Below are 57,671 nucleotides of genomic sequence, written 5' to 3'. Positions count from 1 at the left end.
ATTGTTTCTTCGGGGGCGCTTCTCACGGGTTCTAACGGTAGGCCGAAGATGACATTTGATGGTTCGACTGATTATTTAATGGCCACATGGACTCAAGCACAGCCCGAAACAGTAATGCTGGTCTTCAATCCAATTTCTTGGACATCTGCTGATGGTGTTTTTGATGGGACCACTTTTAACACAATGCGACTTTTGCAGTATCCATCTACCGGTTCTTATCAAATATATGCCGGAGCTCTTGTTCCCGCTGTCTCGTTTGCCACTGGTTCTTGGTCTCTGGTAACGGCTACATTTGCTGGGGCATCAAGTGAGTTGAGAAAAAATGGCGATACAGCTTCAGCCGGTAATGCTGGAAGCAGTGGTGGGGGAGGTTTAGTTTTGGGTAGCAGTGGAGATTTAATTTCGCAATGTTCCAATATTTCTGTTAGTGAGGCCATCGTCTGGCCATCGGATCTTAGCTCGGGGGATGAGGGAGCCGCGAGGACAAATGCCAATAATTATTTCAGAATATACTAAGAGTAGATTTATGATTCAAGAGCTAAAAATTAACAATCGAAAAAGTGAAGTATCAGCCGAAAATTCGCGGCGAATTTTCGGCTTCTTCTCATTCCCTAAAGGTCGAACCTTAAATCTTAAAAAAGGTTCGACCTTGGTTCTGTTCCTCTTTCTCCTTTTCTTCTCTTACTACCCACTACCCACTACTAACTACGAACTAGCTGAAGCCTCCACCCTGAAAGCTCCTCCTTCCGCTCTCGGCCTCGTCGGCTATTGGCCACTAAACGAAGGTTCGGGAACGATTGCTGGTGATGCCTCGGGGAATGGCAACACCGGAACTCTCACAAATGGTCCAACTTGGACTACGGGCAAACGTGGTAATGCTGTGAGTTTTGATGGGACGAATGATTATGTGAGTACCAGTTTTACTCCGGCGATCACCACCTCGACGTTTTCTTATTGGTTTAAGCCAACAATTGTTGATACAAATTATCGAGCAATTGTTCAACTTCAAAACGGTGTCCCTTTTTACGGAACCCTTTTTCACAATGGCACTATGGAAGTTTGGTCAAGTGGTGACAGCCTCCTTCCTGGGCTGACTGTTTCAGGCTTGACTGCTAATAATTGGTATCATTACGTTTTGGTGCGGCAAGGTAACTCTATCACTGGGGGTGTAAAAGTTTACCTAAACGGTGTTTTGCAGACCTCAGCTAATAGTGGTACTGGGGCTGAACCGAGTGCGTTATTAGTGATCGGCGATCAAAGTAGATTTTCGAGATATTTTGCTGGTTCCATAGACGACGTTCGCATCTACAACCGCGCGTTGTCGGCTTCCGAAATCAACACTCTCTACCACTCCGGCGAAGTCAAACTTGGCGCTACTCAATCCACCGGCTCGCTCTCAACTGGCCTCGTCGGCCATTGGACATTCGATGGCAAAAATATTACGAACGGCCGAATCAATGATGTCTCAGGGCAGGGAAACCACGGCTACGCTCAAAACATCGCCACCTCAACTTTCTATGTCTCCGGCCAACTCGGTCAAGCCGGGAATTTTGATGGGGTGAATGATAGTATAATAATCTCTGATGCAAATTCTCTAGATATTTCAAATAGTTTCGGCATATCCTTTTGGTTCAAGCCGTCCGATTTGTCACAATCGCAAACATATTTATTGGGTAAATTGACAAATGCTGGAGGGGACAATGCTTACGGCGTTATTTGGGAATATGCAAACAATAAAGTTCAATTTTATTCGAATACTACAGACCCTGGATACCCCGCTGCAAGTACTGATATATCGATTTCTGATACCAACTGGCATCATATAATTTATAATTATGACGGCACAACTTTCAGGGGTTATCTCGACGGTGTTTCTGCTATTACGCCAGTAACTACCAGTTTTTCTCTTGGTGCTAGTACAGGACAATTGCTGTTGGCTGATTTTGACAACACAGCTGGAGAGAACTTTAAAGGATATTTAGACGACATCCGTATCTACTCCCGATCTCTTACAACCGCCGAAATCGCCCGACTATACGCCATGGGCCGGCCGACGGTGGTGAAAAGAATGGACCCGTATGCCAGCAATACTTCGCTCTTGCTCCACATGAACGAGGAGGACGGCTCAACCCGTTTTGTCGATTCGAGCATCAACAGGAAAACTGTTTCAGTTGCCGGTAATACGCAAATCGATACGGCCCAATCAAAATTTGGGGGAGCCAGTGGTTTATTTGACGGTACAGGTGATTCTCTAGCCATCAACTCTTCATCAGATTATGCGTTTGGAACCGGAGACTTTACAGTTGAATTTTGGTTGAAATCTACCGATACTGCTGGCAATCTGATTACCGAAACAGATAGTTCGACAAATTATTGGGCGACATTGCTCTTCGGCGGTTCATTTTATTGGCAGAAATCTTATAATGCCAGCAACCTTTATTCTCTAAGTGCTTCAGCTATTTTGGATGGGAATTGGCACCATGTCGCAGCTTCTCGTACCGGAACCAGTCACAGACTTTTTTTTGACGGGGTGCAACAAGGCGCCACAGTGACGGATAGCACTGACTATAGTCATGCCTCTGTTTTGACGATCGGTACTGGAGCCAACGGTTCTTATGCCGGCTGGCTTGATGACATCAGAATTACCAAAGGTGTTGCCCGTTATACTTCAAACTTTACGCCACCAACCAGACAGTTTTCGGATTAGATTAAAGTTCCGTAATGACCGTTTTTATGAAAAGCGATAAGCTGAAATTAAATGGTAGAATAAACTGATGTTGAAAAGATATTTTGAGATTAAAAACAGGGAAGGGAGAAAAACCGAAAACTTGTTTCAGCAAGGTTTAGTCTCGGTGCGAATTTTTGATGACCTCTCTGTCCCGAAAGGTTCGACCTTGAATCGGGAAAAAGGTCGAACCTCAGAGGTTGGTTTTAAAGGTCGTTCCTCAGCCTTGAGAGGTGCGATTTTGGTTCTCGGCATTATCTTTTTCCTCTTTCTCTCTTACTACCCACTACTCACTACTAACTACCAACTAGTAGAGGCTTCCACCATCAAACCACCCATCATCAACCTTGGCCTCGTTGGTCACTGGACTTTTGACGGCAATAAGGTCGTCAACGGGGCAATTTTGGACTCTTCCACTAGTGGCAACAGTGGTTCGCCGGTTAATATCGCCACTTCGACTTTCTATACTCGCGGTCAGGTGGGCCAGGCTGTCACCTTCGATGGTTCTAGTAATTATATAAATTTGGGACGACCGACCGCCCTGACGAATTTGGTCAGTAGTAATTTTACTATGTCCTTGTGGTTCAAAGTTAATGGCATGACTGTCGGTAATCGTCCATGTATGTTTGGGTGGGGTTATGATAACACTGTGGTTGGTTTTGATTTCGGTTTCAACAATTGGGGTTCTGGCCCTGCTGAGGGTACGGGACAGTTGGGTTTCGTGACTTACACCAATGGCGGTTTTCCGTCCGGAGCCTATTCTACAACCGACTACAACCTTTCTGCCAATCAAAATAAATGGGTTCACGCTGTTGTGACTTGGGATGGGGCAGACTATAAAATGTATATCGACGGAGTTGACCAGACTAATGCCTACGGGACACAAACCCAAGGTATTCTAAATAGTGGATCTAATATTGCCATTGGTGCCAAATTTCATCCGACAATCCAGTCTTATTTCGATGGCTCGGTAGACGATGTTCGTGCCTATAGCAGGGTTCTTACTCTGCCTGAAATCACCCGCCTTTATAACATAGGTCGATCCATCAAGGTCGCTACTACCCAATCCACCGGTTCGGTTGCAAACGGTTTAATCGGCCACTGGACATTGGATGGCAAAAACATCACCAACGGTCGGATTGACGACGCTTCCGGTACCGGCAATCATGGTAATGTTTTCAATATTGCCAGCTCCACCTTCTATACTCGTGGCGTTCTTGGTCAGGCGGGGAATTTTGATGGCACGAATGATTATATCAATAAAAATAATCCTTACGCGTCAAGTATTTTTGGGACAACTGGATTCACGGTCTCCGCTTGGGCGCAGTTGCCTCTGAATTTGAATAATGCCGCGACTTACACGGTTGCTTGTGGTATGAGTAGCGCCGCTAATACAAATTGCGCCGCCGGCGGACTCTATATTGTTGATGGTGCCGCATATAATCAGGTAAATTTTGTTGTTTATGACGGAGCGTATAAGACCGCGCAGAACTCGGGAGCTAGTGCGCTTGTCCCTGACAGCACAGTTTGGCATCACTATGTGGGGGTGGTTGATAAAGCCAATTCACTTCTTCGAATATATGTGGATGGTGTGGAATTGACAACTACCTCATATAATCCTGCCGGTTCATTCCTTAATCCGGCTCTGTTCGATATTGGAAGAAAGCCGACTCCCGCTTCTTATCTCAAAGGTCAGATGGATGATGTCCGCATCTATAATCGCACCCTCACCACTGCCGAAATCACTAGGCTCTATGCTTTGGGTTCGCCAAGTCGTGTTGACACCACTCAGTCCACCGGCTCGCTCTCTTCTGGTCTCGTGGGTCATTGGAGTTTTGATGGAAAGAATATCGTAAATGGCGCAGCTATCGACTCTTCCGGTAGTGGTCATAACGGCTATCCGACAAACATTGCCACCACAACTTTTTACACTATAGGGAAAATCGGTCAAGGGGTTTATTTTGATGGTACAAATGATTATGTGAGTGTCGCCGATGTAGCGTCTCTAAATCCAACCAATGTCAGTATGGCAGCTTGGGTGAAAACTTCAACTGCGGGGGGTTATATTATTGCCAAAGATGCGACGGTTGGGCCGAGTGCGCCTGGAACTGCTACTGGAAGTTTTGGTTATGGTGATGGTAATAATATTAAGGTTGACGACAGTGCCTATGTTATCTCTGACTCGTCTCTTAGTTCCATGGATCTGTATTTAGTGGTTGGTGGAGTTCAGGAGTGGAATGTTAGAAGTGTCACGATACCTGCAATAGAGGGCTATGTTTCTGCAGGGGGCAGTAGTGATTTGTGGAATACCACTTTAACCCCAGCGCAAGTCAATGCGAGCAATTTTGGTATTATGATCTACGATGGTAGCTCTATGTCAATGGAGATTAGTAGTTTTGGTTTTTCCGTTCCCGTTGGCTCCACCATAGATGGTGTCTTAGCGGAAGTAAAGGGGGTAATGGCTTACAACAATGGCCCTGGTTTCGATACTCCAAATCTCAATTACGCCAGAGTTACTGTCTACTATACCGAACCTGGTAAAACCAACGTCCCCTATGCCATGAGTACAACAAACGGGGGGCAATTCCTTATTAAGAATGGTGCGACAACCTATACCGTCGACAGTTCCGTCAGTGTTAATGATGGCAACTGGCATCATATGGCTAGTACTTATGATGGCACAACGATGAGAGTCTATGTTGACGGGGTCCAAACCGGTTCCGGTACCAGTTTCTCCGGCAATTTGCCAACTGAAGCTGGCAATGTTCGCATTGGTGCTGATTACAACATTACTCCCAGCGGGTTTTTCAGAGGTTCAATGGATGATGTCTATGTTTACAATCGGGCTCTCACTGCGAGTGAAGTCCAGAAGCTCTATAATCTAGGACGGTAAACCAACTCTGCCGAAGCAACCCCAACCCTACCGAGGTAAAACCTCGGTAGGGTTAATGTTCGGATTTATCAGTGCCGTAAGGTTTAACCTTACGGCAATTTAGACCTATACAAGGCTGTATTTTAACCAGTGGTTTAGAAAATCTTTAAAATGCCGGCTATTCTCAAAGTAATCCGGGAATGAATCTTTATGAATTATTTTATTTTTTGGCTGATCAATTCCAGTGTATGCAGAATAGCTTGAGAAGTGGTATTTGTTGAGGAAGTCTTCAGCCCTCCCTGTGTCGTTTATACCAAACTCTTTCCAGTCTGACTGAAGAAGTTTAATTGGATTTAGGTGGATATAAGCGAATAGATATTTCAGATAGTCATCCGTATTTGCATGCTTGGCTTTGTATGTACCTTCAAATAAAGCCCCGGTTCTCTGGTATCTTGTATTGAAGTACATAGTGTATCCAGTGGTAAGTTTTTGCATAAATTTACTGGCCCCATTATCAGTTTTTTCTCTGATTAGTAGGTGAAAATGATTAGGCATCAGACAAAAGGCCCCAATGTCTATGAGGGTGTCATCGGATACAGAAAAAAATTCTGAGTCAGTCTGGCCGTTCATGTTCTCAAGGCGAACAGGTCCTCGTTGGTTGCAGATGTATAGAAGTTTTATAAATCTGGAATAGTCAGCTTTACTTTTGAAGACGATCCGCTTATCAGTCCCGCGATTATAAAGGTGGTAAAACTCATTAGGAGATATTTTAAAGTTACGGCTCATTAAGTTATTATACCACACCAATCCTCCGTAAGGTTTAACCTTACGGAGGATTGGTGAAGTTGGAGAGAATAAAATGGATTAGGGTATAATTAAGGAGTTAAAACTAAAATCACTAAAATTGTATTTTTATGAAAAAAACTAGAGTGGCGATTAATGGATTCGGGCGGATTGGGCGGGCGTTTTTCAAAGTGGCCGAGGAGTGCAAGGAGCTGGAGGTTGTGGCTATTAATGATTTGGGCGATGTGAATAATCTGGCCTATCTTCTTAAATACGACACGGTTTATGGCAAGAGTGATTTGGAGATTTCTGTTACGACCGAAGGCGGGAAGTCATATTTAAAAGCTGGCAAAGCCAAGGCATTATTTTTGAGCGAGAAAGATACCACCAGACTGCCGTGGAAGGAGCTTGATATTGATGTGGTTGTAGAATCGACGGGTCTTTTTGCGGGTTTTGATAAAGCTAAATTTCATCTTGATCAGGGCGCCAAGCGAGTGGTGATTTCCGCGCCGGCCAAAGCTGCACACGACACTAATACACGAATGGGGACGAATGACACGAATGGGGAAACGGTGATAATGGGTGTGAATGAAGATAAGCTTAAGACTTGCCAGATTAGTTCGAATGCTTCTTGTACGACGAATGCCGGCGCGCCGTTGATTGCAATTCTCGACGAGGCGATTGGAATTGAAAAAGCAATTTTGAATACTGTTCATGGTTATACTGCAAGTCAGGGAATTGTTGATGGGCCAAATAAAAAAGACTGGCGGGAGGGCAGGGCAGCGGCGCAAAATATTGTGCCTTCTACAACCGGTGCTGCGATTGCGACTACTCTTGCATACCCGGCTTTGGCAGGGAAATTTGACGGTATTTCGGTTCGGGTGCCGGTTGTGGCCGGTTCGATTGTTGATATTACTTTTATTGCTAAACGGGCAACTTCGGTCGAGGAAGTTAACTCAGCATTAAAAGCCGCGGCCAAGACTTCACGTTGGGAAAAGACTTTTGCTGTGACGGAGGAAGAATTGGTTTCTCGCGACATTCTCGGCGACAGTCACGCCTCAATCGCTGATTTAAAATTTACTCGCGTTGTCGACGGCAATTTAGTAAAGGTGATGGCTTGGTACGACAATGAGATGGGGTATACGCATACTTTGGTCGACCATGTCGTTATGGTCGGGAAATTGATTAATTAAGTCTATGTCCATTTCAAGAAAGTTTGGTTGGATCGGGTTCGCAGTTTCACTTGTTGTTGTCTATTTTTTTGTTATTTACATGAGAAGCAACCTTGATTCTGGCGGAATGATGTCTCCTCTAGGATTGCCAATTCTTGTCATTATAATCACAGTCGTTTTCCATTGGATTGGGAAAATAGTAGAAAAAAAGAAGAATAAATGAAAATATTTTTTGGGAGCGATCATGCTGGGTTTGAATTAAAGCAAAAGTTGATTCCTTTTGTTCGGGGTTTGGGCTATGAGGTGATCGATAAAGGTCCGGATAATCTCAAATCTGATGATGATTACCCGGACTTTCTGGCGCCAGTTGCCAGGGAAGTGATGAATGACAAGGCTTCCTTGGGCATTATTTTAGGCGGCTCCGGCCAGGGTGAGGCGATGACTGCTAATCGTTTCGTGGGTGTGCGGGCGGCCGTGTATTATGGCGGGCCACTTGATATAATTAGACTCTCCAGGGAACATAATGATGCCAACGTGCTGGCCCTTGGCGCCAGATTTATGACGGAGGAACAGGCGAAGCAAGCAGTTAAGATTTGGTTGGAGACGCCGTTTAGCCGTGAGACTCGGCACGAGAGGCGAATTAAGAAAATCGACTCCGCTGCCTGGGGCACTTGTGTTCAAAGAGACTTATAGTTCTTCCGTCATGGACTCTAACTACTTACTACTAACCACTCACTAATTCTATGGATATCATTCCCGCCATAATTGCACAGGACTTCGAAGATTTGAGAAGCAAAATGTCTCTGGTGGCTGATTTGGTACCACTGGTGCAGGTTGATGCGCTTGATGGTGAATTTGCGCCATACAAAAGCTGGCCTTACCTTTCTGGCAACCAAGATGGCGATTTTGCCAATATTTTAAACGAAGACATCCCGTTTCCTTTTTGGGACCGAGTTGATTTTGAAGTCCACTTGATGACGGTTCGACCGGAAGATAAAATTAAGGATTGGATTAAGGCTGGCGCTAGTCGGATTCTATTTCATGTTGAGGCGACTGATCGACTTGAGGAGCTGGTGAATAATTTTCGAAAAGATTTTCCACTAGGACAGGAATCATTGATGAGTGTCGAACTTGGTGCGGTTCTCAATATGAAGACGCCGGTCAGTGCGATTGAGGGTATAGCCAAGGACCTCGATTCGGTCCAGTTTATGAGTATCAATCAGATTGGCAAACAAGGTGAGCGTTTTGATGAGCGGGTCTTTGACCGGATTGATGAGCTACATCAGCTTCATCCGGATCTGGTGCTTAGTGTTGACGGCGGTGTCAGTCTTGATAATGCCGATGAATTGATGCGTGCCGGCGCAACTCGTCTAGTGGTTGGCTCGGCGCTTTTCAAAAGCGATGATTTGGCTGAAACTATCCGGATGTTTAAAGATATAAAGATTTAATGTCGCTTAATAGTGAGCAAATTAAAAAGTTAGAGCTTCAGGCCAACCAAATTCGCCAGACAATTATAGAGGCGTTGGTTGAAGCTAAATCCGGACATACGGCCGGTCCTTTGGATATGGCCGATATTTTTACTTATCTATATTTTCACAAACTCAAACACAATCCTCAAAAACCGGATTGGCCGGATAGAGATCGATTAGTACTCTCCAACGGTCATATTTGTCCGGTGCTTTATGCCACGATGTCGCATGCCGGATATTTTTCAGTTGATGAGTTTAAAAAGACTTTGCGAAAGTTCGGTACCAAGTTTCAAGGTCACCCGCACCGAGATTTTATGCCCGAGCTCGAGACGAGCTCGGGTCCACTCGGTTCTGGTCTTTCCCAAACTGTCGGGATGGCCTTGGCTGATAGGGTTGATAATGGCAAAACTTCCGGTAGGCAGTTTTACTGTTTGATGTCGGACGGCGAGCTTGATTGTGGTAATAGCTGGGAAGGGGCGATGCTGGCCGGTAAGGAAAAATTACAAAATCTGACCGCGATTGTTGATCGAAATAATATTCAAATTGACGGTTTTACGGAAGATATTATGCCCTTGAATCCTCTGGCTGATAAGTGGCGAGCTTGGAATTGGCATGTTCAGGAAATTGACGGACACAATTTTGTCGATATCGACCGGGCGATTGGCGATGCGCACGCGGTTTTTGATAAACCATCGGTGATTATTGCCAATACGATTGCTTCCAAGGGTGTTCCGCAATTTGAACGAAAATTTGAATGGCACGGTAAGCCACCGAATAAGGAGGAGGGGGAAATGGCACTTAAGGAGTTGAGGACCTTGGGAGGGAAGATTAGGAGTGAACATGAGTAGAAATTAAATCAAAATGTAAATCTCAAAATGGAAAATGACAATGTAAAATCAAATAATGTCCTAGGTGTTTTGTGGGGGATTGCACTCGGCATTCTTGGAGCTGTAGCCGGTTTGTTTTTTGGGTTTACTTTTTTTGGTCTGGTGTTGTTCGGAGATACCGAGAAGGCGATGTCTTTGATCGGTCTGGCATCTTTTGCCGGCTTCTTAATAGTTTTTGTAATGGCTTTCCGTTATTCTCGTAAACATTGGATAATGGGGTGGAGATCAAAAGTTTTGGCGCCCGTTGGATTTTTTATGGTAGAAATTTTGTTAGGATTGGGCGTTATTTATGGACTTAATGTTTATACGCAGCAAGTCCCGACCTCGTTCGAAGACGTTGATACTTTAGTGCGCAACCCAACATTTTTATTTGAGCGTAATTCAGTATTTAAAGATGCCTGGGATTCTGCTGAAAACATTGCATTTGGACAGGTTAAAGTATTGGATGATTTAAACACCTCAGGATATTACCGGGGGACTGCAAAGGTTGATGATATTTATAATCCGTGCAGCTGCCCTCTAGGGGCCTCGTGTGAGCCATGTGCGCCAGGAGCTCCTGTTCAGGTAACCGTCTTATTCGAGGAATGTTATTGTGGGGGTGGTGCGCAGTGTAAGGTTTGTACTACGAATCGTTCCAAGACATTACAAATGCCCATGTTTAATTTTGGTGACAAGCCGCTTCCTGAAAAAGACAAATATTATTTTTTCTTATTTGAAAAATCTAAAATACCTTTAGCGGTGCGAGTCCTGGATTATGAAAGTGAGAACATTGTTAAATGAGTATGATCAATCAATCACAAAAACTCAATCCGAAAATATTCGATAAGGATGTCGAGCAGGTGCCGATCCGAAAAGGGTTTGGTGAAGGTCTTTTGGCTGCAGGGGAAAAGGATGAGAGGGTGGTCGGATTGTGCGCAGATTTGACCGAATCAACGCAGATGCATTTGTTTAAGAAAAAATTTCCCGAGAGATTTGTGGAAATCGGGGTAGCGGAACAAAACCTAGCGACGGTCGCGAGTGGCATGGCGGCGATGGGGAACATTCCTTTCATTTCTTCTTACGCTGTATTTTCTCCTGGTCGGAATTGGGAGCAGATTCGCACCACGATTTGTTATAACAACCGGCCCGTAAAAATCGCCGGTAGTCACGCTGGAGTATCTGTGGGGCCGGACGGCGGTACACACCAAGCTATTGAGGACATTGCGATTACGCGCGTCATCCCGAGAATGGTGGTGATTTCGCCTTGTGATTCGATTGAGGCAAAGAAGGCCACGATTGCCTGCGCTACAACCGACAGCCCGACTTATTTACGCTTAGCTCGGGAAAAGACTCCGGTGATGACGACCGAGGCGACGCCGTTTGAAATCGGCAAGGCCCAAGTATTTTTCCAGCCAATTGCGGGGAAGCCGGATGTGGGAATTATTGCGACCGGTGCGCTTGTCTACAAAGCTTTGCAAGTGGCTCGAGAATTGGAAAAAGAAAAAATCGGAGTGACAGTTTTGAATCTTTCGACCATCAAGCCAATAGACGAAAGAGCAGTCATTAATCTGGCCAAAGATGCCGGATGCATTGTGACAGTGGAGGAGCATCAGATCGCCGGGGGAATGGGTAGTGCGGTTGCCGAAGTTTTGGCAAAAAATCAACCAGTGCCGGTTGAATTTGTCGGTGTAGATGATAAGTTTGGTCAGTCCGGTACGCCAGATGAACTGATTGAATACTACGGAATGGGCGAGAGGCACATTAAAGAAGCGCTTAAAAAAGTCTTAAAACGTAAGGCAAAATAACATCAAGGCTCAACCTCGCTTAGCGAGGTTGAGCCTTGATAGAATTTATATTATGTCGATTAAACCAAATTGTGATTTTTGTAAAAAAGGGCTGACCGCTTTCGGGGGCATTCTTTTAAGTCCGCCCCGAAAGACCTGTGAAGTTAAAAGATTTCATATTTGCAAGGCTTGTTTCAAACAGATTGTGCGTTTGCTTAAATTTTCAGTCAAAGAAATTGAGGACATTCTTTCAGTTGGACCAGCCTGGCTTAATTATACTCGGAAGATTAAACGCAAAACTAAATAGTTCTTGGCGGTTATCTTTTCTTCGGCCCCGGTCCGGTCTTTTTCTCGGTCAGTGAAGCAATCTGATTTTCTAATACACGCATCTCATCTTTAAGTTTGCCTTGGAAAGCTTGGATAATTGCTCGGGATTTGTTTTGGTAGAGCTTTGAATACTCAAGCTGTTTTTTGGAAAGCTGATTTCTAAGATCACTTAATCTTTCTGAAACTGGGTCAGTCTTCTGGTTAGTGGCGGTCTCAGAGGCTTCTTCAAGAAGGGAAGACTTGTCAGGAAATTCCTTGGCCATCAACTCGACAATGAGCTCGGTTGCTTTTTGTCTGATTTTGTCGGTGGCGGTGACATTTTCGAGTGCGACCAGAGGTTCAGTTTCGCCCAGTTGGGTTGCCCATCGGACACTTTCAACGGCGCGGTCAATTGCCCAGTTTACGTAACTGGAAGAAGCTCCCTCCTTAATTTCACCGATTGTTGTGATTAAATTTTTTAGTTCGTTTAAATCCTTGGCCTCCGGAATAGTGGCTCTGGCCTTGGCGATCTCGGCTTTCCTCTGGGCCCAAAATTTCTCTGGATTAGGGATTTCTTCCTTGCTAAATTCTTGAGTGTTATCACCGGTCTCTGCTTTCTGTTCGATTTCACCGCCGTCTACCGGTTTTTTCCAGAAGTTTAAATTCATCGAAGTAGTCTAGATTGTAACTGGTCTGAAGTCTGTAGGGGCCTTGTCCAAAAATGTTTTGATTTCGGTCGGCGACAGTAAGCCTTTTTGTGCTCCAACTTTCTGGACTACTGACATGGCATTTATGCTCGCCCACATGAGAGCTTCTTTATTGGCATTGCCCAAAATTACGGCAGAAACAAAAGTTGAAGCGAAAGCGTCACCGGCCCCGGTTCGCTCATAAGGGGGCTTTGGGTCCGGATAGGTCATCATAAAATAGCTACCGGAATCATCTAGGAGGTAAGAACCTTTTGGACCATCGGTGATTAAGACAGTTTTTGGTCCCAAGGTTCTGATGCCGGCCAGCAAGACTTTAATTTCAGATTTACCAAGTTTTAGAATTTTTTCAGCCTCTTGGACATTGCAGATAAAAATCTCGCTTCTTTGATAAATCGGCGCCAAAAATTCTGTGCCCAAAACCATTTGGAAGGTGCCGGGTTGGAAGGCTAATTTAACTTTCGGATTGGCTGCGAGATAGGAGATTATTTCTTGATGATATTTTTCGGTGCCACTTGCGAGAGAGCTTAAATAAATCCATTTTGGCGATTTGAGGTTGGGAAGTGAGTATTTAAAATCTTGATGCTTGACCAAAATGGTTCGCTCAGCGTCATACCATAGGACATAGTGGTAATTGGTCTTTTTACCTTTTTCGATTGAAACATATTTAGTGCGAACTTTTTCCTTTCTTAGGACTGAAAGGCAAGTTCGGCCATTTTTATCGGCTCCAAGGTGGGCAACTAAACCAGACTGAAGGCCAAGCCTCGCGGCCGAGACGGCCGCGTTCGCGCTATTGCCAACGGCCGGCACCTCTTCAACCGACTCGTAGGGGACTTTACTGGCGAAGTCCATGCAAATTTGGCACTCGTCGCGGTCGACATCACAATGAACCTCGGCTTCTTTGAGTTTGATAAAGGCGTCGATGGTAATATCGCCGATAGCCAGTAAATCTAGGGGTTTGGAAAACATGAGGAAATTATAGCACCAAACTGTTCACTTAATCCAAGTTTTGTCTGAATTTAAAAACCAGCCAATTTGGCCGGTTTGAAGTTCTGGGGTCTAGACCCCTTTGCTCGAGTAGAGTCTGTAGTCTTGCTCGCTTTCATCATCGCGATAAAGTGACCACCTGTGGTCTGCCGCCCAATCACAGTAGAGTTGGAATAGCGGAGCGAGCGGTATGGTGACGAGAACGGGAAGGACGACTAACCAGCCGGAAAGTTTCAGAGCCGAGATTGTGGTCTCCGGATACCAAAAAGCTCCGGCGACAATCCAAATCAGGAAGAGATGAATCGGTAAAATTCTGATTCCACCCAAAGTTAACCATTTGGGCCAACGAGTAAGCTCGACATTCTCGGTCCTTCCCAGTTTGTTTATATCCTTTCCGAAGAGGAAACAACACAAAGCAATTACCAAAAGGATACAGATGTTGATGATAATTGGGATCAGGTTGTTGACTATTACCCAAATGATCCAACAAAAGCTACAAAAAAGGCTCCAGATTTTATTCATGTTGTTCCTTCTGCTCGAATTGTTGTCTGACTTTATCCTAGACCTAAACGGAATAAATGCAAGAGAGTGATTGCAACCCGGACTTAATCTTGTACAATTTAAAAGCTTGATCGAAGCTCCCGTAGAGAGTGGCCCGCTCTTCTCGGCAGGACAGAAATAGGGCTATAGCTCGGGTTTGACCATTGTGCTCGAGACAAAAACGAAAAATGGCAGGGCTAAGAACCCGGCTCCGTCCCCAAACGGAGCCTTTTCTTTTTGTGATATCCCGTTAGAGATGTCTTGTTGTGTAATTTTACGTATCAATTTAAAAGTCACTTGTCGCAAGTATTTGACGATATTGCAAATTAAAACGGTCATCTTGGATGACCTATCTCTAACGGGATGATATAATTTTGGAATGAAAACCTTAAGGGAGTATGTGAATGACGCCCGAAAAACTAAAACGGCGATCGGTCATTTTAATATCGCAACTTTGGAAATGCTTCATGGAATTTTTGAGGCCGCCAAAAAACTGAATGTACCGGTGATTATCGGGGTTTCGGAAGGTGAGAGGGATTTCGTGGGAATTAAAGAAGTAGTGGCGCTGGTCAAAAGTTTGCGTGAGGAAAATAATTTTCCAATTTTTCTCAATGCTGATCACACTTATTCATTCGAAAGAGTTAAAGAGGCAATTGACGCCGGCTTTGACAGCGTGATTTTTGACGGTACCGAGTTGCCTTTTGATGAAAATGTCGCGGAAACTAAAAAATGCGCGGATTATGCAAAAAATTGCGGCCGAGACGTAATCGTCGAGGCCGAGTTGGGTTTCATCGGCAAATCGTCAAAAGTTTTGGAAGAAATTCCGGTCGGCGTGAAAATTACCGAAGAGTTTTTGACCAAACCGGAAGAAGCGAAAAAGTTTCTAGATTTGACCGGGGCAGATATGTTGGCGCCAGCGGTCGGCAATATTCACGGCATGCTCAAGGGCGGAGTTGATCCGGCTTTAAATATCAAAAGGATTAAAGAAATTTCTGAAGCTGTCGGCGTGCCGCTCGTGCTTCATGGTGGTTCAGGCGGTTCACTTGAAGATTTTAAGGGGGCGATTGCATCAGGTGTGGCGATTGTTCACATCAGTACCGAACTTCGTGTGGCCTACCGCAAAGCTCTGGCACTTTCGCTCCAGGATGATCCGGAACAGGTGGCACCATACAAATATTTAAAGCCAGTGGTTTTGGCAGTTGAAAGAGTTGTCGAGGAAAAACTCAGGTTGTTTAATGGATTACGATGAAGATTGTTGTTGTCAAGGATTCGATTGGGATTAGAGAGGTGAAAGAACTGGCTAAGGAATTTTATGTTTCCATGATTAAGGGTGTTGTTGATGTCGAGAACGAAATCTTGGCACTTGGTGGGGAATACCACATGGATGCGAATATCAGATTACTAGAGGACGGTTTTGAACAACAAGACATTTGGGGGTTTAACATCAGACTTGATAAGGATCCAGCCGACTGGATTGAGTATGTTTCACTTATTAATATTAGACCCGCTCAAGGTAATTTTGATATGGAGATTGGGGATGTTTCGTTGAGGGGGAAGATAAAGGATATTTTAAGTGCTAGAATAAAACTATGAATGGTCAACGATCACCACTTTTTTATATGGCTAATTTAGGAAGCGAGGTTAGACGTTATTTAAATTGCTTGCAGCAGAGTGATAAAGTCGGCCAAGATCAATCTTGGCAGAGAATTCTTAAAATATTTGCTGATAGTCAATCAAGCGGGGCAGGTGAAGCACAAATAAAGGAGACCCGATTACTCATCGATTTTCTTGAGCCTGCTAATCTCGCCGGGGTAGATCTTGTCAAAGTCAGTAAAGAGTTCCAGGCATATTTCGGCCCATTTGCCTCCAGATTATTAAAAAGTTAAATCAATAAAATGAAAAAAGTTTATGTGACTCGGCAAATTCCAGAAGTCGGTATCAAGATGTTGCAGGATAAAGGTTATGAAGTTGATGTGAGCAATAAAGCCCGACCTTTAAGTAAAAAAGAATTGATTAAGGCCCTGAAGAAGGAACCTTATGATGCCGTGCTCTCACTTTTAACGGATCAGATTGATAGAGAGATTTTTGACGCGGTGCCGACCGCTAAAATCTTTGCCAATTATGCTATTGGCTATAACAACATTGATGTCATAGAAGCGAAAAAGCGGGGAATTTTTGTGACCAACACTCCCGGCGGTGGTGCCGATCGGGTGGCGGAGCATGCTTGGGCTTTGATTTTGGCTCTGACCTGTAAGATTGTTGAAGGGGATAGATATCTGCGCGCCGGCAAATACAAAGGTTGGGATCCGATGATTTTTCAAGGTACCAAACTGGCCGGCAAAACTTTGGGTATTATCGGCACTGGCCGAATCGGCGCGGATGTGGCGCATCGGGCGCTTCACGGTTTTGAAATGAAGGTCGTCTATTTTGATGTTAAGAGAAATGAGGATTTGGAGAAGCAATACGGAGCGATTTTCAAACCAACTGTTGAGGAAGTTTTGCGCGAAGCTGATATTGTTTCAATTCATGTACCACTTTTACCTTCAACTACCCATCTTCTCAATTCGGCGCGCTTGGCAGTGATGAAGAAATCTGCCTACCTCATCAACACTTCTCGTGGGCCAGTGGTGGACGAAATTGCTTTGGTAGAGGCCTTGCGAACAGGGGTAATCGCCGGAGCTGGTCTCGATGTTTTTGAATTTGAACCAAAATTGGCCAAAGGTTTGGCTAAGCTACCTAATGTAGTGCTTACTCCGCATATTGCTTCAGCCACGGCTGAAGCAAGGCACGAAATGGCCGTGATGTCGGCTCAAAATGTAATAGCCGTTCTTGAGGGGCAGGTTCCACCCAATCAAGTTGCGTAAAGAATTTTTCTGTGTATAATAGTCGGACAATGCTTACGCTTAATGTTGTAAAACGAAATACTAAAGACGCTCTCAAAAAGCTCCGAAGTGAAGGTTTGATGCCGGCAGTTTTTTACGGCCGAAAGGAAAAATCCACGCCGATTGCCATCAAATTGGCTGACTTTGAAAAAGCTCTGAAAGAAGCCGGTGAATCCAGCGTCATTCAGCTCAAAGGTGAAGGGGTGGATGCCGAAGCCTTGATTCAAGAGGTTGATCTTGACCCGGTTAAGGAGACCCCGCGTCATGCTGATTTTTATGTAATTGAAAAAGGTAAGAAGTTGGAAATTTCTGTGCCGATTGAATTTATGGGCACTTCTTCGGCCGTTAAAGATTTGGGCGGTACACTCGTTAAAGTTCTGCATGAACTGGAAATCGAAGCTCTGCCGAAAGATTTGCCTCACTCAATCCAGGTTGATATTTCAGCTCTGATTAATCTTGATAGCAAAATTCACGCCAAGGATATCGCTTTGCCGGACGGAGTGATTCTTAAGAGTAAGCCGGAAGAAGTAGTTGCGGCCATTTCGGAAGCGGTTAAAGAAGAAGAGAAGCCGGCCGAACCAATTGATATTGCCAATATTGAACTTTCCGAGAAGAAGGGTAAAGAGCCTAAGGAAGGTGAGGAAGCTACTCCTGGAGCCGAGTCCAAACCGTCCGGCGATAAAGGGAAGGGCGGAAAGTAGACCGGAGCAATCTTTCACTGATTCGAAAACCTCTTGTATAATGGATACAAGAGGTTTTTCATATGATTTTAAAAATCAGAAATTTAGTTGGTATTTTGGTTCTGTTCTCATTTTTGACCGTCGGCTTTAAACCTTCGGCTGTTTTTGCCCAAGACCCGGCCTCGGCCGTGGCGTCTCGCCGGGCTGAACTGGAACAACAGTTGTCGGTTCTTGAGTCCCAAATCAAACAACAAGAGCAGATTTTAAATACCCAACAAGAGAAAAGCGTTTCTTTGGAGCGAGATGTCGCCATTATTACGGCCCAAATTAATAAGGCGAAATTGAGTATCAAGGCTCGAGATTTAACTATCCAAAAGTTATCTCAAGAGATTGGGGTTAAAAATAGTACAATTAGCTCTCTTGATGCCAAACTGGGACGCGAGAAGGAGTCTTTGGCTCAGCTTTTACGCAAAACCAACGAAATTGACGACTTCTCTTTGCCGGAAGTGGTGTTGAGTAGCGACAACCTGTCGAGTTTTTTTGAGGATTTGGATGCTTTTGCCTCAATCAAGCAGTCACTTCAAACATCTTTTCAAGAAATAGGAGACACCAAAGATCAGACCACGGCGGAGAAAAATAATTTGGAGGACAAGAGAAATGAAGAGACTTCACTGCGACAGATTCAGGATCTGGAAAAAAAGAAATTGGAAGCTCAAGAATCAGAAAAGAAGAAAATTTTGAAGGAATCGCGCGGTGTTGAGGCGGTATATCAGCAGGTGCTAAAAAATACCGCACTTTCGGCCGCCCAAATTCGAGCCGAACTCTTTACCCTTCAAGGTTCAGCTTCAATTCCGTTTGCGAAGGCTTATGATTTGGCAGTTCGGGCCGGGAAGAAAACTAATGTCCGGCCGGCAATTATTTTGGGAATTATAGCCGAAGAGTCTAACTTGGGAGAAAATGTGGGAACCGGCAATTGGCGTGTGGACATGAAAGCTCCCCGAGACACCGTGCCGTTTCTGGATATTACTAAGCGTCTTGGTCTTGATCCCGATAAAATGCCGGTTTCCAAAAAGCCCTGGTACGGTTATGGTGGCGCCATGGGGCCGGCTCAATTTATCCCTTCGACTTGGGTTTTGTACGAAGAACGGATTTCTAAGGCAACCGGGCATAATCCGCCAAATCCTTGGGATCCGGAAGATGCCTTTATGGCGGCGGCCATCCTGATGATGGATAACGGGGCCGACAAACAAACTTATGCTGCCGAGAGATTGGCTGCTTTGAGGTACTTGGCCGGTTGGGCCAATGCTTCCAAAAAGGCTTACGCCTTCTACGGCGATGATGTGATGGAATTGGCGGCTAAATACCAGAATCAAATCAACATCTTGCAAAACTAGCCCCCCAGTGCTATATTGTCTCCCTATGAAAGCCGAAATCCATCCAAAGTATTTCCCGAACGCAAAAGCCACCTGCGCCTGTGGCAAGTCTTTTACTGTGGGTTCAACCAAAGAAAAAATTGAAGTTGAAATTTGTAGCGCCTGCCACCCTTTCTACACCGGTAATGATAAGATAGTAGATACCGCCGGCCGGCTTGAGAGATTCAAAGCTAGGGTTGCTAAGGGGAAAGTGGCTAGAGCCAAATAACTATTTTAGCCAAAAACCCGCTATAATGAATAGGCGGGTTTTTGCTTGTTGGGCTAAAATTAAATAAATGGAAAATTTCGATCTAAAAATCTATAAGGAAAACAACAAGACCTCATACTTGGCTTCGGCTTATGAGAAGCTTTTGACTGAAGAGAAGTCGGTTCACGAAATGCTCGAAAAAGATCCGTCTTTCAAAGACCTGGCCAAAGATGAGCTTGATAGTTTGGCTGAACAAAAAATGGGACTGATTACTCAAATGAAAGAGATTTTGGATTCAGAAAAAGTTGAGGAGGAGTTCCCGAATGAGATGATTTTGGAAATCCGCGCCGGGGCCGGTGGAGACGAAGCGGCGCTTTTCGCCAGAAACCTGTCTTCAATGTATCGAGGCTATGCCGATTCGCTTGGCTGGGCATTTCTCACCATCAGTGAGTCAATGAACGATATCGGTGGCTACAAAGAGGCAGTTTTTGAAATTAAGGGCAAAGATTGTTTTCGGCGATTGCGTTTTGAGACCGGTGTGCACCGCATTCAGCGAGTGCCGGAAACGGAAAAATCTGGCCGAGTTCATACTTCGACCGCCTCTGTGGCGATTTTGCCGATTCGTAAGAAGACCAAGATCGAAATCAACCCGGCTGACATCGAGATGGAATTTTCGCGCTCTGGTGGGGCCGGAGGGCAGAATGTTAACAAGGTTGAGACGGCCGTTCGCCTTATTCACAAGCCGACAGGCATCGATGTGCGCTGTACTTCCGAAAGAAGTCAGGCCAAAAACCGTGATAAGGCCATGTCGATTTTGATTGCCAAACTGGAAGTTGTGAAAGCCGAAGAAGAGGCCAAAAAATTTGCGAGCGAAAGGAAAAATCAGATTGGCACCGGTGATCGTTCCGAAAAAATCAGGACTTACAATGTGCTTCAGGACCGAATTACTGATCATCGGATTAAAGAATCTTGGCACAACATTGAAACCATCATGGCCGGCGAAATTAGCCCGATTCTGGACGCTTTGGAGGCTAAAAGCCAGTTGAATGAAGCTTGAGGCTTGAAACTTGAAGCCTGAGACGTAAATGAGAATCTTTTCTTAGGCTCCAGGTTTCAAGTTTTATGTTTTATAATCTGGCCTTGCAAGAGCAGGGCCAATCTGCTAAACTCTCATCCTATGACCCAAGCGGTAAAAGATACTATGAATAAAGGAGTTGAGGCCATGTTTAAGGTCGGTGCCCATTTTGGTTTGGGCCGAGCCCGACGACACCCTTCGACCGCCGAATATATTTTTGGCGCCAAGAATAAAGTTGAGATTTTTGACCTGGAAAAGACCAGTGTCCTTCTGGATAAAGCTAAGGAGTTTGTTAAGACTGTGGCTGCTTCTGGTGGTATGGTCCTTTTTGCCGGCTCCAAAAATGAGAGTCTCACTGCCATTAAGGACGCTGCGATGCGCCTGGATCAGCCGTATGTGGCTGGCCGATGGATTGGCGGTACCCTGACTAATTTTCCTCAAATTCGCAAGCGAGTCGAGAGGATGGAAGATTTGATTAGCAAGCGAGAGAAAGGCGAGCTTGCCAAGTACACTAAAAAAGAACGACTGTTGATTGACCGAGAAATTGCGAAACTGGAGAGATTTTTCCTGGGTCTGGTTGTTATGAAGCAAAAACCAAAAGCGGTTTTTGTGATTGATCCGAAGAAGGAAATGATCGCGGTTAGGGAGGCCAAACACGAAAATATCCCGGTGATTGCCTTGGCCGGTTCCGACTGTGATATCAGTCTTGTTGATTATCCAATCGTCGGTAATGATACTGCTAGGGCGAGCATCGCCTTCTTTGTGAAGGAAATCGCTGACGCCTATGAAGCTGGGCGCTTGAGCAAAAAAGAATAACTGGCCTAGTAATCAGGGCTCCTAATTTGCTAAAATATAGCAGTCTGACTTAATTTTGATTTTTTAAATCTAAATCTATTTTATGGCTACCACTGAACAAGTTAAAAAGTTGCGTGACGAGACCGGTGTCTCAATCATGCAGTGCAAGAAGGCCTTGGAAGAGGCTAAGGATGATATGGAGAAAGCCAAAATTGTTCTTCAAAAGAAGGGCGGTGATATCGCGGCCAAAAAATCAGATCGAACTCTCGGCTCGGGTTCAGTTGCTTGTTATATTCACGCCAACGGCTCGGTTGGAGCAATGGTGGAGCTATCCTGCGAGACCGATTTCGTCTCCGGTAATGAAGAATTTAAGACTTTGGCAAGAGACTTGGCGATGCAAGTGACCGCCTCAAATCCGGAATTTGTTAAGAAAGAAGATATTACAGCCGAGGCTCGGGCCAAGGTGGCTGAAGTTTTTGCTGCTGAAGTCGCCAATAAGCCGGAAGCTATGCGCGAGAAAATTTTGCAAGGTAAGCTCGACGCCTATTTTGCTGACAAAATTTTACTGGAACAGGACTATATCAAGAATCCAGATTTGAAAATTCGCAACTTGGTGGAGACGGCAGTTCAGAAATTTGGTGAGAAAATCGAGATTGCTCGTTTCGCCCGCTTCTCCGTGCTGGGAAAATAGTTTGCTAAACATGATCTCCTTTATTATATTTCTAATTGCCTTTTTCGGGATTTTGGCTTTGCTGGGTTTGCATTCCTATGAGCTGGAGCGAGGGCGAGCCACTTTCCTGACTTCTTTAAGCGGGACTTTTGATGAACCACTGATTGCACTCGGTCTAAGAATTAAATATTGGCTTTCGCGCGTCGATTTCAAAAAAGCTCTGGTATTCGCTAGTTTACTTTTGGCTCACGCTGCACACGATGTTTTTCATCTTATCAAACTTGGGGCCGAAAAGGTGCAGGGCCAGTTTTCCAGTCTCATCAATTTAATTAAGGGCCGTCACGATTTGGGCAAGAGGGGAGCGAGCTCGGTTTATTTGAAAAGCATTGGTGAATACAAAAAAGAAATAAACGGCGTCAAAAAGTAGCCGTTTTTTCAGTTTTCAGGTATATTTTGTCTGGTAGAAGCAATAACTTGCCGCCTTAGCTCAGTTGGTAGAGCAACGCTTTTGTAAAGCGAAGGTCCCCAGTTCAAGTCTGGGAGGCGGCTCAGATATTATAACTAAACCACGCAAGCGTCTCGGTTAATCAAGATTGTGCTTGTTGATAACTTTTTACGGCTTAACAAAGCCATTTTTTTAACATAAAAATGGTTGTTTTTTGGGGTGTTTTTTGCTATAATTTCAGGGTAGCTCAAAAGGCTCTTTTTCTTTTTAAATGGCTAAAAATAACGATAAAAAAGAAGACAAGAAGAACGGATCGGGGCACCATTATGACGCCTCGTCTATTACTGTCCTTGAAGGTTTGGATCCGGTCCGCAAGCGTCCCGGCATGTATATCGGTACTACTGGCCCAAGTGGTCTCCATCATTTGATTACCGAAATTTTCGATAACTCCCGCGATGAGGCGATGGGTGGATTTTGTAATGATATCGAAGTGGTACTTCTGCCGAACAATCAAATTCGAGTGACTGACAACGGTCGAGGTATTCCGGTTGATATGCACAAGGCTACAAAAGTTTCTGCTCTAGAGACAATTATGACAACCCTTCACGCTGGAGGTAAATTTGGCGGTGAGGGGTACAAAGTTTCTGGTGGTTTGCATGGTGTCGGTGCTTCGGTGGTGAACGCGCTCTCGGTTTACATGAAGGTGATCGTTCATCGTGATGGTGGGATGTTTGCTCAAGAGTACAAGCAAGGCAAGGCCAAAGCTAGAGTGAAGAGGCTCGGCGCTTCCAAAAAGAACGGAACAATTACGATTTTTGAGCCGGATAAAGAAATTTTTAAAGAGGGAATTGCTTTTGATTTTAATTGGGTGGTTTCGCACATGCGCCAGCAGGCCTACCTGGTGCGCGGGCTCCGGATTTCAGTAATTGATGCCCGTGATTACCAAGGCTCGTTGGATTTAGAAGATGTCTTTTATTTCCGTGAGGCCAATATCGAGGCGCTGTCCCAAACCTTTTACTTTGAGGGCGGTTTAGTGTCGCTCGTGGCGTTTTATAACAAAATTCAGAAGCCGATCCACAAAAATATTTTTTATATTGAGAAAAAAGTTGACGGGGTCGAGTCGGTTGAAGTAGCTTTGCAATATGTTGATGATATTTCCGACCGAATCATCGCTTTTGCCAACAACATCCATACCCCTGAAGGCGGTACCCATCTTACCGGTTTTAAGACCGCACTCACTCGAACCCTGAACACTTATGGTAAGAAAAATAATCTAATTAAAGATGGTGAGGACAGTTTTACTGGTGACGATGTGCTGGAGGGTCTTACTGCGGTTGTTTCAGTTAAACTACGCGAGATCCAATTTGAAGGTCAGACTAAAGCCAAATTGGGTAGCGTGGAAGCCCAGAGTGCCGTGGCCACAGTCTTCGGTGAAGCTTTCTCGGCTTTTCTCGAGGAAAATCCTGAAGATGCCCGTTCAATGATCAACAAATCGATTTTGGCGATGAAAGCCAGAAAGGCGGCGAAAGCGGCCAAAGACTCAATTCTCCGAAAAGGCGCGCTCGAAGGCATGACTTTGCCGGGAAAGTTGGCCGACTGTCAGACCAAGGATGCTTCCGAATCGGAGCTGTTTATTGTGGAAGGAGATTCGGCCGGCGGTACCGCCAAGTCTGGGCGCGACCGTCGTATTCAGGCCATCCTGCCATTGCGAGGTAAGATTTTGAATATTGAGCGGGCAAGACTAGACAAAATGCTGGCTTCAGAACAAATTAAGAATTTGGTGGTAGCGCTCGGTACGGCGATTGGCGACACTTTTGATTTGGCCAAACTTCGTTATCACAAAATTATTATCGCGACCGATGCCGATGTGGACGGTGAGCACATCCGTACTTTGCTTTTGACTTTGTTTTATCGCTATTTCAAACCACTTCTCGAACAAGGCTTTATTTATATCGCCCAGCCGCCACTTTACAAAGTTAAAAGAGGCAAAGAATTTTTGTACTTCTATTCCGAAGAGGCCAAGACCAAAAGTTTAGGCAAGGATATTCCGGAAGATGCCGTTGTTGAAGCTGGCGAAGGTGAGGAAGTTGCGGAGGCAGAGGAAGATGTCAAAGATTCCAAAAGGCCCGCCAAGGTCACCATTCAACGCTATAAAGGTTTGGGTGAAATGAACTCTGAAGAATTGTGGGAGACCACCATGGATCCGGCCAGACGCATTCTTAAGAAAGTTAAAATTGACGATGCTCAAGAAGCCGATAAAGTCTTCGACATGCTCATGGGTACCGACGTGCCGGCCCGTAAATCTTTCATCCAATCTAACGCCAAATACGCGACTTTAGATATCTAGTTGACATTATTAATAAATTGTGTATAATTTGGTCATGAAAACTCTTGAAAGTCAGACTTCGAAAGGTTCCGAGTCGTTAGCCGAATCAAAAGCTGAACTCTTAAAAATGGTCGCCGAGCTCGAAGCTACCAGGACTAACCCGATTGATTTTAGAGGTGTGGCTGGTTGCGAGGACGTTGATATCATTAAGGATGTTAAAGCTGTTCAGGAAAAAGAAGCGGCCATTGCGACAAAAGTTTCCGAACTGCGTGGCACAGAGAAAGATATTTACGAAGACTCAAAATTAGTTGAGTCGCTTTTGTGTACTTGTATTCGTGAATCCAATTGGTTAGGTGAAGATGCCGAAGTCATCTTGGCGTCGCTTTATGATGATTATTTTCGTGGTATTGACACTATTGCCGAGCTCAAAGGTACTGAACCAGAGGGGCGCCATGTCGGTTTCTCGATAGATTTTACAATGTCACCAGATACCATCGCTACCAAGTTGACTAAGACCGTGGAGTCGATTGCTAAAGGTTTTACTCCTTCAGTAAAATATTTTAATTCGCCGTCAATGGGTAAGTTCAGAAACTTCAAAATGGCTAAGGTGGTTTTGGGCGCAGATTACCCGTCGGTCAAACGCTTGGCCGATGCATATGTTGAAGCTCATGCTTCCGGGAAGCCGATTTCAGAAGTCTTGGTTAACGATCCAATCCAGTTTGTTTTGCTCGATGAAATTCGTGGTCAACTTCAGGCACTTAGAAATATTGCGTATGAGCAATTTAATAACCGTCAAGCGGGCGCAATCTATCATAAAACCCTCATGACTTTTATGGGTGTGATGGCAAAAAGGGGAATTACTGAAGAAATGATGAGAAGCAAATCCAGGGGTGATACGATGCACAGCCGCATTCTCTCGATGATCGGTAAGTTTGATCGAGAAGCGAAAAGATAAGATATTAAAAACCGCCATCAACTCTCGATGGCGGTTTCCTGTTGGGCCAGTGCCGCTTTGTACTTTTCAAAAAGGTCATCCGGAATATTGCCGAGCTTGTGTTGCTTGGCCACTTCGGTATCGAATTTTGAGCGAATCAGCTTGGGCTTTTGGGCCCTTTCCGAAATCGCCCAATCAATATACTCTTGAGGAGTTAGGTTTGATGGTGATTTCGTTTTCATCCTTAAAGACTATAACACATCTGATAAAATTTGCAATGAAAAGTCTATTTCTTGCCCTTAATCTCCGGAAGAAGCCTCTCGATAATTTCAGAAGATTTCATTTGGCCTAAGTTTCCCTTATCGCGTGATTCTAGAGTGACTTTTTTAGCCTCCAAATCTTTATCGCCGATAATGATGAAGTAGGGGATTTTTTGAACTTTGGCTTCGCGGACATTTTTACCAAAACCGCCATCAAGCGCCAGTTCAGCACGGATGCCGGCTGATTTAAATTCGTCGTAAACTCGCGAAGCTTCAGCGTGATGATTTTCCGCAATCGGAATAATTTTGACTTGGACAGGAGAGAGCCAGAGCGGAAAATTTCCGCCAAAGTGTTCAATCAGGATTGACAGATACCTCTCAATCGAGCCCATGATGGCGCAGTGAATCATAACGATTCTTTCGCGCTCACCTTTTTCGTTGGTGCAGTCGAGATCAAACCTTTCCGGCAAATTCATATCAAGCTGGATTGTGGCGACCTGCCATTCTCGACCGAGAGAATCTTTGGCCATAAAGTCGACCTTAGGCCCGTAAAAAGCGGCTTCGCCTAAAGCTTCGATTGCGGTGACGCCTTTTTCTTTAACCAAGTCTCGGAGTTCTTGCTCAGATTGCTGCCAAACTTCTTTGGTTCCAAGATATTTTTCCATCTGCTTCGGGTCGTGAAGAGATAGACGGTGATAGAGTTTGAAACCGGCGGCGCTGTAGAATTCTTCAATAATTTCCCAAATTTTCTTCATTTCATCTTTGACTTGTGACTGCAGACAAAAAACGTGGGCATCATCTTGGGTGATAGCGCGAACGCGCGATAGGCCCGAAAGCTCTCCGGACTGTTCGTCGCGGTAGACTTTGGTGGTTGAGGCATAACGTTGAGGCAATTCCCGGTAGCTCCACGGCTTGCGAGCGTAGATCTGTGTGTGATGGGGGCAGTTCATCGGCTTCATGACGAAAGTGTGACCTTCACGAGTCTCAATTTTGAAGAGTTCGTTGGCGAATTTTTGCCAATGGCCGCTTTTTTCGTAAAGTTCTTTTTTGGTGATGTGGGGAATATCAACCCGTTCGTAGCCGTGATTTTTTCGGAGTTCCCAGACAAAGCTATCCAAAATATCTCTAAGGACGGTGCCTTTCGGGGTCCAAAGGGGGAGGCCGGCTCCAACCAGTTCGGAAAAGGTGAACAAGTCTAGCTCTTTACCAAGTTTTTTGTGGTCGCGTTTTTTGGCTTCTTCTCTTTGGGCTTCATAGGCGTCGAGTTCTTCCTTGGTGTTATAAGCAAGCCCATAAATCCGGGTTAGCATTTTATTCTTCTCATCGCCACGCCAATAAGCGCCGGCGACACGTTCAAGTTTGAATGAGTCCGGTTTAATTTCTTTGGCTGATTCCGAATGGCCACCACGACAAAGGTCGGTGAATTTGCCAAAAGTGTAGAGAGTAATTTTCTCGCCTTTGCCAACGATTTCATCAATCAATTCCAGTTTGTAAGGATTGGCCTTAAAATGCTCCCGAGCTTCCTTTTCCGAGACTTCCTGGTGTGAGACTTTATCCCAAGTCTTCAGGATTTGCTTCATCCGCTTTTCAATTTTAGGCAAATCTTTATCCGAAACTGGAGCGGAGAATTCAAAGTCGTAATAAAAGCCGTTATCAATCGCAGGACCGATGGTATTTTTGGCATCAGGCTGAAGTTCCAAAACGGCTGCTGCCAAAAGGTGGGCGAGAGAGTGGCGAATGTGTTCTAAGTTTTTCATAATTATTTTGTTAAAAATTAAATAGCCCGAGTCTGTAAACATTTTCAAGGTCCGACCTTGGTTCAGGAAAAAGGTCGGACCTTAATCCCAAAATGTTTTCAGACTCGGGCGATCTAAGACCGTGGTTCCACCGAGCTTCCCTCGGGCTTTTGCCTAAGGACGCTTACTACCCTAAAACATCAGAATGTTCGGGCAAGTTAGATTAGGGATTTCTCCTCGCTTGGCGACTATGGTTGGTAGCCATAGCAATCTCTATTGGGTTAATTCTATCGCTAATTAAAAATCCCGCAAGCGCTTGGCGCTTGCGGGCCTGATTATGTCTTTCGCCCATCGGGCTTCGGGCGACTGTCTCCAGGTTTTCTTTGCCGTCCTGACTTTTTCAGTGCTCGGAGAGTTTTCGGGAAATCTGACTTCTTGATGCCAAGATCACAACAGATTTGAGTCGCCGTTGCCGGGGAAACTATGTGCTTGTGGGTTCTTCTCATAAGCTTACCTTTCTAATCAGAGTCTACCATTTCAAAATTCAAGTATCAATTAAGGTAATTAAAAAGCGAATGGATATTGACATTGTGGTTTTCATGTGTATTCTAAGTGTAGATAAAACAAGTGAGAAAGGATTCTATGCCAGTCTTTGACTTCAGTGTAGTGCCAGAATTGGATTTAGCAGAAGGTGGAGGTTGCATCACAAGCCTGCCGCCTGGTAACAAGGCTGTTTCTGTTGAAATGGTGAACGGGGATTTGGTAATGGATGGTAACAAGATAATTGCCTATGTGCCGTCATGGCAACTTGAAGCTGGAGAGACTTTCGATATTCAACGGTTGCCACCCTTCCTCGATGGAATGCCATTGGTCCACCCATACCTTGCAGTGGTCATGCACGATCATCCAGAACTTATCCCATCTTCACTGAAAGATCAGCTGTCATTGGACAGACTGGCTATTCCGAATTGTGGTGGCGGAGTTCTCTTTCCGACATGCCGTGTTCAGACCTGGACCGGCAAGAAAGCGATACTTTCGCTGTTCACGGTTGAAGGGAGACCTTACTTCTGTTACCCAACTCTTGATCGCATTGCAAGACGGCGGGCATGTCTCATGGCCTTAGGTGGTTAACGCTTTAGCAGATGCCGGCAACTTTTACGAGTTGTCGGCTTTTTCATACCCAGGAAACCCCGCCCGACTCTTCCGCCTCTAGGGCGGGGCTGAATGGATAACGGCTTAGCGCATTCTGATGTGCTAAGCCGTAATCATTCTGATGCCTTGAAAGGAAACCCCGGTCGGATGCTTGGCGGAGGCCGGGGAGGGGAGGTCATTTATATTAAAAACCCAGCCGGGGGCTGGGTTTCGTTCAGGTTTACTTGGTTAGAATCGCGCGCGGGCATGGTTTGGTTGTTCACATTTTGAAGCTACCCCCAACAACCGTGTTGATCAGGGGACTGACCTCTGCAGCTTCCGGGGCGGTCACTTCACCGACCAGGCTGGTCTCAATTATCGCTTTGAGCGCTTCCGGCGAGCGATAGCCTTGAGCGAGTGCCCACATCAACTTGACCTGGGCGGCGACATCGGTCATATCCAAAGTACCGATGGCACCGGCGGCCAGAGCTTCCTTCCCTGGTTCGTAGGTATTCATGTGCGTGTTACCGCCGACGAATTTTGTCGAAACGAGAACAGGGATTGATAAGGACGCGGCCTTTTTGATAATCGGAATGATTGAGAAATCGTCCAAGCTTGGCACATTGCCGGAGCCGAGAGACTTCAAAAGCAATCCTTGGCAGGTTCCTGAGTCCATCACGGCGCTCAGGATACTCGGCTCAATACCTGGTACCAGATCGACCGTCAAAATGCCGCGCTGAAAGTGTGGCTTCAGAACAATCTTGCTTTCAGCAGTCTTCTTGTGAACTTGCTGATTGAAGGCAACGCCAATGGCGTTGATTTGAGCCAACTCGTCGAAAGCCGGCGAATCGAAAGCGGTAAATTTTGCTTCACTCGTTTTGATTGTCCGAGTCCCTCTCAAGACTCGATCGTGGAAAACAATCATGACTTCGTTAACGCTAAGCCTTGCCGCCTCAATTACCGTCTTCATGGCATTCTCCAAGTTAAACCGTGCATCGGTTCCAAAAGCCACTAGTGGCAATTGGGAACCGGTAAACACGATTGGAGTTGGCGGATTGTTGCCAATCGCCATTGAAACTGCGGTGGCGGTGTAAGCCATCGTGTCGGTGCCGTGGGTGACGATGATGCCGTCATATTGGCAGACCCGCTCGGCGAGGACCATGGAGATTTTCGCCCAGTGGCCCGGGTTCATGTTGGTGCTGTCGATATTGAGTAACTGTTCAAGCGTGATGTCAGCACTTTCCTTCAGTGTTGGCACGAGCGTGGCGATGTCTTCAACAGTTTTGGCCGGTTTCAAGACTCCACTTTTGGGGTCGGGGACCATGGCGATGGTTCCGCCACAGCCGAGTATCAGAATTTTTTTCATAGGCACAGCCCTTCGTTAAGGTTCTGATTTGAAAACTAGCACTAGATTGAGATATTGTCAATCATCCTACTTGAGCTCCTTGATTTTATCCGCAATCACACTGACTTCGCCGTTGCGAAGTGAGATTTTGCCCTTAATGGCTACACACTTTTCTGGCAAAAGCAGGGCCTTAAATTCCTCAAAGACTTTCGGGAAAATTACGCACTCGATACTGCCGGTCAAGTCGGCTAGCTTTAGAAACATCATGGCGCTGCCTTTTTTGGTGGCAATCGGACGAGTTTCCTCGATAAGTCCGCCCAAAACAACGGCGATGCCTTCACGCGGTTGATTTTTTATTTTGGCGACGCTCATGTCTCGCTTATTCAAAATCTCTCGATACTTATCAAGTGGGTGGCCGGAAAGATAAAGTCCGAGGAGCTCTTTTTCCCAAGCCAGTCGGTCGGCAATCGGCGCCGGCTCGGCTTTTTCCAGCCTTAATGATGAAGCGCTACTACCAGAAACTCCGAAGAGCGAGTCCTGATTTTTCGGCATTAATGATTTTTCTCGACTGTGCGCTAAAAGCAATTCCAAATTGGCCATCATCTGACCCCGCTCGCCGAAGTCGTCGAGGGCACCGGATTTGATCAGCGCCTCGAGCGATTTTTTGTTCAAATTTTTATCCTGGACTCGCTCCAAGAAATCAGCCAGTGATTTAAAGTGACCATTTTTTTTACGCTCGTCAATGATCGCTGAGGAAATGCCCTGGCCGAAGTTTTTGATAGTCACCAAACCAAAGCGAATTTTATACGGGTGGGCGTCACCTTTGACGACGGTAAACTGACTGAAGCTTTCGTTGACTGATGGCGGTAGAACCGGAATACCGATGCGTTTGCACTCACCGATAGTTTGACCAATTTTTTCAACATCACCAGAGTCGGCAGTGAGGACGGCAGAGAGATAAATTTCGGCAAAGTTAGCTTTGAGATAGGCAGTGATATAGGCGATTCGGCCATAAGAAACCGAGTGAGCCTTATTGAAACCGTAGGCGGCAAAAGGTTCAATCCATTTCCAAACCTCTCGAGCCTTGTTCTCCGGCCACTTGCTGTTTGCTACACAGCCCTTAATAAATTTTTCTTTTTGGGCCTCCATTTCGGCCGGAATTTTCTTACCGACTGCTTTGCGGAATTTGTCGACTTCGCCCCACGAATAGCCGGCCAGTTTGTGTGCCATCATGAGAAGGTCGTCTTGATAAACCAGGATACCGTAGGTTTTATTCAAAATCGGCTCGAGCGCCGGGTCCAAATATTTAATCAGTTTGCGATTATGTTTTCGTTCGATGTATTGAGGGATAAATTGAATCGGGCCAGGTCGGTAAAGCGCCACCATGGCGTTGATGTCGTGAATTGTGGAAGGTTTCAAGTCTTTAAGAAAACGCGTCATGCCGTCGCCGTTTAGTTGGAACAAATCGGCGGTTTCGCCCCTCGCCAACATTTCGAAAGTTTTCTTGTCATCGATCGGGATAGTGTCGACCTCAATGTGGACCCCGTCGATCTTTTCAATTCGGTCGATGGCGTCGGCAATGATGGAAAGATTTTTTAAGCCCAAAAAGTCGAATTTCAATAGACCGGCTTCCTCGATGGAGTACATGTCATACTGACTGATGATTTTATTTTCACCCTTCGGGTCGAATTGGAGGGGAGTGAAATCGGTGAGTTCGGTTGGTGCAATAACTACGCCGGCAGCATGCACCCCGATGTGTCTGGCACAACCTTCAATTTTTCTGGCCATGTCGATAATGGTTTTGGTGTCGGCATCCTTCTTGTACAGCTCTTTGAGCTCCTTGGTATCTTCAAGGGCTTTGTCGATGGTCATCGGAAAGCCTTGCGAGCCCATGGGAATCAGTTTGGCAATTTCATCGCCCTTGCTGTAAGGAAAACTAAGTGCGCGGGCCACATCGCGGACCGAGCCGCGCGCGGCCATGGTGCCGAAAGTTCCAATCTGGGCGACCTTATCTTTGCCGTAGCGATTTCGGGCGTACTCCACCATCTCATCCCGGCGGTTGTCGGCGAAGTCCATATCAATATCGGGTGCCGAAGGTCGGTCCGGATTTAAAAATCTCTCAAATGGAATCTCGTATTCAATTGGATTGATGTTGGTGATGCCAGCCAAGAAAGTCACCATTGAACCGGAAACCGAACCTCTGATGTTTGAAAGAATGCCATGAGTTCTCGCAAAAGCCAAAAGGTAGGCGACAATCAAAAAGTAAGGCGAGTAGCCCTTGTCTTTGATGACTTTAAGTTCGTACTCAACTCGTTCTAAAATCTGGGAAGTCCTTTCGATACCGCGTCGGGCAAAACCCTCATAAACCACTTTCCGTAATTCGTCGTCAGGAGTCGTGCCTTTAGGTAGACCGAAATCCGGGAAGACCCATTTGCCGAGTTCGATTGTCAGATTGCATCGCTCGGCAATTTTGACGGTGTTCTCAAGGGCTTCTGGCAAATTTTTAAAATATTTGGCGGCCGTGGCCTGTTTAATGAAAGAAAAATCTTCAGCCTCATTGGAAAGACCCGATCTCTCGCTTAAGTCACCGGCCGTGTTTACCAAAAGCAAAGTGTCGCGCGCTTTTTTATCAGCAGGGGAGAGATAGTAAACATCATGAGCGCCCACGATAGGCACCTGATGAGTTTTGGCAAAGGCTACCAGTTTTTTCATCAACTCTTGATGATTTTCAATCTCCGGATGGTGGGTGATTTCCAAATAAAGCCGGTCGCCAAAAACTTTTTTGTAAAAGTCAATTTTCTCGACGGCTTTTCCTTCGTCTTCGTTTTTTAAAGCTTGGGCGACTTCGCCACTAAATGACGGCATCAGACAGATCAAGCCTTCGTGATATTTCTCAATCAATTCATGGTCGATTCTGGGTTTGTAATAAAAACCTTCGAGATGCGAAATGGTCACCAATTTAATAAGATTGCGGTAGCCGATTTCATTTTGAGCCAGAAGCACCAGACGACTTCGTCGATTGTCGATACCGGCTTGTTTGTCGGTTCGGGTTCTTGTTGCAACATAAGCATCGACACCGACAATCGCTTTTATTCCGGCTTTCTGACATTCTTTGTAAAACTCAATCGCTCCATAGAGGTTGCCGTTGTCGGTGAGGGCGAGCGCCTCCATACCATCGGCCTTGGCCGATTCGACCAAATCCGGGATTTTCGGCAAAGCGCTAAGGAGGGAATAGTGGGAGTGGGTATGGAGATGGACAAACTTGGACATAAGCAAATTATATCCTCTTGCTAGGCGGTTGTATAATTGAAGGAATCTTTAAACTATGGCCAAGCAAGCTCGAAATTTAATCGGAATTGATGAGGTGGGTAGGGGGCCTTTGGCTGGGCCTGTCACGGTCTGTGCTTTTTCGGTTTTGTGCCGAGGCAAAAAATTGCCGAAACCTTTGCACTTGGCAAAAGATTCGAAAATGCTTTCACCGAAACGGCGCGAGGAGTGGTTTAAGGTTGTCAAAGAATTGGCCAAGCAAAATCGGTGTCAGTATGCTGTCTCGTGTGTCAGTGAAAAAGTAATCGACCGCGAAGGGATCGCTTATGCAATCCGCTTGGCGATTGCTCGGTCGCTAAAAAAAATCGGCGCGGATGAGTTGCGGTCCCAGATTTTGCTCGATGGGGGGATTAAAGCGCCAGCTCAATATATTAATCAGCAGACGATAATCGGCGGTGATCGTAAAGAACCGATTATCGCGCTTGCCTCGATTGTGGCCAAAGTGAAGCGAGACAGTAAACTTCGACGCTACGCCAAAATTTTCCCGCAGTATGGTTTTGAAATTCATAAAGGCTATGGCACTAGGCTCCATTATCAAAATCTAAAAAAGTACGGCTTGTCCGAAATTCACCGCCGGAGCTTCTTGACCAAATTACTAAAGGATGTTAGATTTCGGTAAGAAATGTCAGGCCAAATATTTGGTCTAAAGTGGGGGGAAAGGACGTATGTATGGAAAATGCCCACCGTTTTGGCTACGGCCTGATGGTTGTGCTCTGTCGCCGACTTAGGGGCGAGAAAGGAGAGACGGACCCAAATCGAGTCCAGTTTCTGACCTACACTTACAGCGAGGTTTCGACCGAGCTGTCCCGCTTTTCGTGGAGGTTTCCAACGAAGACGGATACGGCCGGCAGTTCAATTTATGAACTGGCGAGCGTAATTGTGAGGGGCCGAGTAGTTCATGAAAGGTGCACTGGCTTTCAGTTCGCCACGATCGCCGATCACAACAATCAACCGATTCAAATCGAGCAGCCGTTCTTGTCTTTGGTACGGAAAGGGGATGAGGGTGGTCTGCACTATCAGCACGGTTTTCTAGCCTCTCTTGATGATGGTACCAGGTTGCGCGAGACAGCCAAAGAGACTGCCGATGCTGGCAATATAATCAAGACGCTCGGGGTGCCCGAATGGCGCGAAGCCCTTGAGCTGTGGGGTCTGATGCGTAGTAACGGTCAGTCTTCGCACCGAGTCTATTTGATCGGGGCACTCGAGCAGTTGGTCCGTCATGATGCCAATTTGGCTGTCACCTACGGCAGGTTCCTGGAGTCGCCAATCGACCTGAGTATGGAGGTAGGTTCCGGCAAAACAAATCTGTCATTTCGGCAAGCCATTTCGGCAATCCGAGACCTCGGACAGACGGATCCGGATCCGAGCCAGTATAACCGGCTCATCCAGTTGTTCTGACAAACGCCGCGAGTTCGCTCGCGGTTTTTTAATGCAGAAAAGTCTATTATTTTTCAACACAACAATAGGAGGGTGTACACTTGACTTTTAAACAAAAATCTGTATTTTAGTATCAGGAAAAGTGTCCTTTGACACTGGAAAAAACAGTTAGAAACAATGAAAGAAAGGTAGAAATATGACAGCACTCTTGGCGGTGGGTATTACTAGTGCAGTGCTAGGCACCACACAGTTTTTGGTATTTGCGGCGCTCGCCGTTTGCGGTCTGATTGCTCTTGGTGTAGCCGCCATTTTTGGCGGTGACCACGATGTCGATCATGATGCAGATGTGGGCGGTCATGACATGAGTCACGATGCAGACAGTGGCGGAGAACACGGCGGAGCGCCGTCTTTTCTTTCGCCTCGAGTCGTCTTCGCGTTTATGCTGGGTTTCGGCTCGGTTGGTGCGATGGTGACGGCCTATGGCGCTTCGGTGCTTTGGGCGTCTGCTTTTGGCATAACTGCCGGCATAGTGATGGCCGTCCTGGCTTACTTTGTTGGCTATGTAATGTACAAACAACAAGCCAACTCGTCGCTCAGGCCCGGCCAGGTTGTTGGTAAGACCGGTACGGTTGTGACAGCAATTCGTGGTCAAGGTATTGGCGAGATCAATGTCCCGGTCGGCGGTCAAATTGTTCAGTTTACCGCTTCGTCGGTCGACGGCAATTCGATTGACGCCGGTTCAACAATCATCGTCGTTCAGGATCTAGGCGGTCGAGTGACTGTCCGGAAAAGTGTCTCGGCCTAGGGTCGAGAGAGTCGGAAAATCAGCAAGTCAAACCAGAAAAGAAAAGGAAGAAAGAAAGTATGCAAATGCAACAAATGATCGCGGAGATTAACTTGGGCCAGGCAATCGTTCCAGGATTTATCGTCGTACTGTTTGTCGGAATCCTCTTTGTCGTTTGGGCAATGACCAAGCGCTACAAACGGATCCCGCCGAATGCAATCGGCGTAATCTATGGACGGAAGCGCATTCAGACGGCCAATGACGGTACAAAATCTGAAGTCGGTTTTCGTCTGGTCACGGGCGGCGGCGTCTTCGTGATGCCAATCGTGGAAGCTTACGCCGAGATGTCAACCGAGTCATTCAAGATCGGAATCTCGGAAGAAGATATCCCGACCAAGAAAAATGTACGAGTCCGGGTCAACGGCGTGGCCGTTTGCCGGATTTCGGCGACGGCAGAAGAGCAAACGACGGCGGTCCAGCTCTTTCTCAATAACGAACAGGAGATGCGCGATCAGATCCAATCGATCCTTAGGGGTCACTTGAGGTCGATCATTGGTGGGTTGGAAGTTGAGGAGCTCCTGCGCGAACGGGCGAAGTTCAACGAGATGGTTGTACACGAATGTTCAACTGAACTGTCTCGGATGGGCATCAAGATCTTGACTTTGGTTATTCAGGATATTGAGGATAAAGAGGGTTACATTGAGGCCCTCGGTCGTCAAGCTGTCGCAGGTACCAAGCGCGATGCAAACATCGCGGTGGCTGAAGCTGAACGGGAAACCGCCATCAAGACCAGCAATGCCAGTCGTGATGCGGCGCAGGCAGTGGCCGCTAATGATGCGATGGTGAAGGAAGCCGAGAAGAACCGTGACATCCAGGTGGCACAGTTCACCAAGGAAACTCAAGCCAAGAAGGCTGAGGCAGATGCTTCATTCGCGATTGCTAACGCTGATCAACAAAGACTGGTCAAGTTGCAGGAAGCTACGCGCGACACTGCGGCGGCGGAAGCGCAGGCCAAGGTGCAAGAAATGGAAGCTCGGCGTAGGCAGAAAGAGTTGGAGGCCACGGTTATTGTGGAAGCCGAAGTCCATGCTCGGGCGCTGAAGATTGCAGCTGAAGGCAAACGCCAAGCTGAACAGGTTGAAGCCGATACGCGCAATCAGGTTGCGACGATTGATGCTCAAAGAGCCGCGGTTGTGGCCGAAGGTCTGAAAAATGCCGCGATCAAAACGGGCGAAGGTGAAGCTCAGAAGCGACTGGTTACAGCGGAAGCTGAAGCGGAAGCTACCCGGAAAACCATGGTGGCGAAGGCCGAGGGCGATAAAGCCATACTTTTGGCAGCGGCCGAAGGTGCTAAGGCGTCCAAGTTGGCCGAAGCTGAGGGCGAAGGTGCCAAGCTGAATGCCCAGGCCGAGGGTCGCAAGCGGTTTTTGCTCGCCGAAGCGGAAGGTCAGGAGCGATCGCTTTTGGCCACGGCGCACGGTAAGCAGAAGTATCTGCTCGCCGAAGCGGAAGGTACGGAGAAGTTGGCGCAAGCTCTGCAGCAGCTCTCGGAACAAGGCAAGCTGATCCTGATTCTGGATCGTCTGCCGCTTCTCTTGGATAAGGCTGGAACCGCTGGCGCACAGATCGCCAAGGAAGTCTTTGGTCCGATCGGAAATGCGATTGGCGCGATCGATTCGGTGAAGATTGTCGACCTTGGCGGTGGCAACACTGCCAAGACCGGTATCGCCAACCTTGGGAACATGGTTCCCGGGTTGGTCACGGACTTTATTGTGGGGTTGCAAGCCCGCGGTATTGATCCGACAGCTCTGCTCAGCTTCTTGAAGCTCAATCCGGATGGATTGCTCAAGATGATCGAGACTAGTGCTCTGGCCGCTGTTCCGGCGAAGCCCGTTCAGGCTGAAGCAGGGGCAGAGCCTCCGAAGAAGTAACTGTTTGACTAGTGTTAGTTGCCCCTCGTCTACATGGTAGATGAGGGGCTTTTTCATGTGCCTGACACGAAAACAGTTAAGATTTGCATATTATCGGTCTTTGGTTTATACTTTCCCAACTATGGTAAATCGAATGCGCGCGACGCGCTCCCATCGCAATAATCGAAGGTCCCATCACGCTCTAGCGGGAGGGGCGCTTTCCAAATGTAAAGAATGTGGTCAGCAAAAAATGGCCCATCAAGTTTGCCCAAATTGCGGCAAATATAACGGCCGAGTTGTCGTGAACGTAAACAAAAAAGCTGAAAAGAAAGCCAAGAAGTCGAAAGAAAAAGAAACGGCCCGATAAATCTAAAAAAGCGCGCAAGTACACTTGCGCGCTTTTTTGTTTCGCGTTAGCATAATAAGGAAATACTATGGCTAATCGGCACCTTTCACGATCGTTAGTTTTGCAAGCACTCTTTGAGTGGGATTTTGCAAAGCGTAAAGATTCGCAAGTCCTCGAGCTCATCAAGCGCGATTCCACTGAATTTGCGCCGGGCCTCGGGGATTTGTCGTTTTCGGATAAACTGGCCAAAGGAGTTTTGGCGAAAAGGGAAGAACTCGACAATATTATCACCAAGGCGGCTCCCGAATGGCCGATTGATAAGATTTCTGTGATTGATCGCAATGTTTTGCGCATGGGTCTTTACGAATTGATTTTTGCCGACCGCAGTGAGGTGCCGGCCAAAGTGGCAATTAATGAAGCGATTGAACTCGCCAAGACTTTCGGCGGTGAAAACAGCGGTAAGTTTGTAAACGGGGTTTTGGGCGCGGTCTACAAAGAGTTGGGTGAGCCGGGCAAGGACGAAGTCTCAAAGAAAAAGAAGAACGACGACAAATTTAATTTGCCTTTTGAGAAAATGCCGATTGAGCGACTCGGTGGCGCAATTGTTTATTCTAAGCACAAAAATGATATTTACTTGGCTTTGGTCCACGATGTTTTTGGCCACTGGACTCTTTCTAAGGGACGACTTGAGCCCGATGAGGAGCTGAAGGTTGGGACGATGCGCAAAATCAAAGAAGAGCTCGGACTCGAGGTGGAAATTAAAGATGAGTTGGGAAATAACGAATATGTGGCGACCCATCCGGAGGAAGGCAAGAAGCGCAAGCAGGTCAATTACTTTCTGGCCGAGGCCAAGTACCAGGATTTGAAGCTGGGCACCTCGGGCGGTCTTGATGATGCTCGTTGGTTTAAACTTCAGGATATACTTGAACTTAATTTTTATAGTGATATATTGCCAATTGTGACTAAGGCGGTACAGCTCCTACTTAAAAAATAAGCACCAAGTACCAAATTTCAAGTTCCAAAAAATTTAGAATTTAGGATTTGTTTGGAGCTTGGGATTTGGAATTTATAATTTAATAGCATGGACCTAAAAACTTTCGAGAAAAAAATTGGCGTGGTTTTCAAAAACGAGGCGCTTTTAAAACAAGCGTTTACTCATCGTTCCTATATCAATGAAAATCGCGGGAGCAGTCTGGAACACAACGAGCGATTGGAGTTTTTGGGCGACGCAGTTTTGGAGTTGGCGGCGACTGAATTTCTTTATGCCAAGTACCCGAAGGCGACTGAGGGTGATTTGACTTCCTATCGGGCTGCGATTGTAAACGCGATTACTTTGTCCGAAGTAGCATCCGATTTGGGTTTTAATGATTTCCTCTTGTTGTCAAAAGGTGAGGCTAAGGATACTGGTCGCGCTCGTCAGTATATTTTGGCGAACACCTTCGAGTCGGTTTTGGGGGCGATTTATCTCGATCAGGGTTTTGAAGTGTCTCGGAAATTTCTCGAGAAGAATTTGTTCGGTCTAACTGAGGGGATTGTAAACAGCGGTTCGTGGATTGATGCCAAAAGTCGTTTTCAAGAATTGGCGCAAGAAAAAGCCGGCATTACTCCTGCCTATCAAACTTTGAGCGAAAACGGTCCGGATCATGACAAAGAATTTACCGTCGGGGTTTTCTTGGGTAATGAAAAAATCGCGACTGGTTCTGGCCGTTCTAAACAAGATGCTGAACAAGAAGCGGCGAATATGGCTATCAGTAAGAAGAAGTGGAACTAGTCCCGTTAGAGATAGGTCGTCGCGGCGACGGCCGTCGCTGTTGGTAAGTCTCTGTCGGACAGATAATAATTGTGAACTTGTTTTATGCTGCCATTATTAACTGAATATCTCTAACGGGATTGACATTTGGCGGGGAATATAATAAGATACAGGAACAACATGTTGGTCCATCGGGGACGGATTAAGTGCGACCGTGAGTCGCGTATCAGTCCCTGATTGGGCAATCTAGGTTGAAGCGCTTTGGGGTTTATTCTCCAGGCGCCTTTTTTGTTAAGAACCCTTACGAATAGGGCGTACGAATAGTTAAGAACCTTCACAAATGAGGCATCCGAATATGGAGAGATTGAGAACCCCTGGGGAATAATCAATAACCAAGAAACAATAACCAAGCCCGAGGCAAGCAGTGTACGTTATCCTTGACAGAAATTTATTTGGAACATAATGCAAATTAGCGAGTTTCCGAGTATAATTTGTTTGACTGAAATTTTGGCCCAAGATTAAATTTTTGGTTATTGAGATTTATTTGGAACTTGTAATTTTGAATTTATAATTTACCGTCATGCATCTAAAATCCCTCGAACTCACCGGCTTCAAATCATTTGCCAAGAAAACTGGTCTTGATTTTAAGACACCGATTTCGGCGATTGTCGGCCCCAACGGTTCGGGCAAAAGCAATGTGGCCGAGGCTTTCCGCTTTGCTCTAGGCGAACAATCGATTAAATCTCTGCGTGGGAAAAAAACCGAAGATTTGATTTTCAACGGTTCTAAAGATTTGCCGAGAGGTAATCGGGCTTCCGTTAAACTCACCTTTGACAACCGCAAACGGCTTTTTAATCTCGATTATGACGAGGTGATTTTGGAGAGGATTATTTATCGCGACTCCTCAAGTGAATATCTAATTAACGGCACTCAAGTCCGTCTGCGCGATATCATCGAGCTTTTGGCGAGTGCCCACATTGGCGCTTCCGGCCATCAGATTATTTCTCAAGGCGAGGCCGACCGCGTTTTAACCGCGAACCCCAAAGAAAGGCGGGCGATGGTTGAGGACGCTTTAGGTCTCAAAATTTATCAATACAAACGACAGGAGAGTGAGAAGAAACTGATTAAGACCGAGGAAAATATCAAACAAGTTGAATCCCTGCGCAAAGAAATTGCGCCGCATTTACGATTTCTCAAGAAGCAAGTCGAGAAAGTTGAAAAAGCTTTGGCGATGAAGGAGGAATTGAAATCACTCTACCGCGATTATTTAAAGCGCGAAGAGGTCTACTTGAGTCACGAAAAGAAAACGGTTGAAGAAGCTAGGCGAGAACCGGCTGCCAAATTGAAATCGCTCGATGAAGAATTGAAGAAAGCCAAAGAAACCGTGGCGAGCTCCAAAGGGCGCGATCATAAAAGTGACCAACTGATCAATTTGGAGAGCGGTTTGCAAAATAGCCGACGAGAAAAAGATCGACTGACTCGGGAAATTGGGCGGCTCGAGGGTATGATTGATTTCGAAAAGCGCCGGATTGAGAAGGCGCAAAAATTGGCAGAGACGGAATCCGATACGATGGTCCCGGTTTCTTCGGTTGAGTCTTTGGTTTCTGAAATCAAGAGTGAAGCCGGTCGCGCGGAAGCTGAAGAAAATATTTCAAATTTGCGAGACCTGATTAAGTCGCTTTTGGCGCGATTGGAAAAATTTGTTAAAGATAGTCGCAATTTTAGTGGTCAAAAAGAAACCGGTGAACTTAAGGCTGAAATTAAAGAACTTGAGGAGAAAAGGCACAACCTGGAACAGGAACTTAAGGCTGTTATTTCGACTGAGGAAAAACAGCAGAAAGATTATGTTGAGGTTAAAGATTCGATTGAGAAAGAGAAAGACATCAACCGAGAGGCGGAGAAGGCGATTTTTAGAATTATGGCTGACCAAAATGAGATTCACGCCATTATGCAGGCGATTCAGACCAAGGAAGATAAGTTGATTATTGAGGAGACCAATTTTAAACGAGAGGTGCAGGAGGGGCTGGTTTTGGTTGGTCGAGAAATTTCGGCTTTCCACGATTTTAATCCGGTTGATGATACCGGCCGGGTTTTGTCACAAGAGGAGATTGTTCGTGAGTTGCGCGACCGGCAGGAGGAGAGGCGGAAAGTAATCGAGAAAATTAAAATTCGACTGGAAGATTCCGGTGGCGGTTCGAGCGAGGAGATTATGAAGGAGTATCAGGATGTGAGTGGCCGAGATGAATTTTTGGTTCGCGAATTGGCCGACCTGGAAAAATCGGCGATTTCGCTGAAAGAATTGATCAAGGATTTGGAGCTACGACTTGATGAGGAGTTTAAGACTGGAGTTGCCAAAATCAACCATCAGTTCCAGGAATTTTTCGCTTTGATGTTCGGTGGTGGGCACGCTTCGCTCGATGTGATACGAGAGGCCAAGCGTAAGGTTAAAGATGAAGGTCTATCCGATTTGTTGGAGGGTGAAAGTATGTCGATTCCGGAGGAAGAAGAGGAAGACGAAGGTAAAGAGGGTCTGGATATTCAGGTTAGTTTGCCACATAAAAAGGTCAAAGGTTTGGTGATGCTATCAGGTGGTGAAAGAGCACTCACTTCGATTGCTCTGATTTTTGCCATTTCCCAAGTTAATCCGCCGCCGTTTATTATTTTGGACGAGACCGATGCGGCGCTCGACGAGGCCAACTCAAGAAAGTATGGCGATATGATTGCCAATTTGTCGCAACACTCGCAATTGATTTTAATTACCCACAATCGCGAGACGATGTCCCGGGCGGGCGTGCTCTACGGTGTGACGATGGCCTCCGGTGGCGACTCAAAGCTTTTGTCGGTTGAGTTTGAGGAGGCGGTAGCGGTAGCTAAATGAGTTTAAAAGTTAAAAAGTTTTAAAGTTTAAAAGTGAAGGCAGGGCGGGGACAATTAGGAAAGCAGGAGCTTGCAAATTTTTAAGAGCGTGGTATTTTGAATTTGGAAGGTACAGTTAAAAATCAAAGGAAAGGCTAGATATGTTCCTGTCAGACATTCCCGAAGTTCTGCTTGCCGAGTTTGGCTTATGCCGCGATCTCGCTAACGTGCCGACTGACGACGGTTCCAAGACGAAAATTGTGGCGGCACCGCTTAAGGGTCACAGTGATTGGGGACTACGGGTTACCACGGAAGGTAACACGAAGCATCTCTTTCAAGTTTGGAACACCACACGGGCCGCAAGGTGTCCGAGAGATGACTCGACGCTTCAGAGCGTGAGCTACCTTAGTGTTTGGACCGAATTCGTTTCTTCGCCAATGGGAAGTTCTGGGTCACGGACTGAGAAATCCTTTATCAGATTTTGTTTTCCGGACTTTCAGATAACGATGGATGGGGCTGAGATTGTTGCCCAGATGGCTTTGAGGGCTTGCCAACTTGCAAAACAGTGTCAGCCGGCGCGCGAGCTTAAACCAGGTCAGAAGATTTGCCTCGGTGCAATTTGTGACACTGTCAGGGTATCACTGCCGCCGCCCTTGGCCAGACCCTTGACTTCGTCCACTACAGGAGAAAGTCCTACAGTGGCGATACCCATCAATTTGAAATAGATGACGGGAAACTCGCTTGGGTTATTACAGGAAGCCGAACGGTCGGCTTCTTTTTTATTGGTTGCAAATTTTTATCAAAGTGGTATTTTGAATTTGGAAGGTTCAATCAAAAATCAAAGGAAAGGCTAGATATGTCAGACACACCTGGAAGAAAAAAGCCGGCAACTGTGAGAATCAGCTTGCCAGCGAAGCCGGTTTCGGTAGGTGAGGCAAAAGCTTACACGGTTCCCCAAGGGGTAGCTTCACAGATGCCGTCCCGGCCCAAACCGCCGGAAATCAGAATATCTTTGCCGCGGGGGCCGGATAGACAGCCGGCCGGTCATGCGGTGATCCCGATTCCCGAAGAGACACCTCTCATTGAGATGGTCAACCAAGCAATCAACATGTGTCTCACCGCGGGTTATCGAGACATAATGTTCGCCGCTCACGATAACAACCCTGTGGTCGTGGCGGGCCTGTCCTCGGAAAGCTTTGATTGGGTTCCTGTTACGACTATCGTTCCGAAAATGCGTTCATTTGTACTAGCACGCCTCAAGGTTATGGCCAACATGTCGATTGCCGAACATCGCCGGCTGATGCTTGGGAAAATTGATGTGGTGCTAAGTCCGGGGTCTGGGGCCACCATGTTCGGGGCGTACTTTATCCCCAGAGGTGGTGGCAGGTACGAGTTCTATCTTTCGAAGGTTCCGAATATTTGAAGCAAGCGGCCCGCGCATCCGATGCGCGGGCCTTTTAAATTACTTAATCAACTGGAAATCCAAAGTTTTTCTCTCCAAATCGGCGCCGACAATTTTGAACTTGACCTTATCGCCCAAGCTGAATCTTTTTTTCGTTTTTTCGCCGACCAAAGCGTAATTTTTTTCATCCAAATTGTAGTAGTCGTCGCCAAGATCACGAATCTTAATCATACCTTCGGCCCGAGTGTTTACCTCCTCCACATAGATACCCCATTCAGTGACTCCGGAAATGACGCCGGCAAATTCTTTACCGATTTGCTCCTGCATAAATTGCACCTGTTTGTATTTGATTGAATCCCGCTCCGCTCCGGCGATGTTGATTTCTTGTTCGGTGATAGTTTCGGCAATTTTTTCGTACTGGGTCCAAGTCTCCTTTGGTAAAGGCCGGCGGGTCAGGTTGGCAAAAAGCACGCGGTGAACCATGAGGTCAGCATAACGACGGATTGGGGAAGTGAAGTGAGCGTAGTATTCAAAAGCTAAGCCGAAGTGGCCGATATTCTTGGTGGAGTAGATAGCTTTGGCCATGGAGCGAACAGCGGCGCCCCGAATCATGGCCTCTTCAGCTTTGCCCACGCTCTGATTGAGAATGGCTTGTAAGTCTCTGGCGCTCACTTTGCCACCTTTGCCGACCGGTAGGTCATAGCCTAAAGCGCGGAGAAATACCTGCAAATCGGCCACTTTCTCGCGGTCCGGTACATCGTGAATGCGGTACAAAAAGGCGCCCTCGGTTTTCCGGTTTTCCTGCGCGCGATAAATCAGCTCGGCGACTTCTTTGTTGGCGAGGAGCATAAATTCTTCAACCAGCTTGTGGGCATCCAGGCGCTGCTTTTTGTAAATTCGAATCGGCTTGCCGGTTTTGTCCAATTCAAATTTAACTTCGTCCTGTTCAAAATCAATCGCGCCCTTTCGAAATTTTTCCTCGCGCATAATTTTGCCAAGACGGTTTAAGGTCAAAAGTTCTTCACGATAATCAGTTTTCTTACCATCGATTGTCTCCTGAGCTTCTTCATAAGTGAAGCGTTTGTCAGAATTGATAATTGTCTTGCCAAACCATTTTTCAGTAATTCTGGCCTTATCGTCAATCACGAAGACTGCGCCGAAGGCGAGCTTGTCTTCCTTGGGATTTAGACTGCACAAATCGTTGGAGAGAATTTCCGGGAGCATGGGAATGGTTCGGTCGACGAGGTAAATCGAAAAACCGCGCTTGATGGCCTCGCGATCAAGTTTGGAACCCTCGCGCACGAAGTGGGAGACATCGGCAATATGCACGCCGATTTCGTACTTGCCGCCCCCAAGATTTTTGAAGGAAACGGCGTCGTCAAAATCTTTCGCGTCGGCCGGGTCGATGGTAAAAGTTAAGGTATTTCGGAAATCTTTTCTGGTGGCAATCTCGGCCGGACTGATTGGCATTTCCTGACCTTTAATCAACTTAGCTTCAGCTTCAACTTCAGGTGAAAAGCCAATTCGAAAACCACGCTCCATTACAATCGAGTGCATTTCGGTGTCGTTGTCGCCCTTCTTGCCGATGATTTCTATAATTTGACCTTCTGGGTGCTTGCTTTTCTCCGGCCAGTTTTGAATCTCGACTAAGGCCTTGAGGCCACTCTCGGCGCCGGATTTTTGGGGGACAAAAATATCCGCGTACATTTTCTTGTCGTCGGGGAGCAGGAAAAAACCACCCTTGGTAGTTTCGAGTGTTCCAACGAACCGACTCTTGGCCCGTTTGTTGATGCCAATAACGCGGCCAGCTTTTCGGCCTTTGGGGTTTTTGTAAATTCCGCCGACTGTCACCTCGTCGCCATGAAGCGCGGTGGCCAGATTTTCCGGGGCGATTTCGATATCATCCTCGGGATATTTTTCGGTTGTCACATAGCCGACGGCTTTGCTGGTGAGGTGGATTATGCCCGTCAGAGTCTCGGTTTTGTGGGATTTTGGCTTGGAATAGTCAGATTTGGGGTATTTTGACATTTAGGCATTCTAACATAGAAAATGAAACATGAAACATGAAGCTTGAGGCAGTAGGCGATGAACCGAGAGCTCCCATGTTTCAAGTTTTAAACTTCAAGTTTCAGGCCAGTTTGCATTTTAAATGGCTTTTTGTTAGCATAGCCGGACAATGTTAATTATAAGACTACAGCGAGTGGGACGACGCAATGAACCGACTTTCCGAATTGTCGTCACTGATTCCAAAAATGGTCCAAAAAGCGGCAAGGCCCTAGAGGTTGTCGGCGCTTATGATCCGCGGGAGGCCAAAGGCAACAAGGGTAATAACCGACTTGATACTGAAAGAATTAAGCACTGGATTTCCAAGGGTGCTCAAGTTTCTGATACGGTTCATAATATGTTAATCTCGGCCAAAGTTATTCAAGGCAAGAAAATTAATGTTTTGCCAAAGAAAAAGCCGATTGTAAAAGAAGAGAAACCAGTCGAAAAGAAAGCTGTACCACCAGCCGGAGTCACTCCAGCCCCGAGCGAGGTCAAAGCCGAAGCTCCGACTGTCTAAATCACTTAAACTAAAGATCCCCAAAAACACCCTAAAATGGTGTTTTTGTTATACACAGACACCCCTTGCATTTTTCATAGAAATAGTATATAATTCAGCGAGCAGTACCGAAACGGTCGTTTACTGCAGACTTAACAGAAATAAACGCACGATTGAAATGTCTACAGAACAAGATGTTCAGTTTCTTGAGTATGTTGTTAAAGGATTGGTCGACAATCCGAACGATGTCAAGATTGCTCGAACCGTAGATGAGATGGGAGTGCTTCTCACTCTCTCAGTCAATCCAGAAGATATGGGTAAGATCATTGGCCGGATGGGAAACACCGCCAAAGCGATCCGCACCCTGCTTCGTGTAGTTGGTATGAAGAATAACTCTCGAGTTAATCTGAAAATCAACGAGCCGGAAGGCAGTACTCATGTCCCAAAGACTACGAAGACTGTCGACGAGGCGATGGATGACCTCAAGATCTAAATAGATTCACGATTCAAGAATTTGGATTCAGGAGTCGTGAAGCAAAAAACTGCCGAGAGGCAGTTTTTTGTGTTATTCATATGGCTCGGTCCTGGGGGACTATATTTTATTGACATTGAAACGACCGTGTGTAGTATTGGATATAGAAAGTAGAGCCAAACAGGAAAAAACAAAACAACGGAGACTGACGAATGAATACTAAAAATGAAAAAGTTCGGGCCATCGTGAATGGATACAAGGGAAAGACGGGTCAAATGCTGTTCGCATGCGCCTCGAAATTTCCCGGTATCAAAATCATCGGAGGATGGGATGAACAGGTTTGTACTGAGCCGTTAGTGCATCCTGACCAGGCTGATGTGATTATCGACTTCAGTGTGCATCACGTCACGCCCGATCTTGCCAGGCGCTGTGCCGGTTTCGGCAAAGCCATGGTGATTGGTACCACTGGTTATACACCAGAAGAGCTAAGGGTTGTTAAAGATTGCTCTGGCGTGATACCGATCGTGCTCACCACTAACTTCAGCCTCGGTGCGAATCTTTTGTTCTGGTTGGCGCGTCAGGCGGCGATGCGGCTTGGGCCGGACTATGATCTTGAAGTTGTTGAAATGCATCACCGGCAGAAGAAGGATTCACCAAGTGGAACAGCGCAGACTATTGCCGATATCCTGGCCCATGTTCGCAATCAGCAGCTTGAGCAGATGGTTCATCCTCGTCAGCGTGGCGCGGCGACCGTGATTCATGGTCGTTCGAAAGGCCAGACTGACATTCGTGATTCAAGTCAAGTCTGCGTTCACTCTCTGCGTGGCGGTGACGTCTTCGGTGATCACAACGTCATCTTTGCCGGTGACGGCGAGCGTGTTGAGCTGACTCACCGGGCCTCAAGCCGTGAAGCGTTTGCCAACGGGGCGCTCATCGCGGCGTCGTGGGTCAAGGGCAAAGATCCTGGTGTGTACAGCATGCAAGATGTCCTTGGTCTTACCTAGTTCCAGTTCGGTTTTTTGAAGACAAAGTAGCCGGTCCATCATGGGCCGGCTAAATTTTTTAATAAACCAATATACGCCATGGCGTATATTGGTTTATGACAAATAAATACAAAAATTCCGCCGACTAGAAAGTCGGCGGTGAGGGGAAGGCGATTTTGTGTTGACAAAGTTTAAAATATGTGTATATTTAAAAAAGAACTCCAAGCGAAAGGTTATTCATATGAAATTGACTGCCGAGATATTTTATTCGGAGCCGACAATTGAGGCGGATGCCAGAGCTATTTTGGGCCTGTACCGCCGGCATTATGCTGGCGCGGATATCAAAAGCGAAGAGATTGAGGCCTTGTTTGAGGATAACACTGCTATCGTTGCTAGGGACATTCGCGGTCGAATCGTCGGGATAATTTTTCTGTCCGAGGTTTCGATGTTGCGCCGCAAGTTTGTCACGCTTCATGACACGATGACGCTCAACTGGATTAAGCGCGACGCTCTTGCTCTCAAAATTTTCAAGGTGCTGATCGAGAAAGCGATCTGGTATTCTAAGGAGAGCGGCTTCGGTGTGGCGCATGTGCCGTTTGTTGCCAATCCGAATGATAGCTGGTTTCCGAAGCATTTCAAATTCAAGCAAGAGGGGCTCGATTTTATCTTGCCCTTGTGAGCCTTCCCATCAGGCCCGAGTTTCGCTCCTGCGAAACTCGGGCCTTTTTGTTGACAAAAAAATGAACAAGCGTATCTTAAGTTTAGAAACCTTAACCAAAGGATTGTTGTGTCAATTCAAGCTAATGTCATAAAGGAAGTGCTTTATGGTCGTGCCTGGTCAATCGCGACTACCGCCGATGTCCTGTATCTCTTTGACCAAATCAAGGACAAGGTTGACCCAAAAGTTTTTCAGCCGCTCATCATGCTAACCGGAGGTTTTAGTCTGGTTGGTGGAGAGGACAATTTGAAGGGCCTGTTCTTCTTTAATGATTGGTATTACTTGTGTATTGATGCTGGTGCCATCCCGAAAAATTCGGTGATTGCTCTCGCTGCTAATTTCGACGAATGCCGGGGTATGGTTGCGCTGGCGCTTGAGGGCGGTTCGATCGCGACGAAGCCAGGTTCTACCAATCGACTCGACCTTGGAGCTTTCGCTGAGGCGGTCAACGAGGTTTTTGGTCGCGATTATGCTGGTATTACTGCCATGGCGGGGAATTGGGGTGTAGAGCTTAAGGGTGAGATGATTCTCGAGTCGGTGAGGGGGCGCATGGCGCGAAAAGAATGGCGGTTGAAGTTGGGACACGATGTCCTCATTCATCCGGTGACTCTTAAGCCGTGTGAGGACTCCCTTGGCCGGCCACTTCGTTTCTAGGGGTTTGAACTGGTGCACGACCCTGAAAGGCAGGACAGCCATGCGCTGTTCAAATTTGCTGACCAAGATGGTCAAAAAATGACCTCTTCCGAGTTTCTCCCAAATTTGGCTCCAGCCAAAATCTAGTCTTAGACAGTCGCCCATCGCGCGCCGCGCGCGATGGGCTTTTTTCTTGCATTTATACTATATACCAGATACTTTATACTATATACTTTCACTATGACTTTCCACATCATCACCTTATTCCCAAATGCTTTCGATTCCTACTTAGGGGAGTCGATTTTGAAGCGGGCGATTGAGGATAAGAAAATTAAAGTTTAATTTTATAATCCACGCGATTTTTCTGATAACAAATTTAAGCACATCGATCGCCCGCCTTATGGGGGTGGCCCTGGCATGGTGATTCAAGCTCTCCCTGTGATTAAAGCAATTGAAAAAGCCAAATCAAACTGTTCTCTAATTCGCGCGAATAGGCGAATAGTTGAGAAAGTTAAAATAATTTGGCTAAGTCCGGGCGGGAAACAGTTTGAAACCGGTACCGCAAAAAAACTCGTCAAATTTAAGCATCTGATAATCATCTGTGGCCGATATGAGGGGATCGATGCTCGGGTGAAGAAGGCATTTAAAGTTGAGGAAATTTCAATCGGGCCGTATGTCTTAACGGGTGGGGAATTACCAGCGATGGCGATTATTGATTCCGTGTCGCGACAGGTTGAGGGAGTCTTGGGTAATTTCGATTCTCGCGAAGAAGAGCGAGTCTCAAGTTCCGATGTTTATACTCGTCCGGAAGTTTTGGAATATAAGGGTAAGAAATTAAGAGTTCCGAAGGTTCTGCTTTCCGGTCATAGGGCAAAAATTGAGGAGTGGAAGAAGAAGGGGGTATAAGGTATATAGTATTTGGTATATGGTATGGGGACAGGGAGAAAGAAAATCCTTGAGTATCCTAGATACGCAACCTATCCATTTTGATACTGAATGCCCATACTGATTATGGTTATCCACAGCCCTTGTTGCTCAGGTTGACAAAAAATGATAGGTCGGCTATACTCTTCGAATCAAAGCAGGATTGAGTTATGACTGAGCTTTTGAGGCGAAGCTTATCAAGTAAGGGGTGAAAACTCCTTTAATCAAGCGCATCTTGCTTACTCACTTAGAATAGTTTGAAGCGCACCTAAAGAACCTTTATTTAAAGGTGCTTTTTTGTTTTTAATTATTAGAGCGGGTTAATTAATAATTTATTATGCAAACAGAAGACAAGTCTTTCGTGCCTTACGGCAAGCGTCCGAAAAAGTATTTTAGTCGGTTTAAAAAGCCGTTGATTGATTTCCCAAACTTTGTGGAATCGCAGATCGCCTCATTCGATTGGTTGCTCGAGAAAGGCCTCAAAGAAATTTTTGCCGAGTTCTCGCCAATCAAAGACTACTCTGACAAAAAGTTTGAGCTGTCTTTCACCAGTTTCGAGTTGGCCAAGCCAAAAGGCAACGAACACTTCGCCAAGGATAATAAAATGTCCTACGAAGTCCCGCTCAAGGCCATGGTCAAGCTCAAGAACAAAACCTTGGGCACGGTCAAAGAGCAAGAAATCTTCTTGGCTGACTTTCCATTGATGACCCCGCACGGTACCTTCATCATCAACGGCATCGAACGAGTCATTGTCCCGCAATTGGCCCGTTCTTTCGGTATGTTTTTTACCGCTCAAGAAATTCGTGGCCGAAAATATTTTGGCGCTAAAATCATTCCGGCCCGTGGCGCTTGGATTGAAATTGAGTCCGAAGCCGACGGTGCTATCTATGTTCGCATCGATCGTAAACGAAAATTTGCCGTCACCTCACTCCTGCGAATTTTGGGTGTTGAGACCGATTCTGACATTAAGGCTCTTTTTGCCAATGTTGAGCACGCTAAATTGCCGATTGAGACCAGCCTGGCCAAGGATCACGCCAAGACCAGAGATGACTCCTATTTGGAAATCTACAAACGCTTGCGCGACGGCGATTTGGCGACAATTGATAACGCCCGCGAATTCATTAAGTCGATTTTTAGCGCCGACCGATACGACATCTCCAAAGTCGGCCGATTTCGCTTCAATGACCGTTTTGGCAAATCGATGGATGAAAAAGAATTGGAAAGACGCACCATTTCGCTCGATGATGTGGTGACTTTGGTTTCCAATGTCATTAAGCTCAACAACACTCCAGAGGCGCGTGAGGATGATATTGACCACCTTGGTTCCCGCCGAGTCCGTTTGGTTGGTGAATTGATGCAACAGAAACTCCGAGTCGGTATGACTCAAATGAAACGAAACATTCAGGATCGAATGTCTACTGTCGACACTGATTTTACAATGCCAATTCAGTTTATTTCTCCGCGACCACTTCAGGCTCGCCTCAAAGAATTTTTCACCACCAACCAGTTGTCGCAGTTTATGCAACAGGAAAATATCTTGGCGGAAATCGAGCACTTGCGAACTCTTTCAGCTTTGGGTCCGGGCGGTCTTACTCGCGAGCGTGCCAGCTTTGAGGTGCGCGACGTGCACCCGTCTCACTATGGCCGACTTTGTCCGATTCATACTCCGGAAGGTCCGAACATCGGTTTGATTTTGAGGATGTCGACTTATGCCAAGATCAATGAATTCGGCATGCTCGAAACTCCTTACGCCAGAGTTAAAGACGGTAAAGTGACCAAAGAAGTTAATTATCTAAACGCACTCGAAGAGCAAAATTTTAAAATTGCTCACGCTGCTACACCTTACGATAAGGACGGTCAAATTCTGGAAAAGGAAGTCGAGGTTCGCATTAAGGGTGAACCGGTAGTGATTAAACGCGAAGATGTGGATTACATCGATGTTGGTACGACTCAAGCCTTTTCGATTGCCACTTCGATGATTCCTTTCTTAAACCACGATGACGCCAACCGAGCCCTTATGGGTTCGAACATGCAGAAGCAGGCTACCCCTTGTATTATTCCGGAAGCCCCGCTCGTGGCGACTGGTATTGAAGCTAAAGCTGCCGAAGACACTGGCCGAATTTTCTTGGCACCGGAAGAAGGTACTGTCACCAAGGTTGATGGCCGCCATGTCGCGATGAAATCAACTAAAGGTAAAGAATATAGCTATGATTTGGTTCAATTTTCTCGAACCAACGGTTTTACGGCTTTCCATCAGCGACCGGTTGTTGATCTTGGTCAGAAGGTTAAAAAGGGCGATGTTCTGGTTGACACCTCTTCTTCAGACGGCGGTCAAATGGCTTTGGGCCAGAATGTGCTTATCGGTTTCATGTCCTGGAACGGCTCAAACTACGAAGACGCGATTATTGTTTCCGAACGAATGGTTAAAGAGAGCAAATTTGCGAGCATTCATATCGAGGAGTTTGTGGTCAATGTGCGCGACACCAAACTTGGTCCGGAGGTCACCACTTGCGATATCCCAAATGTCGGTGAAGCTAAACTGAAGAATCTTTCTGAAGATGGTGTGATTAGAATTGGCGCTGAAGTTCGTCCGGGTGACATTCTGGTCGGCAAGATTACTCCGAAGGGTGAAACCCAACTGACCCCAGAAGAGAGGTTGCTCCGATCGATTTTCGGCGAGAAAGCTCGCGATGTTAAGGATACTTCCAAGCGAATCGAAGGTGGCAAGCGCGGCCGAATTATTGGCGTGAAAATTTTCTCTCGCGAGAAAGGCGATAAACTTGATTCCGGTATCATTAAGCGAATTCATATCGAGGTTGCCCAACTTCGCAGTATTTCTGTCGGTGACAAATTGGCCGGCCGACACGGCAACAAAGGTGTTATCTCGAAAATTTTGCCGGTTGAAGACATGCCATATATGGCCGATGGTACTCCGATTGACTTGATTCTTACTCCGCTTGGCGTGCCTTCTCGTATGAACCTGGGTCAGATTTTGGAATTGCACCTCGGTCTCGCCGCCAACACTTTGGGTTACCAGGCGATTGTGCCGCCATTTACCGGTGCCACTGATGTGGAGATTAAGTCTGAATTGGTTAAGGCTGGCTTCAAGGAAAACGGCAAGGTTAAACTCTATGACGGCCGAACCGGCGTAGCCTTTGAGCAGGAAATTGCCATCGGTTACATGTACATCTTGAAACTGCACCACATGGTTGAGGATAAAATCCACATGCGTTCGATTGGTCCTTACTCTTTGATTACTCAACAGCCTTTGGGAGGTAAGTCACAAAACGGTGGTCAGCGATTTGGTGAAATGGAAGTCTGGGCCTTGCTTGGTCATGGCGTGGCGCACACTTTGCGAGAAATGCTCACGATTAAGTCTGACGATATTATGGGTCGTTCGGCGGCTTTCGACTCGATTGTCAAAGGTGAGCGTCTGCAACCGCCGAATATTCCGGCCTCATTCAATGTTTTGCTTAACAACCTTCGCGGTCTTGCGCTTGATGTCGACTTGCGCCGAGAGAAGCCTTCGGAAGATGATCGCTCGATGAACGGCTAAATTAAAACTTCCTAAAATAAACAACATGTTAAAACAAATTAAAAAAGAAGACCTCCTAGATTTCAATGCCGTCGCGTTGCGTCTGGCCTCGCCGGAGAGAATCAAAGAGTGGTCACACGGGGAAGTCACCAAGCCGGAAACTATCAATTACCGAACTCAAAGAAGCGAGAAGAGCGGTCTTTTCGACGAGAAAATTTTCGGCCCGGATCGAGACCATGAATGTTACTGCGGAAAGTACCGAGGTATCCGTTATAAAGGAATTGTCTGCGAGAAGTGTGGGGTTGAAATTACTCGTTCAATTGTGAGACGGGAGCGCATGGGTCATATCGAATTGGCCTCGCCGGTTTCTCATATTTGGTTCTTGCGCAGTATGCCATCTCGAATCGGTTTGATTTTGGGTATGCCGGCCGCCGAATTGGAGAAGGTTATCTATTTTGCCAGCTACATCATCACCAAAGTTGTGCCGGCTCAAAAAGAGCGGGTGCTAAAAGAATTGGATTCCGAATACAAGAGCAAAGTTAAGTCGGTTAACGATGAAAAGACCAAGGAAGCCCTAAAAGAGCTTTTGCTTACCACCAAGAAAGAAATCGAAGATGTTAAAGAGGGGGCAATTATCGACGAAGTCACTTATCACAAATATTCAGTTAAATACGGCGGTTTATTTGAAGCTTCAATCGGCGCCGAGGCGGTCTTCAACTTGCTCAAGGGTATTGATTTGAAAAAATTGTTGGTGACAGTCACTGAACAACTTGAAACTGTGAGTGCGGCTGAGCGCGAAAAATTGCAGAAGCGAGTTTCGTTGGTTAAATCCATGGTGCGCTCGGGCGTCAGGCCAGAGTGGATGTTTCTAACCAGCATTCCGGTTATCCCGCCGGCCCTTCGACCGATGGTGGCGCTTGATGGTGGTCGCTATGCCACTTCTGATGTGAACGATCTTTACCGACGAGTTATCAATCGAAACAATCGATTACAAAAGCTCAAGGAAATCAGTGCGCCGGAGGTTATTTTGCGAAACGAAAAAAGAATTCTACAAGAAGCGGTAGATTCGCTTTTGGACAACTCAATCAGACACGGTAGTAATTCGGCCGGCGCTTTAAGCCAAGCTCAAAAGCGACCGCTCAAATCTTTGGCCGACAACCTGAAAGGCAAGCGCGGATTGCTAAGAGGTAATCTCTTGGGTAAACGAGTCGACTATTCCGGTCGATCCGTCATTGTGGTTGGTCCGACCTTGCGCCTAAATCAGTGTGGCTTGCCAAAGCACATGGCACTAGAGCTTTTCCGACCATTCGTTATTTCAAAGATTTTGGAGAAAGAATTGGCTTATAACATTAGAGGTGCTGGTCGCTTGATCGACGAAGGAGTGCCGGAGGTTTGGGCCATTTTGGAAGATATTATTAAAGACAAGTATGTGCTCCTAAACCGAGCGCCGACTTTGCACCGCCTTGGTATTCAGGCCTTTCAGCCGATTCTGATTGAAGGCAACGCCATCCAGGTTCACCCGTTGGTTTGTACCGCTTTCAACGCCGACTTCGACGGTGACCAAATGGCCGTTCATGTGCCGTTGTCCAAAGAAGCTCAAATGGAAGCCAGAGAAATTATGGCCTCGGACAAAAACATCCTGAAACCGGGATCTGGTGACCCAATCATCTCCGCTAAATTGCTCGACATTATTTTCGGGTGTTACTGGATGACCAAGTTGGAGGAAAACGGTTTGGGTGAGGGCAAAATTTTCCCAGGACCAAACAGCGCGATTACCGCTCGAACCTACGGTGTTGTCGGTATCCGCTCAAAAATTAAAATCTTGGCCAATGACAGCAAAAAGTTCAGTGGCTTCAATGGCGAAATTTTCGAGACCTCAGTTGGCCGACTGTTATTTAACGGCGTACTACCCGAAGACTACCCTTATATCAATAAAGAAATCAATAAGAAGGCTCTAGCTAAGATTATTGATGATGTCATGGGTCGTTATGGTATCGACAAAACTCCGGAAATTCTCGACCGGATCAAAGCTTTCGGTTTCAAATACGCTACGGTTTCGGGTGTCACTTGGGGCATTGACGATGTTATGATCCCAGAGGAGAAAACCGAGATTGTCGCGAAAGCCAAAAAGAAAGCCAGCGAAGTTAAGGAGCAATTTAATGAAGGTCTGCTCTCCGAGGAAGAAAAGCGCCGAATCAATATTGAAATTTGGCAGTCTGCTAAAACCGAGCTGGAAAAAGTTATTCCTAACAGTTTGGATCAGAATGGCCCGGTTCATGACATGGTGGAATCCGGTGCTCGAGGTTCACTCGGCAACATCACCCAAATGGTTGGTATGAAAGGTTTGATTCAGAGCACGAGCGGTGAAACTATCGAATTCCCGATTCTTTCTTGTATGAAGGAAGGTCTTACTCCGATTGAATACTTCATTACAACCCACGGTTCTCGAAAGGGTCTGACTGACACCGCTCTAAACACCGCCAAAGCCGGTTATCTAACCCGACGCCTTTTCGATGTGGCTCACGATGTGATTATTACTGAAGATGATTGCGGTACCAAAGAGGGTGCAATTATCAGGAAAGACCTTTCTCTTGGTATGGATGTCTCAATTGCCAAGAGCATCAAGGGTAGATTTCTACCAGATGATTTGGTTCATAATGGCAAAGTGCTTTTCAAAAAGGGGCATTTGCTGACTAAAGTCGAGGCGCAAGAAATTGAGGACGCTCAAATTACAGAAGTTAAAGTACGCTCGCCTTTGACCTGCAAAACCTCTCAAGGTATTTGTGCCAAGTGTTATGGCTTGGATCTTGGTAAAGGCAAACCGGTAGAATTGGGTGAGGCTGTCGGTACTGTGGCTGCTCAAGCGATTGGTGAGCCGGGAACTCAACTTACTATGCGTACTTTCCACGCCGGTGGTACCGCTTCAGTTGGTGGCGACATCACTCAAGGTCTGCCTCGAGTCGAGGAAGTCTTTGAAAAACGCAGTCCGAAAAATCCGGCCGTGGTGAATCGGGTTGATGGAATGGTCACAGAAATCAAAACTGACGGTAAGGAGAAGATTATTGTTGTCACCCCGGAAATTCATGATAAGAGCAAAACTAAGAAGAAAGCCGAAGTTGAGTATCTCGTTCACTACAAACGCATGCCTTTGGTTAAAGTTGGCGACAAAGTTTTGAAGGGCGATATTATCACCGACGGTTCGGCTGATATCGACGAAGTCTTCAAATATGCCGGCAAAGAACGAGCCGAAAGCTATATCATTAGCGAAGTTTCCAAACTTTATGAATTGCAGGGTGAACGAGTAGCTCGTCGACACATCGAAATCATTGTTCGTCAGATGTTCTCGCGAAAGCGAGTCAAAGAAGCCGGTGACAGCGAATTTTCAGTGGGTGATGTCATCGAGAATCGACACCTTAGCCAAGTCAATGACGAGATTAAAGAAAAGAATTTACTCGAAGCCAAGGCTGATTCGGTGGTCATGGGTATTACCGAAGTTTCCTTGTCACGACGCAGTTTCTTGTCGGCGGCTTCCTTCCAACACACCAGCCGAGTTTTGATCTCGAGTGCCGTTCGGGGCAGTGTCGATCATCTCGCCGGTCTGAAAGAAAATGTTATCCTTGGCCGCTTGATTCCAGCCGGTACCGGTTTCCGTGGCAGTCCAAAAGAAATTATGCTTCGAAGCATTAAACAGGAAGTGCGAGAAGATTATTTTGACGGTAGTGGCGAAGCCTACTAGTAGGAGTTTTCGGGTCGGTTAAAATCTATTAAATGAGCAGTACCGCTTCAAAAATTAAAGAGCGGCTCTCGATTGAAGATGTGGTTGAGCCATATGTGAAGCTGACGCGCGCCGGCGCCAATCTAAAAGGCCGGTGCCCATTTCACAATGAAAAAACGCCGTCTTTTTTCGTGTCGCCGGATCGCGGAACTTACTACTGCTTCGGTTGCGGGGCGAAAGGTGATATTTTCAGTTTTGTTCAGCAAATTGACGGTCTGGATTTTGTTGGC

At 46.3% G+C, this 57,671-nt stretch carries 51 protein-coding genes, 1 tRNA gene and 1 pseudogene (2 of these 53 running past the window's edge); 44 read left to right on the top strand and 9 right to left on the bottom strand.

Features of this window, described 5'->3' with window-relative positions:
- The 3 genes from WCT25_01815 to WCT25_01805 form a co-directional block, all read left to right on the top strand.
- On the top strand, positions 1-516 hold the final stretch of the coding sequence (locus WCT25_01815) for a LamG-like jellyroll fold domain-containing protein (GenBank protein ID MFA6536151.1). The gene continues 1,887 nt to the left of window position 1, outside the view; only the last 516 of its 2,403 coding nucleotides appear in the window; the start codon falls outside the window, past its left edge; it ends in the stop codon at positions 514-516.
- Positions 517-526: 10 nt separating this feature from the next.
- Positions 527-2,707 carry a LamG domain-containing protein gene (locus WCT25_01810; protein MFA6536150.1) on the top strand — a complete coding sequence of 727 codons (2,181 nt, stop codon included), beginning with the start codon at positions 527-529 and terminating at the stop codon, positions 2,705-2,707.
- A gap of 67 nt (positions 2,708-2,774) precedes the next feature.
- Positions 2,775-5,618: a LamG domain-containing protein gene (locus WCT25_01805; protein ID MFA6536149.1), complete on the top strand. Its 2,844-nt coding sequence runs from the start codon at positions 2,775-2,777 to the stop codon at positions 5,616-5,618.
- 105 nt (positions 5,619-5,723) lie between these two features.
- Here WCT25_01805 and WCT25_01800 read toward each other — a convergent pair whose 3' ends face one another.
- The gene (locus tag WCT25_01800) at positions 5,724-6,383 is read right to left on the bottom strand and encodes a transposase (GenBank protein ID MFA6536148.1); all 660 of its coding nucleotides are present in this window, start codon (positions 6,381-6,383) and stop codon (positions 5,724-5,726) included.
- Positions 6,384-6,511: 128 nt separating this feature from the next.
- Here WCT25_01800 and WCT25_01795 point away from each other — a divergent pair, with 128 nt between their 5' ends.
- From WCT25_01795 to WCT25_01765, 7 genes are all read left to right on the top strand, one after another.
- Entirely contained in the window at positions 6,512-7,573 is a 1,062-nt protein-coding gene (locus WCT25_01795) for a glyceraldehyde 3-phosphate dehydrogenase NAD-binding domain-containing protein (GenBank protein ID MFA6536147.1), read from the top strand.
- A 198-nt stretch (positions 7,574-7,771) separates the two neighbouring features.
- A complete protein-coding gene (locus tag WCT25_01790; protein ID MFA6536146.1) occupies positions 7,772-8,245 on the top strand; it encodes an RpiB/LacA/LacB family sugar-phosphate isomerase in 474 nt (157 codons plus the stop codon).
- Positions 8,246-8,295: 50 nt separating this feature from the next.
- Entirely contained in the window at positions 8,296-9,000 is a 705-nt protein-coding gene (locus tag WCT25_01785; protein ID MFA6536145.1) for a hypothetical protein, read from the top strand.
- Positions 9,000-9,869, top strand: coding sequence for a transketolase (locus tag WCT25_01780; protein MFA6536144.1), 870 nt, complete (start codon positions 9,000-9,002; stop codon positions 9,867-9,869). The genes WCT25_01785 and WCT25_01780 overlap by 1 nt, the downstream gene beginning before the upstream one ends.
- 27 nt (positions 9,870-9,896) lie before the next feature.
- Positions 9,897-10,688: a hypothetical protein gene (locus WCT25_01775; protein ID MFA6536143.1), complete on the top strand. Its 792-nt coding sequence runs from the start codon at positions 9,897-9,899 to the stop codon at positions 10,686-10,688.
- Positions 10,685-11,692, top strand: a complete 1,008-nt coding sequence (locus tag WCT25_01770; protein ID MFA6536142.1) for a transketolase C-terminal domain-containing protein — start codon at positions 10,685-10,687, stop codon at positions 11,690-11,692. The genes WCT25_01775 and WCT25_01770 overlap by 4 nt, the downstream gene beginning before the upstream one ends.
- A gap of 52 nt (positions 11,693-11,744) precedes the next feature.
- The gene (locus tag WCT25_01765; GenBank protein ID MFA6536141.1) at positions 11,745-11,978 is read left to right on the top strand and encodes a hypothetical protein; all 234 of its coding nucleotides are present in this window, start codon (positions 11,745-11,747) and stop codon (positions 11,976-11,978) included.
- A gap of 10 nt (positions 11,979-11,988) precedes the next feature.
- On the opposite strand, the gene WCT25_01760 is transcribed toward WCT25_01765, so the two are convergent.
- The 3 genes from WCT25_01760 to WCT25_01750 form a co-directional block, all read right to left on the bottom strand.
- The gene (locus WCT25_01760; GenBank protein ID MFA6536140.1) at positions 11,989-12,645 is read right to left on the bottom strand and encodes a hypothetical protein; all 657 of its coding nucleotides are present in this window, start codon (positions 12,643-12,645) and stop codon (positions 11,989-11,991) included.
- Between the two features lie 9 nt (positions 12,646-12,654).
- The gene (locus WCT25_01755) at positions 12,655-13,650 is read right to left on the bottom strand and encodes a carbohydrate kinase family protein (GenBank protein MFA6536139.1); all 996 of its coding nucleotides are present in this window, start codon (positions 13,648-13,650) and stop codon (positions 12,655-12,657) included.
- Positions 13,651-13,740: 90 nt separating this feature from the next.
- Entirely contained in the window at positions 13,741-14,190 is a 450-nt protein-coding gene (locus WCT25_01750) for a hypothetical protein (GenBank protein MFA6536138.1), read from the bottom strand.
- Between the two features lie 397 nt (positions 14,191-14,587).
- Between WCT25_01750 and WCT25_01745 the strand changes: the two genes are divergently transcribed.
- The 14 genes from WCT25_01745 to WCT25_01680 all read left to right on the top strand — a co-directional run bounded on the left by WCT25_01745 (position 14,588) and on the right by WCT25_01680 (position 25,656).
- The gene (locus WCT25_01745) at positions 14,588-15,457 is read left to right on the top strand and encodes a class II fructose-bisphosphate aldolase (GenBank protein MFA6536137.1); all 870 of its coding nucleotides are present in this window, start codon (positions 14,588-14,590) and stop codon (positions 15,455-15,457) included.
- Positions 15,454-15,801, top strand: coding sequence for a DUF5674 family protein (locus WCT25_01740; GenBank protein ID MFA6536136.1), 348 nt, complete (start codon positions 15,454-15,456; stop codon positions 15,799-15,801). Before WCT25_01745 ends, WCT25_01740 begins: the two co-directional genes overlap by 4 nt.
- A complete protein-coding gene (locus WCT25_01735) occupies positions 15,798-16,094 on the top strand; it encodes a hypothetical protein (GenBank protein ID MFA6536135.1) in 297 nt (98 codons plus the stop codon). The genes WCT25_01740 and WCT25_01735 overlap by 4 nt, the downstream gene beginning before the upstream one ends.
- A gap of 9 nt (positions 16,095-16,103) precedes the next feature.
- Positions 16,104-17,072 (top strand): D-glycerate dehydrogenase, encoded by a 969-nt coding sequence (locus WCT25_01730; GenBank protein MFA6536134.1) that lies wholly within the window; start codon positions 16,104-16,106, stop codon positions 17,070-17,072.
- 29 nt (positions 17,073-17,101) lie between these two features.
- A complete protein-coding gene (locus WCT25_01725; GenBank protein MFA6536133.1) occupies positions 17,102-17,791 on the top strand; it encodes a 50S ribosomal protein L25 in 690 nt (229 codons plus the stop codon).
- Between the two features lie 62 nt (positions 17,792-17,853).
- Positions 17,854-19,164, top strand: a complete 1,311-nt coding sequence (locus tag WCT25_01720; GenBank protein MFA6536132.1) for a lytic murein transglycosylase — start codon at positions 17,854-17,856, stop codon at positions 19,162-19,164.
- 25 nt (positions 19,165-19,189) lie between these two features.
- Positions 19,190-19,411, top strand: coding sequence for a 50S ribosomal protein L31 (gene rpmE, locus WCT25_01715; GenBank protein ID MFA6536131.1), 222 nt, complete (start codon positions 19,190-19,192; stop codon positions 19,409-19,411).
- A gap of 67 nt (positions 19,412-19,478) precedes the next feature.
- Positions 19,479-20,447: a PCRF domain-containing protein gene (locus tag WCT25_01710; protein MFA6536130.1), complete on the top strand. Its 969-nt coding sequence runs from the start codon at positions 19,479-19,481 to the stop codon at positions 20,445-20,447.
- 120 nt (positions 20,448-20,567) lie between these two features.
- Positions 20,568-21,281: a 30S ribosomal protein S2 gene (gene rpsB, locus WCT25_01705; protein ID MFA6536129.1), complete on the top strand. Its 714-nt coding sequence runs from the start codon at positions 20,568-20,570 to the stop codon at positions 21,279-21,281.
- Positions 21,282-21,363: 82 nt separating this feature from the next.
- Positions 21,364-21,951, top strand: a complete 588-nt coding sequence (tsf, locus tag WCT25_01700) for an elongation factor Ts (GenBank protein ID MFA6536128.1) — start codon at positions 21,364-21,366, stop codon at positions 21,949-21,951.
- Between the two features lie 10 nt (positions 21,952-21,961).
- Positions 21,962-22,357, top strand: a complete 396-nt coding sequence (locus tag WCT25_01695) for a hypothetical protein (GenBank protein MFA6536127.1) — start codon at positions 21,962-21,964, stop codon at positions 22,355-22,357.
- 49 nt (positions 22,358-22,406) lie between these two features.
- Positions 22,407-22,479, top strand: a tRNA-Thr gene (locus WCT25_01690).
- Between the two features lie 167 nt (positions 22,480-22,646).
- Complete coding sequence (locus WCT25_01685; protein MFA6536126.1) at positions 22,647-24,722, top strand: DNA topoisomerase subunit B; 2,076 nt, start codon at positions 22,647-22,649, stop codon at positions 24,720-24,722.
- 34 nt (positions 24,723-24,756) lie between these two features.
- Positions 24,757-25,656 (top strand): hypothetical protein, encoded by a 900-nt coding sequence (locus WCT25_01680; protein ID MFA6536125.1) that lies wholly within the window; start codon positions 24,757-24,759, stop codon positions 25,654-25,656.
- Between the two features lie 17 nt (positions 25,657-25,673).
- Here the strand turns inward: WCT25_01680 and WCT25_01675 are convergent, their stop codons facing one another.
- Both WCT25_01675 and thrS read right to left on the bottom strand, forming a co-directional pair.
- On the bottom strand, positions 25,674-25,877 hold the full coding sequence (locus tag WCT25_01675) for a hypothetical protein (protein MFA6536124.1): 204 nt from the start codon (positions 25,875-25,877) through the stop codon (positions 25,674-25,676).
- Between the two features lie 44 nt (positions 25,878-25,921).
- Positions 25,922-27,652: a threonine--tRNA ligase gene (gene thrS, locus WCT25_01670; protein MFA6536123.1), complete on the bottom strand. Its 1,731-nt coding sequence runs from the start codon at positions 27,650-27,652 to the stop codon at positions 25,922-25,924.
- 621 nt (positions 27,653-28,273) lie between these two features.
- Here thrS and WCT25_01665 point away from each other — a divergent pair.
- Positions 28,274-28,762 carry a hypothetical protein gene (locus WCT25_01665; GenBank protein MFA6536122.1) on the top strand — a complete coding sequence of 163 codons (489 nt, stop codon included), beginning with the start codon at positions 28,274-28,276 and terminating at the stop codon, positions 28,760-28,762.
- Positions 28,763-29,042: 280 nt separating this feature from the next.
- Here the strand turns inward: WCT25_01665 and WCT25_01660 are convergent, their stop codons facing one another.
- Both WCT25_01660 and dnaE read right to left on the bottom strand, forming a co-directional pair.
- Positions 29,043-30,128 (bottom strand): asparaginase, encoded by a 1,086-nt coding sequence (locus tag WCT25_01660; GenBank protein ID MFA6536121.1) that lies wholly within the window; start codon positions 30,126-30,128, stop codon positions 29,043-29,045.
- 66 nt (positions 30,129-30,194) lie between these two features.
- Positions 30,195-33,377, bottom strand: a complete 3,183-nt coding sequence (dnaE, locus tag WCT25_01655; protein MFA6536120.1) for a DNA polymerase III subunit alpha — start codon at positions 33,375-33,377, stop codon at positions 30,195-30,197.
- A 55-nt stretch (positions 33,378-33,432) separates the two neighbouring features.
- Between dnaE and WCT25_01650 the strand changes: the two genes are divergently transcribed.
- The 10 genes from WCT25_01650 to WCT25_01605 all read left to right on the top strand — a co-directional run bounded on the left by WCT25_01650 (position 33,433) and on the right by WCT25_01605 (position 43,880).
- Positions 33,433-34,053, top strand: coding sequence for a ribonuclease HII (locus WCT25_01650; protein MFA6536119.1), 621 nt, complete (start codon positions 33,433-33,435; stop codon positions 34,051-34,053).
- Positions 34,054-34,103: 50 nt separating this feature from the next.
- Positions 34,104-34,832: a hypothetical protein gene (locus WCT25_01645; protein ID MFA6536118.1), complete on the top strand. Its 729-nt coding sequence runs from the start codon at positions 34,104-34,106 to the stop codon at positions 34,830-34,832.
- 175 nt (positions 34,833-35,007) lie between these two features.
- The gene (locus WCT25_01640; GenBank protein MFA6536117.1) at positions 35,008-35,616 is read left to right on the top strand and encodes an NfeD family protein; all 609 of its coding nucleotides are present in this window, start codon (positions 35,008-35,010) and stop codon (positions 35,614-35,616) included.
- 65 nt (positions 35,617-35,681) lie between these two features.
- The gene (locus WCT25_01635; protein MFA6536116.1) at positions 35,682-37,526 is read left to right on the top strand and encodes an SPFH domain-containing protein; all 1,845 of its coding nucleotides are present in this window, start codon (positions 35,682-35,684) and stop codon (positions 37,524-37,526) included.
- Positions 37,527-37,566: 40 nt separating this feature from the next.
- Positions 37,567-37,872: a 50S ribosomal protein L32 gene (gene rpmF, locus WCT25_01630; protein ID MFA6536115.1), complete on the top strand. Its 306-nt coding sequence runs from the start codon at positions 37,567-37,569 to the stop codon at positions 37,870-37,872.
- A gap of 67 nt (positions 37,873-37,939) precedes the next feature.
- The gene (nusB, locus tag WCT25_01625) at positions 37,940-38,845 is read left to right on the top strand and encodes a transcription antitermination factor NusB (GenBank protein ID MFA6536114.1); all 906 of its coding nucleotides are present in this window, start codon (positions 37,940-37,942) and stop codon (positions 38,843-38,845) included.
- Positions 38,846-38,932: 87 nt separating this feature from the next.
- Positions 38,933-39,622: a ribonuclease III gene (gene rnc, locus WCT25_01620; protein MFA6536113.1), complete on the top strand. Its 690-nt coding sequence runs from the start codon at positions 38,933-38,935 to the stop codon at positions 39,620-39,622.
- 559 nt (positions 39,623-40,181) lie between these two features.
- Entirely contained in the window at positions 40,182-42,479 is a 2,298-nt protein-coding gene (locus WCT25_01615; protein MFA6536112.1) for an AAA family ATPase, read from the top strand.
- 139 nt (positions 42,480-42,618) lie between these two features.
- Positions 42,619-43,182 carry a hypothetical protein gene (locus tag WCT25_01610; GenBank protein MFA6536111.1) on the top strand — a complete coding sequence of 188 codons (564 nt, stop codon included), beginning with the start codon at positions 42,619-42,621 and terminating at the stop codon, positions 43,180-43,182.
- 131 nt (positions 43,183-43,313) lie between these two features.
- The gene (locus WCT25_01605) at positions 43,314-43,880 is read left to right on the top strand and encodes a hypothetical protein (protein MFA6536110.1); all 567 of its coding nucleotides are present in this window, start codon (positions 43,314-43,316) and stop codon (positions 43,878-43,880) included.
- A 39-nt stretch (positions 43,881-43,919) separates the two neighbouring features.
- Here the strand turns inward: WCT25_01605 and rnr are convergent, their stop codons facing one another.
- Positions 43,920-45,887: a ribonuclease R gene (gene rnr / locus WCT25_01600; GenBank protein MFA6536109.1), complete on the bottom strand. Its 1,968-nt coding sequence runs from the start codon at positions 45,885-45,887 to the stop codon at positions 43,920-43,922.
- A 148-nt stretch (positions 45,888-46,035) separates the two neighbouring features.
- On the opposite strand from rnr, the gene rpsP reads away from it, so the two are divergent.
- The 9 genes and pseudogenes from rpsP to dnaG form a co-directional block, all read left to right on the top strand.
- The gene (gene rpsP / locus WCT25_01595; protein MFA6536108.1) at positions 46,036-46,422 is read left to right on the top strand and encodes a 30S ribosomal protein S16; all 387 of its coding nucleotides are present in this window, start codon (positions 46,036-46,038) and stop codon (positions 46,420-46,422) included.
- Between the two features lie 157 nt (positions 46,423-46,579).
- Complete coding sequence (locus WCT25_01590) at positions 46,580-46,894, top strand: KH domain-containing protein (protein MFA6536107.1); 315 nt, start codon at positions 46,580-46,582, stop codon at positions 46,892-46,894.
- Between the two features lie 191 nt (positions 46,895-47,085).
- Positions 47,086-47,877, top strand: coding sequence for a 4-hydroxy-tetrahydrodipicolinate reductase (gene dapB / locus WCT25_01585; protein MFA6536106.1), 792 nt, complete (start codon positions 47,086-47,088; stop codon positions 47,875-47,877).
- Positions 47,878-48,097: 220 nt separating this feature from the next.
- Positions 48,098-48,535, top strand: a complete 438-nt coding sequence (locus tag WCT25_01580) for a hypothetical protein (GenBank protein ID MFA6536105.1) — start codon at positions 48,098-48,100, stop codon at positions 48,533-48,535.
- Positions 48,536-48,643: 108 nt separating this feature from the next.
- Positions 48,644-49,228 carry a hypothetical protein gene (locus WCT25_01575; GenBank protein MFA6536104.1) on the top strand — a complete coding sequence of 195 codons (585 nt, stop codon included), beginning with the start codon at positions 48,644-48,646 and terminating at the stop codon, positions 49,226-49,228.
- A 339-nt stretch (positions 49,229-49,567) separates the two neighbouring features.
- Positions 49,568-50,113 (top strand): annotated as a pseudogene (locus WCT25_01570) (tRNA (guanosine(37)-N1)-methyltransferase TrmD).
- 355 nt (positions 50,114-50,468) lie between these two features.
- Positions 50,469-53,687 carry a DNA-directed RNA polymerase subunit beta gene (locus WCT25_01565; GenBank protein MFA6536103.1) on the top strand — a complete coding sequence of 1,073 codons (3,219 nt, stop codon included), beginning with the start codon at positions 50,469-50,471 and terminating at the stop codon, positions 53,685-53,687.
- Between the two features lie 25 nt (positions 53,688-53,712).
- The gene (rpoC, locus tag WCT25_01560) at positions 53,713-57,402 is read left to right on the top strand and encodes a DNA-directed RNA polymerase subunit beta' (protein ID MFA6536102.1); all 3,690 of its coding nucleotides are present in this window, start codon (positions 53,713-53,715) and stop codon (positions 57,400-57,402) included.
- 32 nt (positions 57,403-57,434) lie between these two features.
- Positions 57,435-57,671, top strand: the 5' end (the start) of a protein-coding gene (gene dnaG / locus WCT25_01555) for a DNA primase (GenBank protein ID MFA6536101.1). The gene runs 1,446 nt beyond the window's last position; 237 of the gene's 1,683 nt are visible here — the first part of the coding sequence; the start codon lies at positions 57,435-57,437; the stop codon falls past the right edge of the window.

This window comes from Candidatus Paceibacterota bacterium, assembly GCA_041666545.1.
GTDB lineage: Bacteria > Patescibacteriota > Minisyncoccia > Phycocordibacterales > JBAYGS01 > JBAYGS01.
The sequence above is the reverse complement of the archived record's forward strand: the minus strand, read 5'-3'. Positions and strand labels throughout refer to the sequence as shown.

What these genes read in the sequence shown, in the direction of transcription:
- WCT25_01615 (MFA6536112.1), top strand. Translation starts at nt 40,182, where the DNA reads ATGCATCTAAAATCCCTCGAACTCACCGGCTTCAAATCATTTGCCAAG.
- WCT25_01790 (MFA6536146.1), top strand. Translation starts at nt 7,772, where the DNA reads ATGAAAATATTTTTTGGGAGCGATCATGCTGGGTTTGAATTAAAGCAA.
- WCT25_01650 (MFA6536119.1), top strand. Translation starts at nt 33,433, where the DNA reads ATGGCCAAGCAAGCTCGAAATTTAATCGGAATTGATGAGGTGGGTAGG.
- rpmF (MFA6536115.1), top strand. Translation starts at nt 37,567, where the DNA reads ATGAGGGGCTTTTTCATGTGCCTGACACGAAAACAGTTAAGATTTGCA.
- rpmE (MFA6536131.1), top strand. Translation starts at nt 19,190, where the DNA reads ATGAAAGCCGAAATCCATCCAAAGTATTTCCCGAACGCAAAAGCCACC.
- rpoC (MFA6536102.1), top strand. Translation starts at nt 53,713, where the DNA reads ATGTTAAAACAAATTAAAAAAGAAGACCTCCTAGATTTCAATGCCGTC.
- WCT25_01665 (MFA6536122.1), top strand. Translation starts at nt 28,274, where the DNA reads ATGCCAGTCTTTGACTTCAGTGTAGTGCCAGAATTGGATTTAGCAGAA.
- WCT25_01680 (MFA6536125.1), top strand. Translation starts at nt 24,757, where the DNA reads ATGAAAACTCTTGAAAGTCAGACTTCGAAAGGTTCCGAGTCGTTAGCC.
- WCT25_01675 (MFA6536124.1), bottom strand. Translation starts at nt 25,877, where the DNA reads ATGAAAACGAAATCACCATCAAACCTAACTCCTCAAGAGTATATTGAT.
- WCT25_01795 (MFA6536147.1), top strand. Translation starts at nt 6,512, where the DNA reads ATGAAAAAAACTAGAGTGGCGATTAATGGATTCGGGCGGATTGGGCGG.
- thrS (MFA6536123.1), bottom strand. Translation starts at nt 27,652, where the DNA reads ATGAAAAACTTAGAACACATTCGCCACTCTCTCGCCCACCTTTTGGCA.
- tsf (MFA6536128.1), top strand. Translation starts at nt 21,364, where the DNA reads ATGGCTACCACTGAACAAGTTAAAAAGTTGCGTGACGAGACCGGTGTC.
- WCT25_01745 (MFA6536137.1), top strand. Translation starts at nt 14,588, where the DNA reads ATGAAAACCTTAAGGGAGTATGTGAATGACGCCCGAAAAACTAAAACG.
- rnc (MFA6536113.1), top strand. Translation starts at nt 38,933, where the DNA reads ATGGACCTAAAAACTTTCGAGAAAAAAATTGGCGTGGTTTTCAAAAAC.
- rnr (MFA6536109.1), bottom strand. Translation starts at nt 45,887, where the DNA reads ATGTCAAAATACCCCAAATCTGACTATTCCAAGCCAAAATCCCACAAA.
- dapB (MFA6536106.1), top strand. Translation starts at nt 47,086, where the DNA reads ATGAATACTAAAAATGAAAAAGTTCGGGCCATCGTGAATGGATACAAG.
- WCT25_01805 (MFA6536149.1), top strand. Translation starts at nt 2,775, where the DNA reads ATGTTGAAAAGATATTTTGAGATTAAAAACAGGGAAGGGAGAAAAACC.
- WCT25_01645 (MFA6536118.1), top strand. Translation starts at nt 34,104, where the DNA reads ATGGAAAATGCCCACCGTTTTGGCTACGGCCTGATGGTTGTGCTCTGT.
- WCT25_01720 (MFA6536132.1), top strand. Translation starts at nt 17,854, where the DNA reads ATGATTTTAAAAATCAGAAATTTAGTTGGTATTTTGGTTCTGTTCTCA.
- WCT25_01810 (MFA6536150.1), top strand. Translation starts at nt 527, where the DNA reads ATGATTCAAGAGCTAAAAATTAACAATCGAAAAAGTGAAGTATCAGCC.
- WCT25_01760 (MFA6536140.1), bottom strand. Translation starts at nt 12,645, where the DNA reads ATGAATTTAAACTTCTGGAAAAAACCGGTAGACGGCGGTGAAATCGAA.
- WCT25_01590 (MFA6536107.1), top strand. Translation starts at nt 46,580, where the DNA reads ATGTCTACAGAACAAGATGTTCAGTTTCTTGAGTATGTTGTTAAAGGA.
- WCT25_01695 (MFA6536127.1), top strand. Translation starts at nt 21,962, where the DNA reads ATGATCTCCTTTATTATATTTCTAATTGCCTTTTTCGGGATTTTGGCT.
- WCT25_01640 (MFA6536117.1), top strand. Translation starts at nt 35,008, where the DNA reads ATGACAGCACTCTTGGCGGTGGGTATTACTAGTGCAGTGCTAGGCACC.
- WCT25_01660 (MFA6536121.1), bottom strand. Translation starts at nt 30,128, where the DNA reads ATGAAAAAAATTCTGATACTCGGCTGTGGCGGAACCATCGCCATGGTC.
- WCT25_01775 (MFA6536143.1), top strand. Translation starts at nt 9,897, where the DNA reads ATGGAAAATGACAATGTAAAATCAAATAATGTCCTAGGTGTTTTGTGG.
- dnaE (MFA6536120.1), bottom strand. Translation starts at nt 33,377, where the DNA reads ATGTCCAAGTTTGTCCATCTCCATACCCACTCCCACTATTCCCTCCTT.
- nusB (MFA6536114.1), top strand. Translation starts at nt 37,940, where the DNA reads ATGGCTAATCGGCACCTTTCACGATCGTTAGTTTTGCAAGCACTCTTT.
- WCT25_01800 (MFA6536148.1), bottom strand. Translation starts at nt 6,383, where the DNA reads ATGAGCCGTAACTTTAAAATATCTCCTAATGAGTTTTACCACCTTTAT.
- WCT25_01770 (MFA6536142.1), top strand. Translation starts at nt 10,685, where the DNA reads ATGAGTATGATCAATCAATCACAAAAACTCAATCCGAAAATATTCGAT.
- WCT25_01635 (MFA6536116.1), top strand. Translation starts at nt 35,682, where the DNA reads ATGCAACAAATGATCGCGGAGATTAACTTGGGCCAGGCAATCGTTCCA.
- WCT25_01755 (MFA6536139.1), bottom strand. Translation starts at nt 13,650, where the DNA reads ATGTTTTCCAAACCCCTAGATTTACTGGCTATCGGCGATATTACCATC.
- WCT25_01785 (MFA6536145.1), top strand. Translation starts at nt 8,296, where the DNA reads ATGGATATCATTCCCGCCATAATTGCACAGGACTTCGAAGATTTGAGA.
- WCT25_01725 (MFA6536133.1), top strand. Translation starts at nt 17,102, where the DNA reads ATGCTTACGCTTAATGTTGTAAAACGAAATACTAAAGACGCTCTCAAA.
- WCT25_01580 (MFA6536105.1), top strand. Translation starts at nt 48,098, where the DNA reads ATGAAATTGACTGCCGAGATATTTTATTCGGAGCCGACAATTGAGGCG.
- WCT25_01750 (MFA6536138.1), bottom strand. Translation starts at nt 14,190, where the DNA reads ATGAATAAAATCTGGAGCCTTTTTTGTAGCTTTTGTTGGATCATTTGG.
- WCT25_01565 (MFA6536103.1), top strand. Translation starts at nt 50,469, where the DNA reads ATGCAAACAGAAGACAAGTCTTTCGTGCCTTACGGCAAGCGTCCGAAA.
- WCT25_01740 (MFA6536136.1), top strand. Translation starts at nt 15,454, where the DNA reads ATGAAGATTGTTGTTGTCAAGGATTCGATTGGGATTAGAGAGGTGAAA.
- WCT25_01685 (MFA6536126.1), top strand. Translation starts at nt 22,647, where the DNA reads ATGGCTAAAAATAACGATAAAAAAGAAGACAAGAAGAACGGATCGGGG.
- rpsP (MFA6536108.1), top strand. Translation starts at nt 46,036, where the DNA reads ATGTTAATTATAAGACTACAGCGAGTGGGACGACGCAATGAACCGACT.
- WCT25_01605 (MFA6536110.1), top strand. Translation starts at nt 43,314, where the DNA reads ATGTCAGACACACCTGGAAGAAAAAAGCCGGCAACTGTGAGAATCAGC.
- WCT25_01710 (MFA6536130.1), top strand. Translation starts at nt 19,479, where the DNA reads ATGGAAAATTTCGATCTAAAAATCTATAAGGAAAACAACAAGACCTCA.
- WCT25_01735 (MFA6536135.1), top strand. Translation starts at nt 15,798, where the DNA reads ATGAATGGTCAACGATCACCACTTTTTTATATGGCTAATTTAGGAAGC.
- WCT25_01610 (MFA6536111.1), top strand. Translation starts at nt 42,619, where the DNA reads ATGTTCCTGTCAGACATTCCCGAAGTTCTGCTTGCCGAGTTTGGCTTA.
- WCT25_01765 (MFA6536141.1), top strand. Translation starts at nt 11,745, where the DNA reads ATGTCGATTAAACCAAATTGTGATTTTTGTAAAAAAGGGCTGACCGCT.
- WCT25_01730 (MFA6536134.1), top strand. Translation starts at nt 16,104, where the DNA reads ATGAAAAAAGTTTATGTGACTCGGCAAATTCCAGAAGTCGGTATCAAG.
- rpsB (MFA6536129.1), top strand. Translation starts at nt 20,568, where the DNA reads ATGACCCAAGCGGTAAAAGATACTATGAATAAAGGAGTTGAGGCCATG.
- WCT25_01780 (MFA6536144.1), top strand. Translation starts at nt 9,000, where the DNA reads ATGTCGCTTAATAGTGAGCAAATTAAAAAGTTAGAGCTTCAGGCCAAC.